The 57,171-nt window shown below is 74.0% G+C and carries 49 protein-coding genes, 2 tRNA genes and 2 pseudogenes (1 of these 53 only partly in view); 27 read left to right on the top strand and 26 right to left on the bottom strand.

Translation table 11 applies throughout. The features are described from left to right. Positions 1–216, bottom strand: a pseudogene (locus K7G61_RS24970) (cytochrome ubiquinol oxidase subunit I); the annotation flags it as partial. Positions 217–423: 207 nt separating this feature from the next. Beyond that, positions 424–1,719, bottom strand: a complete 1,296-nt coding sequence (locus K7G61_RS24975; protein WP_225849216.1) for an MFS transporter — start codon at positions 1,717–1,719, stop codon at positions 424–426. A 532-nt stretch (positions 1,720–2,251) separates the two neighbouring features. Between K7G61_RS24975 and K7G61_RS24980 the strand changes: the two genes are divergently transcribed. Further along, the gene (locus K7G61_RS24980) at positions 2,252–3,085 is read left to right on the top strand and encodes a class II glutamine amidotransferase (RefSeq protein WP_225849217.1); all 834 of its coding nucleotides are present in this window, start codon (positions 2,252–2,254) and stop codon (positions 3,083–3,085) included. Positions 3,086–3,198: 113 nt separating this feature from the next. On the opposite strand, the gene K7G61_RS24985 is transcribed toward K7G61_RS24980, so the two are convergent. Further along, positions 3,199–4,434: a hypothetical protein gene (locus K7G61_RS24985; protein WP_225849218.1), complete on the bottom strand. Its 1,236-nt coding sequence runs from the start codon at positions 4,432–4,434 to the stop codon at positions 3,199–3,201. A gap of 471 nt (positions 4,435–4,905) precedes the next feature. On the opposite strand from K7G61_RS24985, the gene K7G61_RS24990 reads away from it, so the two are divergent. The 5 genes from K7G61_RS24990 (at position 4,906) to K7G61_RS25010 (ending at position 10,014) form a co-directional block, all read left to right on the top strand. Continuing rightward, on the top strand, positions 4,906–5,214 hold the full coding sequence (locus tag K7G61_RS24990; RefSeq protein ID WP_225849219.1) for a hypothetical protein: 309 nt from the start codon (positions 4,906–4,908) through the stop codon (positions 5,212–5,214). Positions 5,215–5,519: 305 nt separating this feature from the next. After that, complete coding sequence (locus K7G61_RS24995; protein ID WP_225849220.1) at positions 5,520–6,509, top strand: ribokinase; 990 nt, start codon at positions 5,520–5,522, stop codon at positions 6,507–6,509. Between the two features lie 104 nt (positions 6,510–6,613). Then, the gene (locus tag K7G61_RS25000) at positions 6,614–7,438 is read left to right on the top strand and encodes a DUF1906 domain-containing protein (protein WP_225849221.1); all 825 of its coding nucleotides are present in this window, start codon (positions 6,614–6,616) and stop codon (positions 7,436–7,438) included. Positions 7,439–7,700: 262 nt separating this feature from the next. After that, positions 7,701–8,222, top strand: coding sequence for a SigE family RNA polymerase sigma factor (locus K7G61_RS25005; RefSeq protein ID WP_225849222.1), 522 nt, complete (start codon positions 7,701–7,703; stop codon positions 8,220–8,222). Between the two features lie 142 nt (positions 8,223–8,364). Then, positions 8,365–10,014, top strand: coding sequence for a long-chain fatty acid--CoA ligase (locus tag K7G61_RS25010; protein WP_225849223.1), 1,650 nt, complete (start codon positions 8,365–8,367; stop codon positions 10,012–10,014). Here the strand turns inward: K7G61_RS25010 and K7G61_RS25015 are convergent. From K7G61_RS25015 to K7G61_RS25025, 3 genes are all read right to left on the bottom strand, one after another. Beyond that, positions 10,001–11,446, bottom strand: coding sequence for a PLP-dependent aminotransferase family protein (locus K7G61_RS25015; protein ID WP_225849224.1), 1,446 nt, complete (start codon positions 11,444–11,446; stop codon positions 10,001–10,003). The genes K7G61_RS25010 and K7G61_RS25015 overlap by 14 nt on opposite strands. Before the next feature lie 188 nt (positions 11,447–11,634). After that, complete coding sequence (locus K7G61_RS25020; protein ID WP_225849225.1) at positions 11,635–15,588, bottom strand: PAS domain-containing protein; 3,954 nt, start codon at positions 15,586–15,588, stop codon at positions 11,635–11,637. A gap of 643 nt (positions 15,589–16,231) precedes the next feature. Beyond that, positions 16,232–16,969 (bottom strand): subtilase-type protease inhibitor, encoded by a 738-nt coding sequence (locus K7G61_RS25025; protein ID WP_225849226.1) that lies wholly within the window; start codon positions 16,967–16,969, stop codon positions 16,232–16,234. A 257-nt stretch (positions 16,970–17,226) separates the two neighbouring features. Here K7G61_RS25025 and K7G61_RS25030 point away from each other — a divergent pair. From K7G61_RS25030 to K7G61_RS25040, 3 genes are all read left to right on the top strand, one after another. Beyond that, positions 17,227–17,320 (top strand) — tRNA-Ser (locus K7G61_RS25030). A gap of 158 nt (positions 17,321–17,478) precedes the next feature. Next, positions 17,479–17,551: transfer RNA gene (locus K7G61_RS25035), tRNA-Arg, on the top strand. Between the two features lie 147 nt (positions 17,552–17,698). Further along, positions 17,699–17,986, top strand: a complete 288-nt coding sequence (locus K7G61_RS25040; protein ID WP_225849227.1) for a CPCC family cysteine-rich protein — start codon at positions 17,699–17,701, stop codon at positions 17,984–17,986. Between the two features lie 128 nt (positions 17,987–18,114). On the opposite strand, the gene K7G61_RS25045 is transcribed toward K7G61_RS25040, so the two are convergent. Continuing rightward, positions 18,115–19,470, bottom strand: coding sequence for a hypothetical protein (locus K7G61_RS25045; RefSeq protein WP_225849228.1), 1,356 nt, complete (start codon positions 19,468–19,470; stop codon positions 18,115–18,117). Positions 19,471–19,628: 158 nt separating this feature from the next. Here K7G61_RS25045 and K7G61_RS25050 point away from each other — a divergent pair, with 158 nt between their 5' ends. From K7G61_RS25050 to K7G61_RS25065, 4 genes and pseudogenes are all read left to right on the top strand, one after another. Further along, positions 19,629–20,147: an ATP-binding protein gene (locus K7G61_RS25050; RefSeq protein ID WP_225849229.1), complete on the top strand. Its 519-nt coding sequence runs from the start codon at positions 19,629–19,631 to the stop codon at positions 20,145–20,147. Between the two features lie 460 nt (positions 20,148–20,607). Further along, positions 20,608–20,799, top strand: a pseudogene (locus tag K7G61_RS25055) (hypothetical protein); the annotation flags it as partial. Positions 20,800–20,876: 77 nt separating this feature from the next. Then, positions 20,877–21,533, top strand: a complete 657-nt coding sequence (locus tag K7G61_RS25060) for a bifunctional 2-polyprenyl-6-hydroxyphenol methylase/3-demethylubiquinol 3-O-methyltransferase UbiG (RefSeq protein ID WP_225849230.1) — start codon at positions 20,877–20,879, stop codon at positions 21,531–21,533. Between the two features lie 144 nt (positions 21,534–21,677). After that, entirely contained in the window at positions 21,678–22,220 is a 543-nt protein-coding gene (locus K7G61_RS25065) for a phosphoribosyltransferase family protein (RefSeq protein ID WP_225849231.1), read from the top strand. A gap of 150 nt (positions 22,221–22,370) precedes the next feature. Here the strand turns inward: K7G61_RS25065 and K7G61_RS25070 are convergent, their stop codons facing one another. Continuing rightward, complete coding sequence (locus K7G61_RS25070; RefSeq protein WP_225849232.1) at positions 22,371–23,231, bottom strand: WD40 repeat domain-containing protein; 861 nt, start codon at positions 23,229–23,231, stop codon at positions 22,371–22,373. 389 nt (positions 23,232–23,620) lie between these two features. Between K7G61_RS25070 and K7G61_RS25075 the strand changes: the two genes are divergently transcribed. Further along, complete coding sequence (locus tag K7G61_RS25075) at positions 23,621–24,034, top strand: arsenate reductase ArsC (protein ID WP_225849233.1); 414 nt, start codon at positions 23,621–23,623, stop codon at positions 24,032–24,034. 78 nt (positions 24,035–24,112) lie between these two features. Here the strand turns inward: K7G61_RS25075 and K7G61_RS25080 are convergent, their stop codons facing one another. Further along, complete coding sequence (locus tag K7G61_RS25080) at positions 24,113–25,684, bottom strand: glycoside hydrolase family 6 protein (protein ID WP_225849234.1); 1,572 nt, start codon at positions 25,682–25,684, stop codon at positions 24,113–24,115. A gap of 302 nt (positions 25,685–25,986) precedes the next feature. On the opposite strand from K7G61_RS25080, the gene K7G61_RS25085 reads away from it, so the two are divergent. Together K7G61_RS25085 and fxsT are read left to right on the top strand one after the other, a co-directional pair. Next, positions 25,987–26,457 carry a hypothetical protein gene (locus tag K7G61_RS25085; RefSeq protein WP_225849235.1) on the top strand — a complete coding sequence of 157 codons (471 nt, stop codon included), beginning with the start codon at positions 25,987–25,989 and terminating at the stop codon, positions 26,455–26,457. After that, positions 26,454–28,874 (top strand): FxSxx-COOH system tetratricopeptide repeat protein, encoded by a 2,421-nt coding sequence (gene fxsT / locus K7G61_RS25090; RefSeq protein ID WP_225849236.1) that lies wholly within the window; start codon positions 26,454–26,456, stop codon positions 28,872–28,874. Before K7G61_RS25085 ends, fxsT begins: the two co-directional genes overlap by 4 nt. A gap of 93 nt (positions 28,875–28,967) precedes the next feature. On the opposite strand, the gene K7G61_RS25095 is transcribed toward fxsT, so the two are convergent. Beyond that, positions 28,968–30,059: an FUSC family protein gene (locus K7G61_RS25095; RefSeq protein ID WP_225849237.1), complete on the bottom strand. Its 1,092-nt coding sequence runs from the start codon at positions 30,057–30,059 to the stop codon at positions 28,968–28,970. 339 nt (positions 30,060–30,398) lie between these two features. On the opposite strand from K7G61_RS25095, the gene K7G61_RS25100 reads away from it, so the two are divergent. Continuing rightward, positions 30,399–30,989 carry a potassium channel family protein gene (locus K7G61_RS25100; RefSeq protein ID WP_225849238.1) on the top strand — a complete coding sequence of 197 codons (591 nt, stop codon included), beginning with the start codon at positions 30,399–30,401 and terminating at the stop codon, positions 30,987–30,989. A 91-nt stretch (positions 30,990–31,080) separates the two neighbouring features. On the opposite strand, the gene K7G61_RS25105 is transcribed toward K7G61_RS25100, so the two are convergent. Then, complete coding sequence (locus tag K7G61_RS25105; protein ID WP_225849239.1) at positions 31,081–31,926, bottom strand: hypothetical protein; 846 nt, start codon at positions 31,924–31,926, stop codon at positions 31,081–31,083. A 377-nt stretch (positions 31,927–32,303) separates the two neighbouring features. On the opposite strand from K7G61_RS25105, the gene K7G61_RS25110 reads away from it, so the two are divergent. Next, positions 32,304–33,674, top strand: coding sequence for an erythromycin esterase family protein (locus K7G61_RS25110; protein ID WP_225849240.1), 1,371 nt, complete (start codon positions 32,304–32,306; stop codon positions 33,672–33,674). Positions 33,675–33,779: 105 nt separating this feature from the next. Here the strand turns inward: K7G61_RS25110 and K7G61_RS25115 are convergent, their stop codons facing one another. Both K7G61_RS25115 and K7G61_RS25120 read right to left on the bottom strand, forming a co-directional pair. Beyond that, the gene (locus K7G61_RS25115) at positions 33,780–34,568 is read right to left on the bottom strand and encodes a methyltransferase domain-containing protein (RefSeq protein WP_225849241.1); all 789 of its coding nucleotides are present in this window, start codon (positions 34,566–34,568) and stop codon (positions 33,780–33,782) included. Positions 34,569–34,622: 54 nt separating this feature from the next. Beyond that, entirely contained in the window at positions 34,623–35,105 is a 483-nt protein-coding gene (locus tag K7G61_RS25120) for a hypothetical protein (RefSeq protein ID WP_225849242.1), read from the bottom strand. A 500-nt stretch (positions 35,106–35,605) separates the two neighbouring features. Between K7G61_RS25120 and K7G61_RS25125 the strand changes: the two genes are divergently transcribed. After that, a complete protein-coding gene (locus tag K7G61_RS25125; protein ID WP_225849243.1) occupies positions 35,606–35,866 on the top strand; it encodes a hypothetical protein in 261 nt (86 codons plus the stop codon). On the opposite strand, the gene K7G61_RS25130 is transcribed toward K7G61_RS25125, so the two are convergent. Both K7G61_RS25130 and K7G61_RS25135 read right to left on the bottom strand, forming a co-directional pair. Continuing rightward, entirely contained in the window at positions 35,832–37,469 is a 1,638-nt protein-coding gene (locus K7G61_RS25130) for a cell wall metabolism sensor histidine kinase WalK (protein WP_225849244.1), read from the bottom strand. The genes K7G61_RS25125 and K7G61_RS25130 overlap by 35 nt on opposite strands. A 1-nt stretch (position 37,470) precedes the next feature. Next, entirely contained in the window at positions 37,471–38,139 is a 669-nt protein-coding gene (locus K7G61_RS25135; RefSeq protein WP_225849306.1) for a response regulator transcription factor, read from the bottom strand. A gap of 191 nt (positions 38,140–38,330) precedes the next feature. Between K7G61_RS25135 and K7G61_RS25140 the strand changes: the two genes are divergently transcribed. Further along, entirely contained in the window at positions 38,331–39,032 is a 702-nt protein-coding gene (locus tag K7G61_RS25140) for a hypothetical protein (protein ID WP_225849245.1), read from the top strand. Positions 39,033–39,097: 65 nt separating this feature from the next. Here the strand turns inward: K7G61_RS25140 and K7G61_RS25145 are convergent, their stop codons facing one another. The 7 genes from K7G61_RS25145 to K7G61_RS25175 all read right to left on the bottom strand — a co-directional run bounded on the left by K7G61_RS25145 (position 39,098) and on the right by K7G61_RS25175 (position 46,707). Further along, positions 39,098–39,460, bottom strand: coding sequence for a hypothetical protein (locus K7G61_RS25145; protein WP_225849246.1), 363 nt, complete (start codon positions 39,458–39,460; stop codon positions 39,098–39,100). 124 nt (positions 39,461–39,584) lie between these two features. Further along, complete coding sequence (locus tag K7G61_RS25150; RefSeq protein ID WP_225849247.1) at positions 39,585–41,162, bottom strand: cell wall metabolism sensor histidine kinase WalK; 1,578 nt, start codon at positions 41,160–41,162, stop codon at positions 39,585–39,587. Positions 41,163–41,167: 5 nt separating this feature from the next. Further along, positions 41,168–41,905 carry a response regulator transcription factor gene (locus K7G61_RS25155; RefSeq protein ID WP_225849248.1) on the bottom strand — a complete coding sequence of 246 codons (738 nt, stop codon included), beginning with the start codon at positions 41,903–41,905 and terminating at the stop codon, positions 41,168–41,170. Between the two features lie 165 nt (positions 41,906–42,070). Beyond that, positions 42,071–42,913, bottom strand: a complete 843-nt coding sequence (locus K7G61_RS25160; protein WP_225849249.1) for a hypothetical protein — start codon at positions 42,911–42,913, stop codon at positions 42,071–42,073. A gap of 61 nt (positions 42,914–42,974) precedes the next feature. After that, complete coding sequence (locus K7G61_RS25165; RefSeq protein ID WP_225849250.1) at positions 42,975–44,186, bottom strand: ABC transporter permease; 1,212 nt, start codon at positions 44,184–44,186, stop codon at positions 42,975–42,977. Then, entirely contained in the window at positions 44,183–45,301 is a 1,119-nt protein-coding gene (locus tag K7G61_RS25170) for an ABC transporter ATP-binding protein (protein WP_225849251.1), read from the bottom strand. Before K7G61_RS25170 ends, K7G61_RS25165 begins: the two co-directional genes overlap by 4 nt. Further along, a complete protein-coding gene (locus tag K7G61_RS25175) occupies positions 45,298–46,707 on the bottom strand; it encodes an efflux RND transporter periplasmic adaptor subunit (protein ID WP_225849252.1) in 1,410 nt (469 codons plus the stop codon). Before K7G61_RS25175 ends, K7G61_RS25170 begins: the two co-directional genes overlap by 4 nt. Positions 46,708–47,076: 369 nt before the next feature. On the opposite strand from K7G61_RS25175, the gene K7G61_RS25180 reads away from it, so the two are divergent. Next, entirely contained in the window at positions 47,077–47,784 is a 708-nt protein-coding gene (locus tag K7G61_RS25180) for a hypothetical protein (RefSeq protein WP_225849315.1), read from the top strand. A gap of 117 nt (positions 47,785–47,901) precedes the next feature. Here K7G61_RS25180 and K7G61_RS25185 read toward each other — a convergent pair whose 3' ends face one another. Beyond that, the gene (locus tag K7G61_RS25185; protein ID WP_225849253.1) at positions 47,902–48,912 is read right to left on the bottom strand and encodes an aldo/keto reductase; all 1,011 of its coding nucleotides are present in this window, start codon (positions 48,910–48,912) and stop codon (positions 47,902–47,904) included. A 94-nt stretch (positions 48,913–49,006) separates the two neighbouring features. Beyond that, positions 49,007–49,339: a hypothetical protein gene (locus tag K7G61_RS25190; RefSeq protein WP_225849254.1), complete on the bottom strand. Its 333-nt coding sequence runs from the start codon at positions 49,337–49,339 to the stop codon at positions 49,007–49,009. A gap of 323 nt (positions 49,340–49,662) precedes the next feature. Between K7G61_RS25190 and K7G61_RS25195 the strand changes: the two genes are divergently transcribed. The 4 genes from K7G61_RS25195 (at position 49,663) to K7G61_RS25210 (ending at position 52,289) form a co-directional block, all read left to right on the top strand. Further along, positions 49,663–50,190 carry a phage holin family protein gene (locus K7G61_RS25195; RefSeq protein WP_308190696.1) on the top strand — a complete coding sequence of 176 codons (528 nt, stop codon included), beginning with the start codon at positions 49,663–49,665 and terminating at the stop codon, positions 50,188–50,190. Next, on the top strand, positions 50,177–50,704 hold the full coding sequence (locus tag K7G61_RS25200) for a DUF3618 domain-containing protein (protein WP_225849255.1): 528 nt from the start codon (positions 50,177–50,179) through the stop codon (positions 50,702–50,704). Before K7G61_RS25195 ends, K7G61_RS25200 begins: the two co-directional genes overlap by 14 nt. Before the next feature lie 93 nt (positions 50,705–50,797). Further along, a complete protein-coding gene (locus K7G61_RS25205) occupies positions 50,798–51,781 on the top strand; it encodes an aldo/keto reductase (RefSeq protein WP_225849256.1) in 984 nt (327 codons plus the stop codon). 52 nt (positions 51,782–51,833) lie between these two features. Continuing rightward, entirely contained in the window at positions 51,834–52,289 is a 456-nt protein-coding gene (locus K7G61_RS25210) for a type II toxin-antitoxin system PemK/MazF family toxin (protein ID WP_225849257.1), read from the top strand. 72 nt (positions 52,290–52,361) lie between these two features. Here the strand turns inward: K7G61_RS25210 and K7G61_RS25215 are convergent, their stop codons facing one another. Together K7G61_RS25215 and K7G61_RS25220 are read right to left on the bottom strand one after the other, a co-directional pair. Then, positions 52,362–53,198 (bottom strand): undecaprenyl-diphosphate phosphatase, encoded by an 837-nt coding sequence (locus K7G61_RS25215; protein WP_225849258.1) that lies wholly within the window; start codon positions 53,196–53,198, stop codon positions 52,362–52,364. Positions 53,199–53,523: 325 nt separating this feature from the next. Next, positions 53,524–54,960 carry a family 2B encapsulin nanocompartment shell protein gene (locus tag K7G61_RS25220; protein ID WP_225849259.1) on the bottom strand — a complete coding sequence of 479 codons (1,437 nt, stop codon included), beginning with the start codon at positions 54,958–54,960 and terminating at the stop codon, positions 53,524–53,526. Positions 54,961–55,211: 251 nt separating this feature from the next. Between K7G61_RS25220 and K7G61_RS25225 the strand changes: the two genes are divergently transcribed. Further along, positions 55,212–55,937 (top strand): hypothetical protein, encoded by a 726-nt coding sequence (locus tag K7G61_RS25225; protein WP_225849260.1) that lies wholly within the window; start codon positions 55,212–55,214, stop codon positions 55,935–55,937. A 212-nt stretch (positions 55,938–56,149) separates the two neighbouring features. After that, on the top strand, positions 56,150–57,171 hold the 5' portion of the coding sequence (locus K7G61_RS37360; protein WP_374204230.1) for a SpoIIE family protein phosphatase. It continues 745 nt past the right edge of the window; only the first 1,022 of its 1,767 coding nucleotides appear in the window; its start codon is at positions 56,150–56,152; the stop codon falls past the right edge of the window.

Here is a 57,171-nt window from a genome sequence, read left to right on the forward strand (position 1 = left end):
GGGGCGGGCGAGTTCCGCCCGCATCAGCAACGCCATGATCCCGCCCACGAGGAAGAACGCGAACGACGTGATCAGGTACAGGCTGCCGATGGTCTTGTGGTCGGTGGTGCTGAGCCACTTGACCACGACGGAGCCGCGGCTGTGCCGCCGGAAGGGGACTTCGTCCTCGTAGGAGTCGTCCTCTTCGGCCGGGGCCGCGGCGGTCCCACTGCTCACGTCAACTCTCCTTCACTTGGCCCGAAAACGGCCACGGTGACCAGAATGGCGACCACCGCGAGGAAGAGCTGCCGGGCCCGCCGCCAAGTCACCCGACCGGCCCAGTGGCCGCCCGCTCCCGGTCCTCGAAGTACCCCCGGACGGTGTCCGCGCGGGACGGCACCTCGGCGGTGCCGGTCCCGGCCTGGCGGATACGGGAGCGGGTGCTCAACGTGCCCGCGCACAAGGGCGGTCGTTCTTTTCGGGTGCGGGCACGAGCGGACCGCGCGACGGCGGTGGCGCCGCCGCGGGCCGCGCCGCACGGGCCGTTCGTACCGCATGGGCCGTTCGTACCGCGTGCGCCGCACAGACCGCGGCGCACAGCCCGATCAGTGCGGCGGTGGCGGCGAACGACGCCGGCGGGCCCCACCGGTCGACCAGGACGCCGCCGGTGGCGGCGCCCGCGGCCGTTCCCAGGTTGTAGGCGGTGGTCAGCCACGCGCCCGCCTCGGTGCGGGAGCCGTCGGGGACGAGGAGTTCGACGAGTTGGTACGCCGTGATCAGCAGGACGTCGGCGCAGGCGCCCGCCAACAGCAGGGCGACGCCCGCCGCGACGGGCGCGTGCGCGAGGGCGGGCAGCCCGTAGCAGACGGCCGAGCCCGCGGCCAGGACGAGGGGGCGGTGGACGACGGCGCCGGGCCAGTGCCCCCGCCCGTAGAGCAGGCCGCCCAGCACGCCGCCGACGGAGAACAGCGCCGAGAGCGTCCCGGCCGCCACCGTCCCCCACGCGGCGACGACGGCGATCAGCCCCACGCCGAGCGCGGCCGCGACCGCCCACACCAGGAGCAGCAGCGGTGGCAGGGGCGCCACCCGCAGGGGGCTGCCGGACCAGGCGCCGGCGGACGACGCGGCGCGTACTGCCACCGGGAAGCGGCGCAGGGCCGCGGAGAACAGCCCGAAGCCCGCCAGGACCAGTGCCGCGCAGCCGGCCAGCACCGCGGGGGCGGAGCAGACCGCGACCAGGAACCCGCCGAGCACGGGGCCGAGGGCGAAGACCGTGGACTCCGCGGCCGTGTCCAGGCTCAGGGCGCGCTGCCGCAGCTCCTCGTCCGGGGCCAGCCGCCCCCACATGGAGCGCGCCAGCGGCCCGACCGGAGGCGGGCACAGCCCGGTGAGGAGGGCGAGGCCGACGGCGAGCGGCCCCGGCACGCGCACGGCGCAGGCCGCGGCCAGCGCGGCCAGCAGGACGGCGTAGCAGGTGGCCAGCGGCATCAGGGCCGAACGGCGACGTTCGGCCAGCCGGGCCCTGGCCGGGCCGAGCACGGCGCCGGCCAGGCCGAACAGCCCCGTCGCCGTACCCGCCACGGCGTAGGAGCCGGTGCCCTCGCGAAGGGCGAGCAGCAGGGGCAGCGCGAGCAGGCCGTAGCAGAGCCGGGCCGCCGTCGCGGCGGCGAACAGGGCGCGGGCATGGGGAAGTGCGAGGACAGCGCGATAGGACGCGCTGCCCCTGTCGGGGCGTGGCATGGGATCTCCGAAGGGGGCGGTGCCCCGGTCCGGCCGGGGCACCCACGGGCATGACAGGTCGCCGCACCGCCTCCCCGCCGCCGCCTTCGCCGCCTCAGGACGGCGGCGGCAGGGCGCGGGGGGCGGGGTGACCCGTCAGTCCGGCTCGGAGAAGTTCACGTACGGCAGCGTAGCCGTTCCCGTGACCCCGCCACCGGCACTTCGGGAATGCCGCGCGGGCGCCGCGGGCGCCGCGAGCACCACAGGCGCGGGGCGGACCCGGCACGGGGCGGGCCGGGCACGGGGTGGGCCGGGCGCGGGGCGGGCCCGCCACTGCGCGGGCCGGGCGTCGGGCGCCACGCTTGGGCGCCAAGCGCCAAGCGCCAAGCGCCAAGCCCGATGCCGGGTGGCCGGGCGTGAGGGGGCGGTCGGCCACGGCGCCCGGGGCCGAATGGCGGGACGCCGGGCGGCCCACTACCGTCGGTGGAAGGGACGCCGCCGTGCCGGTGAGGGCGCGGCGGGCGCGAGGCCGATGCGCGGAAGGGTGATGCGCATGTGCCGCTGGCTCGCCTACTCCGGTTCGCCGGTGCTGCTCGACGACATCCTGTACCGCCCGGCCCACTCGCTGATCGACCAGAGCCTGAGTTCACGCATGGGCGCCGAGACGACCAACGGCGACGGCTTCGGCGTCGGCTGGTACGGGTCGGACGGCACGACCCCGGCGATCGTCCGGGACGTCAGCCCGGCGTGGAACAACCGCAACCTGCGCGAGATCGCCGACCACGTGCGCTCGCCGCTGTTCTTCGCCCACGTCCGCGCCTCGACCGGCTCGGCGGTTCAGCAGACCAACTGCCATCCGTTCCGGCACGGCCGGTGGATGTGGATGCACAACGGGGCCGTCGACGAGTTCCCGCGGCTGCGGCGCGAGCTGGCCCTGGCCGTGGACCCCGGCCTGTTCCCCCACATCGAGGGCTCGACGGACTCCGAGCTCATGTTCTTCCTCGCGCTCACCTTCGGCCTCGACGACGACCCGCCCGCCGCGGTGGCCCGCACGGCGGGCCTGATCGAGCACGTCGGGCACGAGCAGGGTGTCGCGGATCCGCTGCAGATGACGGTCGCCGTGACCGACGGCACGGGTGTGTGGGTCTTCCGCTATTCCAGCGCGGGCCGTTCGCGCTCGCTCTTCTACAGCCGCCGGGTGGACTCCGTCCGCGCCCTCCACCCCGACCTCGCCTTCCTGCGCGACGTCTCCGAGGCGACCCGGCTGGTGGTGTCCGAACCCGTCGGCGGCCTCCCGGACGCCTGGGTGGAGGTCCCCGAGGCCAGTTGCGGCATCATGCACGGCGGCACGGAGGACCTGCGGCCCTTCGAGCCGGTGTACGCGTGAGCCGGGCGGGAGCGACGGCCGGGGGCCGCCGCGGGCCCGAGCGGTAGGGGAGTCCGCTCGGGCCCGCGGCCGGCGGCGGTGAGCCGGGCCGGGGGGAAGTGGAGCCGGCGGGCTCAGCCGAGGCAGAGGATCAGCAGGCAGAGCTGCTGCGGCGGGGTCGTGGTCGTCGTGGACGAGGGCGGGGTGGTGGTGGTCGAGCCGCCCGAGCCGGTGGAGCCGGAACCCGCCGTGGAGCCCGAGCCCGAGGTTCCCGAGCCCGTGGACCCGGTGCCGGCCGAGCTGCCGGAGCCGGAACCGGACGTCGACGTGCTGCCGTTCGAGCCCGTCGAACCCGAAGTGGAATTGGCACCCGAGGAGTTGGTGCCCGTGGAGGGCGAGGTGGTCGTGCCCGAGGAGGGGCTCGACGGGGTGACGGTGTTCTGGTAGCTCGCCGGGTGGGCCGAGGGGGCCGCCGGGTTCGCCGCGGGCGACGTCGACGGCGTGGTCGCGTAGTTGTCCGCGACCGGGTGGGTCACCTGGGAGTGCGGGGCGGTGTGCGGCGCCGTGGTGTGCTGCTGGGGCGTACCCGCCGGGGCGGTGTGCGTGCTGCCGGGCGTACCCGCGGGCGTGGTGGGGGCGTCCGACGGCAGCGAGGCGAGGTTCACCGGGGTGACCGCCGTCGCCGTCGTGCCGGTCCCGCCGGCGTGGTGGGGCATGGCCGCCATGGTGATCCCGCCGCCGAACAGGGCGACGGCCGCCGCGGCCCCGGCCCTGCGGCGGTTCTTCTGCCAGCGGGCCATCTGACGGCGCCGGGCGGCGCGACCGCGGTGCAGCGTCGGCGCGATCGACGCGGGACCGAGCACCGGCTCGTCGTCGGAATCGGAATCGGAATCGGAATCGGAGCCGGCGCCGGAACCGAAGTCGGAGTCGACGCCTGAGCCGTCGAATGCGCTCGCCGGGCCCGGGCCCGGGCCGAAGTCCGCGGACATGAGCGAGGTGGCGTCCGGGCGCGCGCCCTGGTCGACCGGCGCGATCTCCGACAGCAGCGCCAGCGCCTGGGAGGACGGTGACGAGCCGGGGCCCTTCGCGCGGAACGAACCCGTGGCGGCGAACTCCGGGTGGTCGCCGGCGCGTCCCTGGCCCGTCGCGCCCGCCCGCGCGTGTTCCGGGTAGCCGGCGCCGAGGTCGTGGTCACCGTAGCCGTAGCCCGGCGCGTAGCCGGTACCGCCGGGCTCGTGCCGGCCCATGACGGTGGCCGTGTCGCCCTCCGGGTGATGCGGGGGCGGGGCTATGTCGGGCGCGTAGGCGCCGCACCCGGGGCACACCAGCGCCCCGTTGAGGGTCCGGCGGCACGAGTAGCAGTAGTCCATTCGCGGTCTTTCTGTGGTGGCAGCGGCGCAGCCTGAGAGGAGCTGGTGGCATGTTCACGTACGCCCGCGGGCAGCGGGAAACGCTAACAGCCGGGCCGGGAGAGAGTGCGGCGCACTTGTGATGCTCTTGCGAAGATTGGCGGCGGGCCATTCCGCGCGGGTTTGGTGATCTGCGCTTTCGTCGACGCGCGTGTGAACAAGGTCACGGCGGCACGAGTATGCGGATACGGGGGCGCATACGTGCATTGATGCCCTTACCTGCCGGGCTCGCGCGTCTCCGCGCGCCCCCCTCAACGCGCCAACCGGATCGTGTCGGTTGGTTTATCGACAGATCGTCACGCCTGCGGGCGAAAAGGATTCGGGGTGCGAATCGGGACGGCGGGGCGTGGGCAATCTGCTGTCGGCGACGCCGAAGAAGCACCACTCAAGAGCAGCAACTTCCCCTAGCAACTTCCCCTGGAGGGAAACACCATGGCAATCACTCGTACCCGTCGTGTCCTGGCCGTGCTCGGAGCGCTGCCGCTGGCGGCGGTGCTGTTCGCCGGTACGGCGGCGGCGGACGACGGCGCTTTCGCGGGTGGCCGTTCGACCGCCGGGGTGGTGAGCAATACCGGCGGCAACATCGTCGGGGGCGGCAATTTCGGCAACGTGACCTCGAACCAGCAGGCGGCCAACGGAGCCGGCGCGTCCAACCAGAACAACACGGCGAGCGTCGCGGGCTCCGGCTTCACCGCCATCCACCAGGACAACGCCGACGTCCACTTCACACCGCTCTGGTGAGCGCGACGGCCGCGCGACCGGTCCGAGGGGGTTGACCGGGCGGCGGCCGGGCGGGGGGCGTCGTCCCCGCCGCCGCCCGGGGGGACGGCCGGGTGACGGCCGTGGGGGGAGGGGGGTGTTCGATCGCGGGCCGGCCGCCGCCGCAAGCCGCCGGCGGCCGGCCCGCACCAGGCGCGGCGACGGCCCAAGTGCCGCCGCACGCGCACCCGTTCGGGCACGTTCGGCGGGAGCGCCGCGGTACGGCGGTGCCGCGGCTCTCCCGTGTCAGGACCGGAACCGGCGGCCGTCCGGGGGAGGATGGGACGGTGGACGGAGCCGCGCTGGACGGGAAGACGCTGTTGGTGATCGGGTCGGCCAACGCCGACCTGGTGGTGGGGGTGGGCCGGCATCCGGCGCCGGGGGAGACGGTGCTGGGCCTGCGCGACCTGGCCGTTCACCCCGGCGGCAAGGGCGCCAATCAGGCCGTGGCCGCGGGCCGGCTGGGCGCGCGGGTGGCGTTCTGCGGCCGGGTCGGGCGGGACACCTACGGTGACATGCTCGCGGCCGTGCTGCGCGAGGCGGGAGTGGGGACCGCCGCCTTGCGCGGCACGCGGGACGCGCCCACCGGTGTCGCCCTGATCACCGTCGCGGAGAGCGGCGAGAACACGGTCGTGGTCGCCCCGGGCGCCAACGCCACCCTCACCGCCGAAGAGGCCGAGGCCGCGATCACCCCGGACGTGCGCGTGGTATCGGCGCAGTGCGAGGTGCCCGCGGCGGTGATACGGGCGGCCGCCCGTCGCGCGCCCCGCCTCGTACTCAACCCGTCGCCGCCCGAGGCGCTGGTGGGCGTGCCGTACGCGGCCGAGATCCTTTCCCACGCGGACCCGCTGGTGGTCAACGAGCACGAGTTGCGTGTCCTGCTCTCCGCGCCGCCGGCCGGCCGCGACCGGCCCGACCCGCGCCCGGAGATCCCGCGCCCGGAGGACTTCCGCCCCGAGGACCTGCTCCTGCTCGGCGTGCGGTCCGCGGTCGTCACCTTGGGCGCGGCCGGCGCCGTCGTGGTCGAGCGGGCCGGGGCGGCCGGGCCCGGCCCCCGTACCACCCGTGTGCCGGCGCCCGCCGTCGTCGCGGTGGACACCACCGGGGCGGGCGACGCCTTCACGGGGGCGCTGGCCTGGCGGCTGGCCGAGGGGGACGGGCTGGTGGCCGCCGCCGGCTGGGCGGTGCGGGTGGGCGCCGCCGCCGTGCAAGAGCATGGCGCCCAGCTTTCGTCCACAGCCTGTGGAAAACTTCCAGAGCTGCCGGACGGACTCTGAACCCCGGCCGGGCGGGGCGGCGGCAGGCGTCCTATCGGGTCCAGTCCGCCAGGCGGCGGCGTGTCTGCGCCGGACGTGACGTCAGGTCATATTTGACTCGCGGAATGAGCGAAAGAAGTACGTTTATCCGTTACGTCCTTGCCGGAGCGCTCACGCTGGCCGGTCTGCTGTTCCCGTCCCCCACCGCGACCGCGGCCAGCCCCGACGCCGACATCTTCAGCGGGCGCGCCTTCGACACCTGCCAGGCACCCGACCTCGCCACCATGCGGGCCTGGCGCGCCCACTCCTCCTACCGCGGCGTCGGCATCTACTTCGGCGGCCGGGCCAGGGCCTGCGCCTCGCAGGCGAACCTCACGCCGGACTGGGTGGCCGAGACCACTGACGCCGGCTGGAGCCTGCTGCCCATCTACGTCGGCTCGCAGGCCCCCTGCGTCACCGGGAAGAACAAGAACCCGTTCACGATCGACACCGGCGCGCCGGCCTCGCAGGGCACGAGCGAGGGCAAGGACGCGGTGCGCGCGGCCGAGGCGTTCGGCCTCGGCCCGGGCAGCCCGCTGTACCTGGACATGGAGTCGTACGCCTACACGAACACCTCGTGCGCCGCCGCGACCCTGACGTACGTACGCGCCTGGACCCGGCAGGTGCACGCCGAGGGCTACCTGTCCGGCTTCTACAGCAGCGCCGACTCCGGGGTGCGGCACATGGAGAGCGCGCGCAGGGCCGGCGCCACCGACCTGCCCGACGTGATCTGGTACGCGCGCTGGGGCGTGACCGCCACCCTGACCGACGAGCCGGTCCTCGAATCCTCGGCCTGGATCCCGCACGCGCGGATCCACCAGTACGCCGGCGTCGTCACCGAGTCGCACGGCGGCAGGAAACTGACCATCGACCGGGACCTGGTGGACGCGCCCGTGGCGGTCGTCGACTAGCGCCACCGCCCCTGGCCGGCCCGCTCCCGTGACCGCCCCGGACCGCTCCCGTGCGCGCGGGCCGGGCGCGGGCCGGGCGCCGTCCGGGCGCGGTTCGCCGGGGTCCTCGCGGTGGTTCCTCGGTGGCGTCCCCTCGGGGACGACCGCCCTCCGGCTCCCCCTCACGGCGGTGGGGCAGACCCCCGGCCTACGACCTGAGGGTGATCCCGCTTCGGCACCTCCGGCCGATCCGCGCACGGCGGCGGGCTCCTAGCGTGGAGCCATGACCACGCCTGTGTGCACCAGCGCTCACACCACGCAGTTCACGGCCTACGTACGCACCAAGGGCCCGACGCTGCTGCGCACCGCACGCTCCCTGACCCCCAACCCCGCCGACGCCGAGGACCTGCTGCAGACGGCGCTCACCAAGACGTACCTGGCCTGGGACCGGATCGACGACCACCGCGCGGTGGACGGCTACGTCCGCCGCACCCTGGTCAACACCAGGACGTCGCAGTGGCGCAAGCGCCGGGTCGACGAGTTCACCACCGACGAGGTGCCCGAGGCCGCCGCGGCCGGCCCCGACCTCACCGAGCAGCAGGCCCAGCGCGACGCCCTGCTGCGCGCGATATCCCGGCTCCCGCCGCGCCAGCGCGCGATGGTCGTGCTGCGGTACTACGAGGACATGAGCGAGGTGCAGACCGCCGAGGCGCTCGGCGTCTCGGTCGGCACCGTCAAGAGCGCGGTCTCGCGCGCCCTCGGCAAACTCAGGGACGACCCCGAGCTGGAGCCGTGCGTGGCGTGACACCCGGGCCGGCCTGCGACGGCGGGCGGCCCGCGGGCGAGCCGCGCCACCGGACGGCGGCCGTCCCGGGGTAGTGACATACCGCGCGGTATGCGGCCAGAATCGCGGAAAGACCGATCCGCCGTCGCCGCCGGAGGCCCCAGTGCTGAGCACGATGCAGGACGTCCCGCTCACCGTCACCCGCATCCTGGTCCACGGGACCGTGGTGCACGGCAAGTCCACCGTCACCACGTGGACCGGCGAGGGCGAGCCGCAGCGGCGGACGTTCCGCGAGACCGGCCTGCGCGCGGTCCGGCTGGCCAACGCGCTGCGGGACGGCCTGGGCGTCGAGCGCGGCGACCGCGTGGCGACCCTGATGTGGAACAACGCCGAACACCTGGAGGCGTACCTCGCCGTCCCCGCCATGGGCGCGGTCCTGCACACCCTCAACCTGCGGCTGCCGGCCGACCAGCTCACCTTCATCGTCAACCACGCCGCGGACCGGGTCGTCCTGGTCAACGGCTCGCTGCTGCCGCTGCTCGCCCCCCTCCTGCCGCACCTCGAACCGGTCGAGCACCTGGTCGTCGTCGGCCCCGGCGACCGCTCGGTGCTGGACGGCTGCCGCCCGGCCGTGCACGACTACGAGGAGCTCATCGGGGGCCGCCCCACCACGTACGCCTGGCCGGAGCTGGACGAGCGCGAGGCCGCCGCCATGTGCTACACCTCCGGGACGACCGGCGACCCCAAGGGCGTCGTCTACTCCCACCGCTCCATTTACCTGCACTCCCTCCAGGTGACCACCGCCGAGTCGATGGGCCTGGACTCCCACGACCGCACCCTGCCGGTCGTGCCGATGTTCCACGTCAACGCCTGGGGCCTGCCGCACGCCGCCTTCATGGCCGGCATCAACATGATCATGCCGGACCGGTTCCTGCAGCCCGCGCCGCTGGCCGAGATGATCGAGCGGCTGCGGCCCACGCACGCCGCCGCCGTACCCACCATCTGGCAGGGGCTGCTCGCCGAGCTGACCGCCCGGCCCCGCGACGTCTCCTCCCTCAAGCAGGTGACCATCGGCGGCTCGGCGTGCCCGCCCGCGCTGATGAAGGCGTTCGACGAGCAGCTCGGGGTGCGGCTGTGCCACGCCTGGGGCATGACCGAGACCTCGCCGCTCGGTACGGTCGCCCAGGCGCCGGCCGGGCTCGGCCCGGAGGAGGAGTGGGCGTACCGGATCACCCAGGGCCGCTTCCCCGCGTCCGTGGAGGCCCGGCTGATCGGGCCGGACGGCTCGGTGATGCCGTGGGACGGCGCGTCGGCCGGAGAGCTGGAGGTGCGCGGGCCGTGGATCGCCGGGGCCTACTACGGCGGCGCCGGCCAGGAGCCGCTGCGGCCGGAGGACAAGTTCAGCCCCGACGGCTGGCTGCGCACCGGCGACGTCGGCGTCATCTCCGAGGACGGCTACCTCACCCTCACCGACCGGGCGAAGGACGTCATCAAGTCCGGCGGCGAGTGGATCTCCTCGGTCGACCTGGAGAACCACCTCATGGCCCACCCCGACGTGGCGGAGGCCGCGGTCGTCGCCGTCCCCGACGAGCGCTGGGGCGAACGCCCGCTGGCCACCGTCGTCCTCAAGCCCGGGGCGACCACCGGCTACGCGGCCCTGCGGGACTTCCTCGAAGGGCGCGTCGCCCACTGGCAGGTGCCGGAGCGCTGGGCGCTGGTGGAGGCGGTGCCGAAGACCTCCGTCGGCAAGTTCGACAAGAAGGTGCTGCGCAAGTCGTACGCGGACGGGAAGCTGGACGTCACCCGCCTGTGACGCCCGGCAGGCGCGGCAGCACCCGGCACAGGGCCTCCAGGGTCGATGTGTAGGCGTGGTCGGGAGGGGCGGCGTAGCCCACGACCAGGCCGTCGGAGGCAGCGGAGGCCGGCGGTGCCAGGGGGTGGCGGTAGTCGGAGAGGGGGTCGAGGGCGATGTTGCAGGCCGCGGCGGCCTTGAGGGTCGCGGTCTCGGTGCCCGGCGGGAGGTGGAGGACCGCGTGGAGGCCGGCGGCGACGCCGGAGAGGGTGATGTGGGGCGCGTGACCGGCGAGGGTCGCGGCGAGCTGGTCGCGGCGCCGCCGGTAGCGCTGGCGCATCCCGCGCAGGTGCCGGTCGTACCCGCCGGACTCGATGAACTCCGCGAGGGTGAGCTGGTCGAGCGCGCTGACGGTGGGCTCGCGCAGGCCCTTGGCGGCCACCACCGCGTCCACCAGGTGCGCGGGCAGCGCCATCCAGCCCAGCCGCAGCGCCGGCGACAGGCTCTTGCTGACCGAGCCCAGGTAGACCACCCGCTCGGGGTCGAGCCCCTGGACCGCGCCGACCGGCTGCCGGTCGTAGCGGAACTCCCCGTCGTAGTCGTCCTCCAGCACCAGCGCCCCCGTCGCCCGCGCCCAGGCCACGGCCGCCGCCCGCCGCTTGGGGTGCAGCGGGACGCCGGTCGGGAACTGGTGCGCGGGTGTGAGCAGGACCGACCGCGCCTTGGTCGCGGCCAGGGCGGAGGTGTCGGCGCCGTGCGCGTCGACGGCGAGCGGGACCGTACGCACCCCGGCGGCGTCCAGGATGGCGCGGTGGCGCGGCAGCCCGTACTCCTCCACGGCCATCGGCGCGCGCCGCAGCCGCGGCAGGCCCGCCAGCAGCCCCAGCCCGTACGCGAAACCGGAGCAGATCACGATCCGCTCCGGTGAGGTGCGCACGCCCCGCGCCCGGGCCAGGTAGCCGGCCAGCGCGCGGCGCAGTTCTATCCGGCCGCGCGGGTCGCCGGGGCCGAAGACCTCGTTGGGCGCGGCGGACAGTGCCCGGCGGGCGGCGGCCAGCCACGCGGTGCGCGGGAACGAACCGGTGTGCGGCTGGCCCTGGCGCAGGTCGAAGGCGGGACGCGCGGCCGCCGGCTGCGCCGGCTCGGCCTCGGCGGGCGGCGCGGTGCGGTCGGCGACGCGCGTGCCCGAACCCTGCCGGGCGGTCAGCCAGCCCTCGGCGACCAGCTCGGCGTAGGCGTCGGCGACCGTGTTGCGGGCCATCCCCAGATCGGCGGCGAGCGAGCGGTACGGGGGCAGCTTCGTGCCGGGCGCCAGCCGCCCGTCGCGCACCGCCTCCCGCAGCGCCCGCGTCAGCGCGGCGCGCCGGCCGCCGCGCCTGGGCAGCTCCAAGTGCAGGTCGAGGCCCGGCCGTTCCGCACCGCCGGCCGAACCTTTGACCGATGATCCCGTCACGCTGTCGCACTGTACGCGCCGGCGCGCCTCTTCGCGTATGCGAATGCCGGTTTGCCGGACCCCCGATCGGCGGTGCCCGCCCGGGCTTCCGGTGCGGGTTCCGGTGGGCGGTCACGGGTCACCGCTCACCGGTCACGAGCAGGGGTAGGGGCGGGTGCGACGGGCAGCGGGGCCGGGGCGGTGAGCCGTCAGCCGCCGATCTTGCCGAGCAGGTCGACGATCCGCGACTGCACATCCGGACTCGTCGAACGCTCCGCGAGGAACAGCACCGTCTCGCCCGACGCGAGCCGCGGCAGTTCCGCCGGGTCGATGTCGGCCGAGGTGTAGACGACCAGCGGGGTCAGGTCGAGCCGGGCGTTGCCGCGCAGCCAGTCCACGATGCCCTGGCGGCGGCGCCTGATCAGCATCAGGTCCATCACCACCAGGTTCGGGTGCATCTGGGCGGCCTTGGTCATCGCGTCGGCCTCGGAGTCGGCGTGCGTGACCTGCATGCCGCGCCGCTCCAGCGTGACCGCGAACGCCTGCGCGATCGCCTGGTGGCTCTCCACGAGCAGTACCCGCGGCGGGTGCTGCTCGCTGTCGCGGGGCGCCAGCGCCTTGAGGAGTACGGCGGGGTCGGCCCCGTACGCGGCCTCCCGCGTCGCCTGGCCCAGCCCGGCCGTGACCAGCACCGGGACCTGCGCCGCCGCGGCGGCCTGGCGCAGCGACTGCAGCGCGGTGCGCGTGATCGGCCCGGTCAGCGGGTCCACGAACAGCGCGGCCGGCGGCTCGGCGACCTGCGCGTCCACCTCCTCGCGGGACCGTACGATCACCGGCCGGTAGCCGCGGTCGGTCAGCGCCTGACGGGTCGACACGTCGGGCTCGGGCCACACCAGCAGGCGGCGCGGCTCGTCCAGCGGCTCCTCCATGTGGTCGTCGGCGCCGTCGGGCGCGTCCGCCAGGTCGGTGACGTCGACCGCGCCGCCCGGGCCGTCCAGCGGCTCCGGCCCCTCCGCGGCACCGGCCGCCGGGGCTCCTATGGCGTACGAACGGCCGGGTGCCCCGTCCGTTTCCGGTACGGGTACGGGCGGCGGGACCGGGAGCGGCCGTCCGTCCTCCTGGAGCCCGGCCGCCGCCTGGTCCGCCCCGGGCCCGGCCACGGCCCGCGGCCCGCCCTGGGGTTCGCCGCCCTGGGCCGGCACGTGCGGCTGCGGCCCGGGCTGTGCCTGGGGCTGTGCTTCCGGCGGCTGCTGCGGCTGAGGCCGAGGCGGCTGCTGCGGTTGAGCCTGCGGCGGTGCTTGCGGTTGTGCCTGCGGTTCGGCCTGCGGTTCGGTGCGGGGCGGCGGGGCGAGCCTGCGGCGGCGGCCGGAACCACCCGCCGCGACCTGGGCGGGAAGCCCCTGCGGGTGCTGCGCCTGGACGGCCTGCGTCGGAGTCTGCGGCGCGTGCGGGTCCGACGAGAACGGCACGCCCTGGCCCAGCGTACGCACGCTGATCGCGCGGCTGTGCCCGCCGGCCGCGTGCTCCTGCGGGGCGGCCGAGGCGGCGGGGGCGCGCGTCGCCGGTGTGCTGGGGGTGGTCGGGATCGGGCTCACGCCGCGCGGCGGCGCGGACTGCCCGGCCGCGGGCCACGACGACTGGGCCGGAAGGGCGGGAAGGCCCTGGCCCGCGGGTTGCCCGGCGTTCCGACCCGCGCCTTGGGGCACGCCGGTGTTCTGATGCGGGCCCTGGCCCGTGCCTTGGCCCGTGTTCTGACCCGTGTTCTGGGGCGCGGCGGGTCCCGGGGCCGGCGCGGGTGCCGGCGCCGGGGCGGCCGGGGACGGCGCCGCGGGCGCGGGCCAGCCGCCCGCGGGCTGCGGCGGCACGGGACCGCCGGGGCCGCCCTGCGCTCCCCCGTCCTGCCCTGCCGGGTTCCGGCCGCCCGGGTGCTGGGCCGGCGGGTTGTGGGCCGCCGGGGCCCGGGGTGCCGGGTTCTGGCCTGCGGCGGCGGGCCAGCCGGGGCCGACCGGCTCGGCCGGGTCCGTGTGCTCGCCGTGCTCGGGGTGGGTGATCGCCCGGCGCCCACTGGCGTCGGCGGGCGCCTGCTCCGCCGCCGGCCAGCCCTCGGGCAGCGGCGGCGGTACGGGCCTGGGACCGTCGGCCGGCCCCTGCTGCGGGGGTACGGGCGGCGCCGCCGGCCCGATCTCGCGCCGGGCCCTGCGGCCGGTGCCTTCGGCCGGGCCGCCGCCCGCCGCCGGAAGGGCGTTCGGGATCGGAGGCGCGGGCAGTTCGGGGCGGGCCCCCTCGCCCTCGCCGCCTTCCGGGCCCTCCGGGCGGGCCCGGCGGGCGCGCCGGCCGCTCGGCCGCACCGGCTCCGGCTCCGGCGTACCGCCCGGCGGGGTCCGGCCGTCGTCCCCCGGCCTGCGCAGCGCCCGGCGCCGCCCGGTCGGGGCCTCGGTCTGGTCCGCGGCGGCCGGAATCGCCCACGCCGCTTCGGCGCCCGCTTCACCGGCGGGCCGCTGCGCCTCGGGGACGTGCGGCTTCTGACCGGGCTCGGCGTGCGCGCCCGCGTGCGCCCGGGCGCCTGAGCCGGGGGCCGCGGGCGTGCCCTTGCCCGTACCCGCGCCGCTGTCCGTACCCGCGCCCTTGGCGGCGGTGCCCGCGGAACCGCCCGCGGCCGCGGCGGGGGCTGCCGACGTGGCGGAATCCGCGCCGGGGGAGTCGGGGGCGGGGGTGCCGGCCGGGACTTCGAGGACGTACGCGCTGCCCTGGCCCGGGACCTCGTGGGTCTGGAGGACGCCGCCGTGGCGTTCGACGATGCCGCGGGCCAGCGGCAGGTGCACCGGGTCGCCGCCGGCGTGCGGCCCGCGGACGTCGATGCGTACCACGTCGCCGCGCCGCGCCGCCGCCACCACGATCGTGGAGTCGCCGGAGTGGGCGGTGGCGTTGCCCGCCGAGTCCACGCCCGCCACGTCCGCGATCAGGTGGGCCAGCGCCTGGGCCATCCGCGGGCCGTCGACCTGGACCATGATCGGCGGGGCGTGCACGGCGTACTGCGCGCGCCCCGGACCGATCAGCTCGACCGCGCCCTCCACGGCCGCGTTGACCACCTCGTCGAAGCTTGTCTCGGTGCGCTGCAGCTTGTCCTCGCCGCGGTCGAGCCGCTGGAAGGCGAGGACGTTGTCGATGAGGGTGGTGATACGGGCGTAGCCGGCCGCCAGGTGGTGCAGGATCTGGTTCGCCTCGGGCCACAGCTGGCCGGCCGGGTCGGCGGCCAGGCCCGTCAGCTCGGCGCGCAGTTCGGCCAGCGGCCCGCGCAGCGAGATGTCGAGCAGCGCGCTGAGCTGCCGGTTGCGGGCGGCCAGCGCGTCCTGCGCGGTCCGGTCGGTGAACGTCATCACCGCGCCCACCAGTTGCTCCCCGTCCCGTACCGGGGCGGTCGTCAGGTCCACCGGCACCGCGCTGCCGTCCTTGCGCCACAGCACCTGGCCGCGCACCCGGTGCTTGCGGCCGGAGCGCAGGGTGTCGGCGAGCGGGGTCTCCTCGTACGCCAGCGGGCTGCCGTCCGGCCGCGAGTGGTGCACCAGCGGGTGCAGCTCCTTGCCGCCCAGATCGGTGGCCCGGTGGCCGAGGATCTGCGCGGCCGACGGGTTGACCAGCACGATCTTGCCCGCGGTGTCCACGCCGACCACGCCCTCGGCGGCGGCCCGCAGGATCATCTCGGTCTGCCGCTGCTGCCGGGCGAGTTCCGCCTCGGTGTCGACGGTGTGCTGCAGGTCGCGGACCACCAGCATCAGCAGCTCGTCACCGGTGTAGTGCGGCACGCCGTCGCCGTAGTCGGCGTACGGGGTCCGGCCGCCCTCAAGGTTCGCGCTGGTCACCTCGACGGGGAACTGCGACCCGTCGGTGCGCCGGGCGATCATGCGGGTCGGCTTGGTCCGGGTGTCCTGCGAGGCCTCGTGCGGGCTGCGCATCGAGCCCGGGATCCGCTTCGGGTCGAAGTCGGGGATGAGGTCCAGCAGGCCGCGCCCCACCAGCGCCGTACCCGGCGACTCGAACGTCTCCAAAGCTATGGCGTTGGCGTTGACGACCGTGCCGTTGACGTCGACCAGCAGGAGCGCGTCCGGGAGGGCGTCGAGTATCGAGGCGAGGCGAGCAGCGCCTCTTGATGGCCGGCTGCTCACGAGACGCGTCCTCCCTGTTACCGCATGGTGCTGCTGTTCTTCTTTGCCGTGTGGCGCTGTTGCTCTTCGGTGTCGCTCTTCGGTTGTCCTGCTGTCGGGCTCTCGGGTGGGGCCGGGGCCCCGGCCGCGGACTCACGAGCCCGCGGCCTTCGACTTCGGCTTCCCGCCGTCGGCTTTCGGCTCCCGGCTGTCCGCCTCCGGCTGTCTGCCTCCGGCTTTCGGCCGTCGGCTGTCGGTCGGTGGTCGACGGTCTGGGCCCGGTCCGAAACCCGGTGTTCCGACGCCGGGTTCGGCTGTCGTCACGGGTCGCCCATCTTGCCGCCGCGCCCTGGCCGTGTCACTAGACCGAGTGTACGGGTCGGGCCCGGCGGCGGGGCTCGGGATGCCCATGTGGCGTGTTGGGGTGGGGCGTTGAGGGTTGTACGGGAAAGGTGTGGGCTACGTCACGAATGGGCCGAATGGGGGTGGGGGGCTTTGGCGGGCGGTGCCTTCGCGGGGGCGGGTGCGGGGGTGGGGGGCCTTGCGGGGGGCCGACCGCCGGCCGGGGGCCGGGGGCCGGTGGGCGCCGGGCGCCGGGCGGTGAGCCGGGGGCCGGTCGGCCGGTCGGGGCGGTGCGGGCCGTCGGCCGCGGGTCGGCCGCGGGTCAGCCGCGCAGCGGGGGCGCGTGCTGGACGCGCCGCTGGGGCGTTGGGAGGACGGGCTCCATCCGGGACCAGCGGGAGACCTCGCAGCCGTTGGTCCTGCGGTAGTCCTCGGCGACCCGGTGGCCGCGCCACATGCCGCGGACGGTGGCGGTCTGCGGCCCCCCGTAGATCATGGAGCAGGCCTGCCCGGGCGCGACGGCCGGTACAGGGCCGCCGATCCGGTCCAGGTGCCCGCAGGCGTCGGCGTTCCGCTGGGCTGCTCGGTCCTCGGAGTCCGCGGGGTCCGCCGGAGCTGCCGGGTCCGCCGGAGCTGCCGGGTCCGCCGGAGCCGCCTGGTCGGTTCGGTCGGCCCGGTCCGCCTGGCCGCCGCCGGGACGGTCCATTCCCCGGTCGGAGAGGTCGGTGCGGCCGTCGGGTCGGCCTTCGGGGCGCCCGTCGGGGTGGTCCGCCTGGTCGGCGGGGGCCGCCCGGCCGGAGTCCGTGCCCGCGGTCCCGGCCACCTCGTCGTGTCCGCAGGTGAGGCGGTAGGTCCGGGGCTGCCCGGACCCGTCGTCGTACGTCACGGTCAGCCGGTCGACCCGGGTGGCCGGAATCCCCATGGCCGCGGCGCGGGGCCCGAGCCCCAGCAGCAGGGCGGCGCCGAGCAGCACGATCGCGGCGGCGCCACGTTTCGGCGCGATGCGTACGGCGGCGGGCCCGCGGCCCGTCCCGTACGTCGCGGAGCGTTTCTCAACCATGCCCCCTCACTACGCCCGCGGCCCCCCGTACCCCCCGAATTCCCCCGCCCGTGGGCGTGCCGCCCCTGCGGATTGACCCCGGCGCGCGCCCCCTCCCCCCGCCCGCACCCGCCCGCACCCGCCCGTATTCCGGCAACTCCTCCGGCTATCCCTTTGCCCCGCCCAGGGGCGGCCTTGTACCGTAGTCTGCGATTGGTCTCAGCCCTCCAGGCTGTGCCATCATCTGCACACGAGCCCGCTCGCCCGGGCACGTACCAGGAGGCGTCGCCTAGTCCGGTCTATGGCGCCGCACTGCTAATGCGGTTAGGGCCTTCAAGCCCTTCGAGGGTTCAAATCCCTCCGCCTCCGCCATCACCTCCCAGAGCCCCGCCGTCCCCTCCAGGGACCGGGGCTCTCCTCATTTCCCCAGCTCACCCGCCCTCCCCCCTATCGATTTCACCTCCCGCGCCCCCTCATGTAATGTTGTCCACGCGAAGCCGACCGGCCCCCAAGGCCGCGAAGCCCACCGCGCACTCGTAGCTCAACGGATAGAGCATCTGACTACGGATCAGAAGGTTGCAGGTTCGAATCCTGCCGAGTGCACAGCAGCTCAGAGGCCCTCGGAGATCATCCGGGGGCCTCTTGCGTGGGGCGTACAGCAGCGAAGTACGGCAACGGCCTTGATCGCCTTCGAGGCGGGTCTTCGGAAAGCCGTTCGCAGGGCGTCGCGCCCCCGTGCAGGATGACCCCGTGACCTTCGTCAACGTGCAAGGCGGTCCGGAAGACGGTCCGTACAGGTGCCCGTGCTGCTTTTACGTCACGCTCAGCCGGCGCAACTACTACGAGATCTGCCCCGTGTGCTTCTGGGAGGACGACGGCCAGGACGACCACGACGCGGACGAGGTGCGGGGCGGGCCCAACCGCGGGTTGAGCCTGACCGAGGCCCGCGACAATTTCCGTCGGCTCGGGGCCAGTGACGAGCGGCGCGTGGCCCTCGTCCGTGACCCGCTCCCCGAGGAGCACCCGCCGAGCACCTGACCGATCCCCGCGGGGCCGAGCCCCCTGGACCCTCCGGTGTACTCACGCTTCGTCGTGCCGCGCATGTGGTCAGCACCATCCGCGCGACCCGGGGGATCGGCACGGGCGTAGGCGGCCCGGGCCGCCTGCTACGCCGCTTTCCGGCGGGCGAGTTCCCCGGCCCGCTCGTACACCTCTCGCGCGTGGGAATTCTTGAGGTGCCGGCGGAGGCCGCGCCTCAATGTGGCGAAGTGCTCATCGGCTCGGGATGACGAGAGGTGCTCGTAGTCGTCGAGGAACGCCCCCCAGGTGGCGCAGGACGCTTCGAGGTGTCCGACTTGGAGCTGCCGTTGTGCGAGCAGGCCGTTGGCGTGGGCTCGTCCCTGCTTCTCGATCGGCGGGCGTGCGCGATTGGAGTCCTGCATGGCGGTAATGGATCCGGATACGTCACCGAGGGCGTACAGGACGCTGGAGACGTGGAAGAAGTAGGCCGCCTGGTCGTAACCGCCGATGGCGTCACGCCGGTTGTCGGCTTTTGCGAGGGCGGCTTCCGTTTCGGCGAGACGGGTGAAGGCTTGCCGCCTGTTTCCCACCAGCGCCGCGCCTTGCGCCTGTTGTCCGGCGAGGAACGCATGGAGGCGCGGACCGGCCTTGGGCGCCGCTTCAGCGGCTGAGTCGGCCAGTTCCAGCGCCTTCTTCCCGTGCTTGAGGTCGGCCGCCTGGAGTGCCATGCCGCGAAGCGTGCGGCAGTAGGTCTCGTGGTCCTCGCCTTCTCCGGCCAGGCGAAGGGCCTGCACGTAGTACTGCTGTCCAAGCCCGTGCGCCTTCTCGTACATCGCCATCCAGCCTGTCAGGTACACCAGGTCGGAGGCGGCGGCGAGCATGTCCTTCCTGACCGCTTCGGACGCGTCGGCATGCAGGTACGGCGCGACGGTGTTCACCAGGAAGGCCGCCGCCATGGGCCGCGCGTGCCCCCCTCCCAATTCGTCGAGGATGTCCGCGATGCGCTCGGTCATCGTGCGGACCGTCGCGACCTCACCCGCGCCGATCCGTGTTGTGCGTCCGGTAGCGCGAGCCTCGGTCCGGCCGGCCAGGTCGAGGTACGCCGGGACCGGTAGGGCGGCGGCGTAGAGCGTCGTGGTGAGGAACTTGCGACGAGAGGGGTCCATGTCTTCTCTCCCGAGGGTGACAAGTCCCTCCACAGTGTCCACGGGCACCGACAGCGCGGCGAGAGGCGCTGTTTCGGCCATCGGGGCCGTCAAACCCGCTTCGGAGTGAGTGACGGGCCGGCCCAGGCGACGGGAGAAGGCTTCGAGGACGAGAGGCCGCCACTTGGCTTGCGGGCGCGTACCTCCGAGCCACTTGTTCACGTTGCTCTTGTCGCAGGTCCCCGGAACGCCCGCTTCGGCGGCCGCGCGGTTCACCGCGGAAGCCAACTCGACCTGGGTCCATCTGGCCTCGCTCAGAAGATTCCTGAGCCCTTGGTTCGGCGCGCGCTCACCCATGCCGCACTCTCCGCGTGTGGACGTACTTTCCACGCTTTCCACTTCGCATGCCGCCTCAACGGTACCGCGCTGCGTACACAGACGGTTGCGTAGTGCGTACAAGCCGGGGTGAGCGAGTGGCCCACTTCCGGCGCGGAAGAACGCATGGAGGTGTGCCGATGGCCGGGGGCCGACAGCCGTTGCACAGCCGGTTCGACCTGGCTCCGTCGCCGTCCGCCGTACGGTGGGGCCGGAAGCACGCCGCCGGGATACTCGCCGCGTGGGGCGTCGCGGGGGCGGTCGTGGACGACGGGCTCGTGGTCGTGTCCGAGTTGCTCAGCAACGCCGTGCAGCATTCCGTCGAGCCGTTGGACCCCGCTGAGGGCTGCCCCGATTCCGTGGTGTGCAGCCTGCTTCTGTGGCTGACGGAGAAGGGGCTCACCGTCTCGGTCTACGACGCGGACCGGCGCCCGCCCGTCCCGCGCAACGCGCCGACGGACGCCGAACGGGGCCGGGGCCTGCACCTGGTGGCGGCGCTCAGCGAGGCGTGGGGCTACACCCACCCCGCTCCCGCCTCGGGCAAGCTCGTCTGGGCGCGACTGGCCCTCCCGGCACACGCGGCCGGTGACGGATGGCGGAACTCGGGGGCCACCGTCCTGCCGATCGCGGCCGGTGCGGGGGAGGTGAGGGGCGCGTGAACGCCGACCGGCCCCCCTCCCGCGTGACCGGGGCGGCACTCCCTATGAACAGCTCATCCAGGGACAGCGCCGTGCCGAACACCGCCCCAACCGCCGGCCGTCCACCCATCTGCTCAGCCCCCGCGACCCTGCCCGACCCGCTCGCCCGCACCGCCCTGGCATGGGCGGGGGACCGCCGGACCACCCCTGCCGACATCCGCGATCTGCGCTGCACCATGGAGCACCACACCATCGGCGACCACTACGCCATGGTCCACGACGCCACCGCCACCACCGCCATCTGGACCCGATGGCCCCCCGACGGCACCCCGGAGATCCTGCTCGTCCTGCCCGACTGCCCCGCCACCGACCCCGTTCACGGCGGCTGCTGCGAGTACGAGGGCCACCCCGGCGGCCACACCTGGGAAGTCCACGACCCCTCGGACTCCCAGATAGCACCGGCGGGGCGGGTCTCCAGCCCGCGCCCTGCGACGTGTACAACGAGGGCCGCTACAAGCACCATGCCCCGTTCATCGAGCGCCGCCGCGACGGCCTGTGCCTGCGCACGGCGGACTTCCTGAAGTCCATCGGCTTCGGCGTCGACGAGGAGCTGTGGGCGATCGACGGCACGGACTGCTCGCCGTGCGACAACAAGGTCCCCGACAGTCACTGAACGCTCCTACGCTGACCTGGCCCCTGTCCTCGGCTCACCGGAGGACAGGGGCCCAGCCCTTTCGAAGAGGAATCGCCTTGCCCGCACAACATGACATCGCCGCCGAGACGGAGCTGTGGGACACCTTCGCGGCTTCCGCCTTCAAGGACGACGCGGAACCGAGCTTCTGCTGGACCCAGTACGCCGGTCACGGACCCGGCCCGGAACTACTCGGCAGCCCACGCTCCGTCCTGGAGATCGGCTGCGGCACCGGCCGCGCCCTCGCCTACCTCGCTCAACGCGGCATCACAGCCCGTGGCGTCGACCTCTCTCCCGCCATGGTCGAGAAGGCCACCACGAAGTGGGCCGGCACCGGTACGGAGTTCGTGTGCTCCGAGGTCCTGGAGTACCTGAGCGAGCCCGAGGAAGCGTACGACGCCGTCTACTCGATCTTCGGGGCCGCCTGGTTCACCGACCCGAGCCGCCTCTTCCCGCTTGTCCGCCAGCGGCTCAACCCTGGTGGCGTCTTCGTCTTCTCGCAGCCTCCAGCTATCCCCGGCGCGTACGGGCCCCAGGGCATGTACAAGGGAGGTTTCGCCGGTAAAGCGATGTTCACCTACCGCTACAGCTACCGTCCGGCGGTGTGGGAGCGTCTGCTCACCCGGGCCGGATTCGCCACGACCGATGCGGAGGTCCTTGACGCGCCTCACCCTGGGCACATCGGGACGCTTCTCGTCCGAGCCGTCGCGGTGTGACCGGATCTCGCACGGCCCTCGACTCCGCTTCGTGGCGGTGATCCGCCAATGGCCCTGATCGGCACACGACTGCGCCAGACGACGAGACGCCTCGGGCCGACAAATGACTTGATCTCCACGGCGGCGGCCTGAACACTCGCGTCCATGGTCACAACCGCCCGTGATCTGGTGCTCGAGCGCTTCCGCTGGGTGGACGGCCACGCGGACGTCTGGGCGATCTTCCGAGACCCCGAGGCGCTGGCCGCAGTCGTCCGCGGCCTCGTCGACCCCTTTCGTGACGAGCAGATCACCGCGATCTGCGGGATCGAGTCCCGGGGGTTCCTTCTTGGCGCCGCCGCAGCCGTTGAACTCGGTGTCGGGTTCGTCCCGGTGAGGAAGAGCGACGGCCTTTTCCCAGGCGACAAGGTCACACGCCGCACAGCCCCGGACTACCGAAGCCTTCGCCACACCCTGAGGCTCCAGCGGCCTTCCCTGGGGCCGCGCGACCGAGTGGTACTGGTCGACGACTGGATCGAGACCGGGAGCCAGGCCGGCACGGTCAGAGGGATGGTCGAAGAATGCGGGGCGAGCTGGTTCGGCTGCAGCGTCATCGTTGATCAACTCGCCGAGGAGTCCAGACGCGCACTTGGAACCGTCAGCGCCCTTCTCGCCGCACGGGAGCTGCCAGTCTGCGGACCTTCGGCATAGTGAAGCAAGATCTTCGGCGACGCGCGCCTCTGCGCGGCCATCGCCGACCGGATCGCTTTCCGCCGCACGCTGATCCGGACCGGTATGGGCTTTGCCGTTCCAGGCCCACCCGGGAGAGCGACGAATCGCAGGTCAGGAGCCTCTTGGGCGTCAGCCGCGGCCCAGCGTCCGTACGACGATGTCCCCGTTGGACGCACCCGTGGCAAGGAGGACCGTACCGTCTGCGCGGGCGACGCAGGAGGCTGCCTGGCCCTTCCAGAACTCACCGGCGGGTTCGCCCGTGACCGCATGCCACTGACGCACGACCTCGTCCGCACCGGAGCTGAACAGCGTGGGCTTGCCGCCGACGTGGACCGCAGAGGCCAGGACCGTGTATTCGCCCATCGCGACGGGACGCCCGATCGGTTTCCCGCTTTCGGCGTCCCACCGGTACAAGAGGCCCTCGCTGTCGCCGGCCGCGATCAGTGTTCTTCCCCCCGCCAAGGGAAGCATCACGACCTCCATGACCCAGCCGGAAGCTTCAAGCGGCATACCCAGGGGCTGTCCTGTGACCGCGTCCCACCGGCGGACGCATCCGTCGTCGCCCCCCGACGCAATCATCGCCGTACCGTCCGGCAGCGTCTGTACCGCGACACATTTGACGCTGACTCCATGCCCGACAAGCGGCTTCCCCAGGGCGACGCCGGTCCGCGCGTCCCACCGGTGGACTTCACCGCCGTTGCCCGCTCCTGCCAGTACCGCCCGGCCATCGGGCAGACAGGCCGAGGCAAGACCCCACACCATCTCGTCACACGACGCGCATCCGGGCAGCGCCTGCCCGGTGAGCCCGTCCCACCTGTCAACACCGCCTTCGCCGGCAGCCGTCACCACCCACCGGCGGTCCCCCAGTTGCACCGCAGCGAGAGCAGGCCCGCCCGCCAGATCATCCGACGAACGCCACAGCAGTGCGCCAGTCCCCGTATCCCAGCGGCACACGCCGTCGGAGCGGTTGCCGACAGAAAACAGCAGCACCTGACCTCCAGGGTCCGCTGCCATGAGCACCGGCCCAACCGCGCCATGGTGGGCACCAGCAATCCGGATCACGTCTCCACTCATCGCCGTCAAGTCCCCCTTGCCTTCCTGCGCACCCACCGGGCACAGGGCCGCGACACACTATCCCGCCGAAATCAAGCGCGGGCTGCGGGGCCGACGCCACCCACCCGCAGGGTCCGGATCAGGTCGGTGCCGAGTGACGGCGTCATGCGCTGATATGTCATATTGGCCAGGGGCGCCGCCAGTGCCGCCCTGCCGCGTGCTTCCTTGCCGCGCGCAGCGCCCGGCCGTGGTGGCCGCGCCGCCGCTTCACCCCCGTACGCGGAGAACTCGTACGCGGAGAACTCGTACACAGAGAGCTGACGACCATGTCCGACAAGCCGTCCGTGCTGTTCGTCTGCGTGCACAACGCGGGGCGCTCCCAGATGGCCGCCGCCTGGATGACGCATCTGGCCGGGGACCGGATCGAGGTCCGCTCGGCGGGTTCCGTTCCCGCGGACCGGGTCAACCCCGCGGCCGTCGAGGCCATGGCCGAGGTCGGGGTCGACATCTCCGCCGAGGTTCCCAAGGTGCTGACCGTGGACGCGGTCCGCGAGTCCGACGTGTGCGTCACCATGGGCTGCGGTGACACCTGCCCGGTCTTTCCCGGGAAGCGCTACCTGGACTGGAAGCTGGACGACCCCGCCGGGCAGGGTGTGGAGGCCGTCCGCCCGATCCGGGACGAGATCAAGAGGCTCGTCGAGGGGCTGATCGCCGAGATCGCCCCGGAGCCGGCGGTGTGAACGAGGGCCCCTCGCTCACACCGCGGCGGCCGGCCCGGGAAGACCCCGGGCCGGCCGCCTTGATGGTGGTGGTGCGGGTCAGCCGCAGGCCGTGCCGTTGAGGGTGAAGCCGGTCGGCTGGGCGTAGCTGCCCGAGTACGTGCCCTGGAAGCCGAAGGACTGGGAGCCGCCGGCCGGGATCTGGGCGTTGTACGAGAGGCTGGAGGCGGTGACCGCGCCCGAACTCGGGCTGATGGTCGCGTTCCAGGCGCTGGTGACCGTCTGGCCGGACGGCAGGGTGAAGCCCACCTGCCAGCCGTTGACCGCGGTCGAACCGGTGTTGGCCACCGTGACGTTGGCGGTGAAGCCGCCGGTCCAGCTCTGCGGGGTGAAGGTCACCTTGCAGGCGGCGCCGCCGGTGCCGCCGGTGGTGGTGCCGCCCGTGGTCGTCCCGCCCGTGGTCGTTCCGCCGGTCGTCGTTCCGCCGGTCGTCGTCCCGCCCGTCGTGGTCCCGCCCGTGGTGGTCCCGCCGGTCGTCGTACCCCCGGTGGTGGTGCCGCCCGTGGTGGTCCCCCCGGTCGTCGTACCCCCGGTCGTCGTGCCGCCCGTGGTCCCGCCCGTCGGCGGGTCCGACGCTCCGGCGGAGGCCAGCTGGTAGGCCACGTCCGGCAGGAAGGTGCCCGCGGTGCCGGCGCAGCCGTCCGCCTCACCCGGAGGCTTCACCCAGAGGAAGGCGTCGATCGCCGGGTCGCCGGTGTTGGCCGTCGGGTACGCGCCGATCGCCCGGCCGGACGGGTCGCACCACGCCCCGCCGGAGGCGGGACCGTTGCCGTTGCGGCTGGTGTCCACCACGGCGTGCAGGTTGCCCGGGTTGCCCAGCGACGCCAGGATGTTCTTGGCGTAGTTGACCTCGTTCGACGTGGTGTTGAAGTTGGAGACGTTGGTGAAGAAGCCGTCGGCGTTGTTCATGATGCCGGCGCTGCGCAGCCGGTTGGCCTGCTCCGAGGCGCTGTTCCAGGCCGAGTGGCCGCCGTCCATGTAGACCTTGGCGTTGGGCGCGGCGGCGTGGATGGTGGCGCCCGCCCGGGAGAGCGAGGCGAACCGGTCGGACTGCTGCTGCGAGGACAGGCAGGTGGTCAGGGAGACGGAGTCGGGCTCCAGGATGACGACCGACTGCCCGCTGCCCAGCCCGGCGGCGAAGTTGCGAACCCAGGCGTCGTACGAGGACAGGTCCGGCGCGCCGCCTGCGGAGGCGCCGCCGCAGTCGCGGTTGGGGATCTCGTACACGACCAGCACCGGCGCCTGTCCGGCGGAGGCCGCGGCCGAGGTGATCGTCCTGACGTCGTTGGTGATGGTGGAGGGGTTGTAGTTGGCGAACCAGATCCCTTGCGGCTGGGACGCGATCCGCCGCGCGATCATCGGCTCGCGGTAGTCGCCGGGATTGGCGGCGACCCAGCGGACGACCTGGGAGTTGGGGTCCTTGTAGAACTGGGTGCCGCTGGGAAGGCTGCCCTGCGTCGCGGCGCCCGCGGTCGTCTCGGTGCTCAGCGCGATACCGGCGGCGGCGAGCCCTGCGGCCAGGCCGAGCGCCATGACCTTGCGCAGCCGCGGCCCGCGTGCGGGGACCGCGGCCGGCGCGTCGGGGCGTGGGGGGCGTATGGGGGGTGTCACAGTCGTCCTCCGTGCTCTCGTGGGGGAGAGGACCCTCGGCGTGAGGGCCGGATGGCGGGCAGTTGTGGGAGCGCTCCCGCGCACCGGGGTCGAGCCTAACCAGCGCGAAGGAAGTGCGAAATCCCTGTGCAGGATGCATTTTTGGCTGAGTGGGAGCGCTCCCATTCGTAGGCTGCCCGCTGTCGCCGGCCGCTCCCCGGAACCGGGTCGGGCGGTTCGGCCGTTATGTACCCCGGGAGTTACGGGTGCTCCTACGCTGGACAACCGGCAGGGGAAGTGACGTCCGGTCAGGGGGCGGGGTCGTGAGTGCCGAGATCGTTCAATTGGTGGAGCAGGCGGGGCCGTACGTATCGGCGGCGATAGGCGCGTACGGAGCGGCGGTGCTCAGCCGGGCCGAGAACGCGGTTGTCAGCGCGGCTGACGCGGCCGCGGATGTGGCTGCCGATGCCGCGGCCGATGTGACGGCGCGTCTGGGGCGGCGGATCCTCCAGGCGGTGTGGCGGCGCCGGGACGAGGGGGGCCGTACCGCTTTGGCGTCGGCGGTGGGGGATGCCGTACAAGAGCCGGACGACGCGGACGCGGCGGGCGCGTTGCGGCAGCAGATCAAACGGGCGCTGCGGGAGGACCCGGAGCTGGCGCGCGAGGTGGCCGGGATGCTGCCCGCGACGGGCGGAGTGACGGTCAACGTGTCGGGGGAGCGGGCGATCGGCGCGCAGCACATCGGCGTCGCGGTGTCCGGCGACAACGCCACGGTCCACCCGCCGCGGCAGTGAACGCGCCGGGCCCGGGGGAGCAGGCGCGGGTGGAGGTGTTCGGCGAGCGGCCGATCGGCGCCGCGTCGATCGGGGTGGCGATCAGTGGTGACAGCGCGCGGGTGGTGGTCCTGCCGCCGGAGGCGGCGCACTGGGCGCTGACGGTTCAGGCGCCGCCCGGGGCGGGGTTCCTGCCGGAGTCGGCGTCCGGGGTGTTCGTCGGCCGTGAGCAGGAGCTGACCGACCTTCGGCGGATGCTGGCGGGCGGGGGCTCGGCCGCGGTGGTGCAGCCGCGGGTGCGGGCGATCCACGGGCTGGGCGGGATCGGCAAGAGCGCCCTGGCCCTGCGTTACGCCGACCGCTACCGCGACACGTACACGCTCGTGTGGTGGATCACCGCCGAGTCGCCCGAGGCGATCCTGACCGGTCTGGGCGGACTGGCCACGCGTCTGTGCCCGCAGTGGGCGCACACGGTCGGCCCGGACGAACGGGCGGCGTGGGCGATCACCTGGCTGCAGGCACACCCGGACTGGCTGCTGGTCTTCGACAACGTCGAGGACCCCGCGCACCTGCGCCCCTACCTGGGCACCCTGGCCGGCGGCCACCACCTGGCGACCAGCCGCAGGTCGACCGGCTGGCACCGCCTCGCGCCCACTATGGCGCTGGGCGTGCTCCCCTTGGACGAGGCCGCAGATCTGCTGTGCACGATCGCCTTCCCGCACCCCGCCCCGACCGGTGAGCGGCGCGAGGCGGCCCGGCGGCTGGCCGGGAACCTCGGATGTCTGCCGCTGGCGCTGGAGCAGGCCGGCGCCTACGTCTACCGGACCGGCACCGATCTGGAGGCCTACCGCCGGTCTCTGGCGCTGGTCCTGGACGAGGACCGTGACGTCGCCGACCCCGAGCGGACCATCGCCCGTATCTGGGACCACACCCTGGAAGCCCTCGCCAGCCGCGGCCCGTTGCCCGTCACCCTCCTGCAGATCATGGCGTGGCTGGCCCCCGACGACATCCCCCGCACCCTGCTCGCACCCCTGGCGCCCGACCCACTCGCGCTCGACAACGCCTTGGGCGACCTGCACGCCTACAACATGATCGCCTTCACCGACGACGGCCAGGGCGTCGGCGTCCACCGCCTCGTACAGACCGTCCTGCGCACGCGCTCCTCGGCCTCACCGGGGCCCGACACCTACGCCCCGGGCCGCGCGGAGGCCGAACACGCCGTCCACCAGGCCCTGCCCGCCCCACCGGAGGGCCCTCTGCCCGAACCCTCGGCGGAGTGGGAACGCCTCCTCCCGCACGTCCTGGCCCTGGCCGAGTCCACGCCACCGGACACCCCGGCCTCGGTCGACACAGCCGAGGCCTATCACCTGGTAGCCCAGTACCTGTACCGGCAGGGCCGTGACGCGCAGACCATCCCCTTGCGCATCGCCGTCGTGTCTCAGTGCGAGCGGGTGTTGGGTGACGACCACCCTGTCACCCTGAACAGCCGCAACAATCTGGCCCTCGCCTACCGGGCGGCGGGTGATCTTGGGCGGGCCATCCCCTTGTACGAGGCCACGCTCGCCCAGTGCGAGCAGGTGCTGGGTGACACCCATCCCGACACTTTGGGCAGCCGCAACAATCTGGCCCTCGCCTACCGGGCGGCGGGTGATCTTGGGCGGGCCATCCCTCTGTTCGAGGCCACGCTGGCCCAGTGTGAGCGGGTGTTGGGTGACACTCACCCTGGCACCTTGAGTAGCCGTAATAACCTCGCCTATGCCTATGAATCGGCGGGTGATATTGGGCGGGCCATCCCTCTGTTCGAGGCCACACTTGCTCAGCGTGAGCGGGTGTTGGGTGACACTCACCCTGGCACCTTGAGTAGCCGTAATAACCTCGCCTATGCCTATGAATCGGCGGGTGATATTGGGCGGGCCATCCCTCTGTTCGAGGCCACACTTGCTCAGTGCGAGCGGGCGTTGGGTGACACGCATCCCGACACTTTGGGCAGCCGTAACAACCTCGCCCATGCCTATCAGGCGGCGGGTGATATTGGGCGGGCCATCCCTCTGTTCGAGGCGGCACTTGCTCAGCGTGAGCGGGTGCTGGGTGACACCCATCCCGACACCCTGACCAGCCGTAACAACCTCGCCTACGCCTACAAGGCGGCCGGTGATCTGGGCCGGGCCATCCCGCTGTACGAGGCGACGCTTGCTCAGCGTGAGCGGGTGCTGGGTGACACCCATCCCGACACCCTGACCAGCCGTAACAACCTCGCCTACGCCTACAAGGCGGCGGGTGATCTGGGCCGGGCCATCCCGCTGTTGGAGGCCACCCTGGCCCAGTGCGAGCGGGTTCTCGGCAACGCCCACCCGACTACCCTCGCCATCCGCAACAATCTCGCCCACGCCCGAGCCGCACAGCGGAGAAGCACAGCAACTCCAGACGACCACCCCTGACCGGCGTCGTCCTGACGGCCCGAGCCGCAGCCTTCCGCCCCCGGCTCACCGCCTTTCGTACATCCCGGATCAGGAGGGCGCGGCCCCCCGCCCTCAGCCCGATTGTGGCGGGCCCTTGGCGGACGGTTTGGCGAGCAGGCCCGCCAGGAGGACGGTGAGCAGGCCGATGGCCACGCCGCACAAGGTCCACAGGACGCGGTAGCCCTCGGCGGCGTAGTGGGAGGGCTGCGGGAGGTCCACCAGGATGAGCACGCCCGCGGCGATCGCGGCGCAGTACAGGGCATAGTTGAAGAAGCGCGTCGCGGCCCCGTGCATGAAGAGGACGAGTGCGACCGCTTCGAGCCCGCGCGTGGTCGCGAACAGCCTCAGTCCGTGTTCGCCGGCGGCCACCAGCAGCAACAGCGCGGCCAATACGGCGCCGAGCAACGCTCCGACGAGCCGTTGGGCGGCGACCAGCGCGGACTGCTCCAGGCTCGGTTTCATCGCGACCATGGCCGCGATCGGGATCCAGTAGCCGTGCGGCAGGTCCAGTCCGAACGCGAGTGCGGAGGCGCCGGCCACGGCCGCGGCGCGGATCAGCGCGAACCCGGCCACCGGCCGGGTCAGCCCGCGCCGGGAGGTGCTGCCGGGGATCTCCGCGATCGGCGCGGGCCGCACACCGCGCCCGCGGATCAGCCATCCGGTGAAGGCCGCCGCGATCCACAGCGCCGATCCGCCCGCCCATGCCAGCGCCTGGGCCCAGGCGTGGCTGGTGACGCGTGTGTGATGGTGCAGGTTGGCCGCCAGCGCGAGGGCGACGACGAACCACAGGTTCAGCAGCGCCGCGGCCACGAACCTGTGCACCCCGAACACGACCGCGAGCCCCGCCACCACCGTGACCGCGAAAACGGCGAGCACCAGCCAGCCCCAGGCGACCGCGCCGATGCCGAACGCCAGCGCGGTCAGCCCCGCCCCGGCCAGACCGAAGAGGGCGATGTACGACGCGCGGTGCGCGAAGGTCCCTCCCGGGTCTTCCAGTCCCGCGAACAGCAGGCCGAACAAGGCGCTGAGCAGGTACTGCTCGTACCCGATCGCCCAGAAGACGATCAGCGGCACCAGCATGGCGTCCAGCACTGCGACCCCGCGGTGCCAGTTCAGCCCCGCGGGGTTCAGCGCGAACACCCGCGACAGCGGGCCCGTGATCATGGCGCGGACGGACCGTCCGGCTCGTCCGCCCGCACCGGCCACGGCCGCCCTCCATCGCCTCGGTCGAGTGGTGTGCCCCCGCCTGTCCCGCATTCTGCGATCGGACCGGAGACGTCGCGACGCGACCCGCGGGGCCGGGCCGAAGGCGGCCCGCACGCCAGTCGTACGGCGCAGCGGCCCCCGCTCCGGGAGCCCTTTGCACGGCATGGAGGACCCGCCGCCGGCCCCCGCCCCGCGCGGTGGCGCCACCGGGAGCCCGGCCGTATAACGGGGTGGCAGGCCGCCGGCCCGTCGCACCGCCGCCGAGGCGGCACCGCGCCGACGGAGGTACCCGCTGCCATGACTGCCGATGCCGCGCCCTCGTACGCGGACCTGCAACCGCGGCAGCGTCGGCGGCTGTTCCTGCTCACCGGGCTGCGGGCGGCCGTCACCCCTGTGGTCCTGCTGGTGCTGTACTACACGCTGCCGCTCGACCATCCCCTCGACGTGGGGAACACCGTGTGGTTCGTCGTCGGCTTCGTGGCGTTCGCGACGGCCGTCGCCTGGCAGGTGTACTCCATCCTCCGCTCCCCGTACCCGCGGCTGCGCGCGATCGAGGCGCTCACCGTGCTGGTGCCGGTGTTCCTGGTGGTGTTCGCCGGCACGTACTACCTGCTGGACATCGGCACGCCGGGGTCGTTCACGATGGCGCTGAGCCGCACGGACGCGCTGTACTTCACCGTCACCGTGTTCGCCGCCGTCGGCTTCGGCGACATCGTCGCGAGGACCGGGACCTCCCGGGTCCTGGTCACCATCCAGATGCTCGCCGACCTCGTGCTGGTGGGGCTGGTGGTCAAACTGCTCATCGGCGCGGTGCGGGTCGCCGTCGACCGCAGGTCGTCGGAGGCGCCCCCGGAGGCGCCTCCGGGGCCCCGTGACGCCGGTCCGTGAGGCCGGCCCGTGAGGCCGGTCCGGCCCGTGAGGCCGGCGCCCTGACGTCCCGCCGCCCACCCGTCCCCGCCCGCGCACCGGAAGGCCCGCGCTAAGGGTGCTCGAAGAGCTGAAGGAAGCCGCCGGCGGAGAAGCACAGGGCGCCGGTGAGGGTGCCCCAGTTCGCGACGTCGGCGTTGACCAGGCCGCCGGTCGCGGGGCGGGTGAAGGCGGCGAGCGCCGAGGTCATGAACAGGAGCGAGCCGAGCTGGTTGAAGGCGACGATCCACCAGCCGCAACTGCGCGCGCGCAGGCACGGCCGCCCGTGGCAGATCTCGGCGAAGCCCAGGTGCCCGGAGATCAGGAAGAGCACGCAGCCGATCACGTCTGGCACCCAGATCAGCCGGTTGGCCTGCTGGACGCTCAGGCCCTTCAGGAAGGAGTCCAGCAGGTTGACGCCGAAGACGAGGGTGCCCGTGAAGAGGACGAACGTGCTGACCCAGTCCACCCGCATCGGCTCGTAGCTCCACCACTGCCAGCGGCGGGTGACCAGCCGGCCCTCGCCGCCCGCGACATGGCGGGGCGCGTTGATCACCTGAAGCAGTGACACGTAGCCGCCGGTGTTGAAGAACAGGCCGCCCGTGAAGTAGATCGAGGCGCACTCGGTGGCGTCGCCCGAGGCGAACTGGGCGACGGCCGCGCCGGTCGCGAACAGGCCCCCTCCGACGACGAAGGCCAGGGAGGCCAGGACGTTGAGCCGGCGCAACCGGACCAGGGCCGGGGTGTCCGCGGCGACGTGCCGGCCGGCCGCCTCACCGGGCGCACGGACGGCGAGCACCCCGCGCCGCCGCGCGAGCCGCGACTCCCACACCGCGGTGCCACCGCCGGGAGGGTGCCAGGTGAGCCGGGTGGTGAACGGCCCCGCCGTGCCCTTGGCGCGCTGCTCGGGCTGCCCCACGGGGCGAGCCTAGCCCGCGGGCGGGACCGGACGGCGGACGAAACGCGGCGTGGCCGCGTGCCCACGTGGGCCGCCCACGTGGGCCGCCCGGGTGGAGCGGGCGCGGCCCTCCGGGTGAACCCGCCCGTGCCGGGCCGGGAGCGCCGCCCGCCCGGCCCCCATCCTGACCTCGGGGCCCGGCCGCGGGTCCGGCCGCGGGTCCGGCCGCGGGTCCGATCGCCGGGTCCGCTCGCGGGTCCCTTCGCGGGCCGGGTTCCGGCCAGGTTCCGGCACGGTTCCGGCCCGGTCCCGGCCAGGCTCCGGCACGGTTCCGGCCCGGTCCCGGGCGGGTTGCTCCCGGGTCCCGTCCCGTCACGGTTTGTCGAAAGTGGGGCACCATGCCATCTCCGCCGCCGCGCGCTCTTCGGCGCCTCAGCGCCGCCGTGCTGACAGTCCTGCTGGCCCTGCTCATGCTCGCCGCCGGGCAGCCCGCCCCCGCGGCGCAGTCCCGGCCGCGGGCCGGGGGAGCCGACCCCGGGGTGGTGGCCGCGCTGACCCGCGCCGCCCGGCCGCTGCGTACCACCGAGCCGGCCGGCCCGTTCACCGACCTGGGCCCGTTCGGCAGGCAGGTCGGCCGCGCCCGCCTCGTCGGCCTGGGCGAGGGCAGCCACGGCACCCACGAGTTCTTCACCCTCCACGACCGCCTCTTCCGCTACCTGGTGCGTGAGAAGGGCTTCGCCACGTTTTCCCGCGAGGCCGGCTGGAACGCCGGACTCGACGTCAACGCGTGGGTGCAGGGCGGCCCCGGCGACATCCGGGAGATCATCCGGCGGGACTTCCAGGCCGACTGGATGCTCTTCGCCACCGAGGAGTTCGCGCGGCTCTTCGAGTGGATGCGCGCCTACAACGCGAGCCACGACCACCGGCACAGGCTGCAGTACATGGGCTTCGACGTCGGACCGGTCGAGCCCGCGCTGTACGGCAAGGTGCTGGCCTACGTCGCCAGGCGCTACCCGGCCCTGGAACGGCGGTTCGCCGATCTGTACGCGGGCCACCCCACCGGCTCCGTCGAGGCGGCCACGATCGAGTTCCGGCACCGGCCACTGGTCGAGCGCGAGGACTTCGCGAGCCGCGCCCAGCAGGCGTACGAACTGCTGGCCGAGCAGCGCCGCCCGGCTCCCGACCCGATCGACCTGCACAGCGCCGCCTCCATCGCCCAGGACACCCGCTTCTACGCCTACGGCAACACCCCCGAGGAGGACACCGCCTCGCTGGAGTACCGGGACCGGACCATGGCCTCGAACGTGGCCTGGTGGTACCGGCTGACCGGCGACAAAATGGTGGTGTCCGCACACAACAGCCACGTCGCCTACCTCGACCCCGACCCGCAGTTCATCCGGCAGGGCGGCTACCTGCGCCGGTGGTTCGGCAGCGGCTACACCAACCTGCGCACGGCCTTCTACCAGGGCTCGTTCAACTCGACGTACGTCGTGAACGGGCGCTACGCGGTGCGCGCCTACACGGTCGGGCCGCCGGACCCGGGGTTCAACGAGTACACCCTCGGCGCGGTGCCCGTGGACAAGTACTTCCTCGACCTGCGCGCCCTGCGTCCCCCGGCCAAGCAGTGGGCGGCCCAGCCGCACCCCAACCGGTTCTTCGGAGGGTTCTGGGAGCCCGGCCAGACGGAGGAGATCGCCCTCAGCAAGTTCTCCGACATGCTGATCTTCATCCATCGCAGTACGGCGGCGCGGATGCTCCCGGGCACCTGAGACCGGCCCGTCAAGGCACACGGCACACGGCCCCGCCCGGCCCCGGGCCCCGCTTGAGGCAAGCCCGCTGCTTCGCGGCGGGCTTGCCTCGCGGACGGCAGCTGGTCATGCCCCCGCAGGTACCTCCGCCGTGACGATGTAGAAGGTCACCGTCGCCAGGAACGGCCCCTCGGCGAGGTGGGTCAGCCAGCGGTCCGCGGCCTCCTCGGTGAAGTGGCCGGCCGCGGTGGCACGGCGGGTGGTGCGTTCCAGGCCGAGGACCCGGTCGGCGGTGCGCGGGTCGCGGAAGACCGGGGTGACCGGGAGCACCGAGGGGACCGCGAAGCCGGACTCGGCGGCGAGCCGGGGCAGTTGCCTGCCGATGCTCGCGTTGCGGATCACCTCGTCGGTGACATGGCGGGTGTACGCACGGGTCAGGGCCTCGTCGGGATGGTCGACGGCCAGGGTGGCCCAGTCGGGCTCGCCCATGACGAGCCGGCCGCCCGGCCGCAGGACGCGGCGGATCTCGGCGAGCGCCCGCACGGGGTCGGCGACGTGCTGCAGCACCCGGTCGGTGCGTGCCCGGTCGGCGGCGCGGTCGGGCAGCGCCAGATCGTGGATGTCGCCCAGCCGCACGTCCACACCGGGCAGGCCGGCGGTGCGTGTGCGGGCCGTCTCGACCATCGCCTCGTCGTGGTCGACCCCGATCACCGTGCCGGCCCCGCCCACCGCCTCGGCGAGCGCCGTCAGATCCGTGCCGGGGCCGCACCCGAGGTCGAGCACGATCTGCCCGGCGCGGACGCCGAGTTCGCCGAGCATGCGCCGCTTGTACGAGCGGCCCAGGTCGCTCGCGGCGAGCCGGTCGAGGTAGGTGATCCGGCCGGGTCCCGTGGTCTCGAACGCGGGTGATGTCATGGCTCCGAGTCAACCACCGGGGCCGGCGGGCCGTCGCGTGACACTGAGACGGCGTCAGCCGGACGCGCAGGCCGTCGTCAGGTGCCCGGCGGCCGAGGCGACGGGCTTCAGGTCGGGCGTGGTGCCGACGGCCGCGGACGCGCGGGCGTTGCGGACGGCCGTGTCGAGGTTGTCGACGGCCGCGTGGACGTCGGAGTCGTCCGTACGGTCGTCAAGCCCCTTCAGGTCGGACCTGACCTTGTCGAGGGCCGTGACGGTGGCCTGGCGGCGGCTGGGGTCGGAGACCTGGCCGACGTTGGTGGCGGTGCTCTGCAGGTCCTGCAGGTCGCCGGCGATCGTGGCGGCCGTCTTGGCGCAGTCCAGGGCGCGCCGCGCGCCCTGGCACCCGGTCAGCCCGAGCGCGGCGACGGCGGCCAGGGCGAGCGCGACCGCCCCCGCAGCGACGGTCCCGGCGCTTCCGGCCGTACGGGTGGCGCGGGCGGTGGCGCCGGCCCCGGTGGTGGTTGCGGTTGCGGTTGCGGTGCGGCCGCGGTTCATACGAGACCCCTCCCCGAGCGCGTACGCGGCGGTTCGCGACGCGCGCACCTGTACACACGCACCAGCGGCCCCGCGGGTTGCCCGCGGCGCCCGTGCGGCGCCCGCGCGCCGGTCAGACGCCGCCGCGTCCTCCCTTGCCGCCCCTCTTGCGGGCGTTGCCGGCACGCCGGGCGAAGGAGTCGCTGCGGACGGCCTGCATCTCGTAGTGGGCGCGCTCGCGGGCGCGGCTCTCCTTGGCCGGGTCGTTGGCCCAGCCGGACGCCGTACGCGGGGGTCAGCCGCAGCCAGCCGTGGCGGCCCACGCCCGTGTTCGCCCGGAACGTCATGTGCTCGTTGCGGGCCAGGAGGGTGCGGTCCACCGCCGTCGCCATGTGACCTCCGGGGAGCCGGGGCCGTCAGGCTACCGGCTGCGGGCCGCGCGCGGCGGACGATGGCCGCGATCGGGTACGGCGGACCGGCGTACGCTCGGCGTGCCGCGGGGCGTACGGAGGGGGAATCCGGTGACGGTTCTGGAATGGTCGGTGGCGGCCATGGGACTGGCCCTGCTCGCGGTGGGGGTGATCGACCTCGGCCGCGGTCGGGACGCGCCGCCCGGCCTGCGGCGGCTGCCGCTGCTCCTTTGCGTACCTCCATTGGCGTCCGCGCTGCCGCGGCTGCTCGGCGCGCCGCACTCCGTGGTCCTGGCCTGCGACGGCCTGGCCCTGGCGGCGGGCGTCACGGTGGTGGTCATCGCGCTGCGGGTCGCCCGGCGACCGGGCTGAGCGCCGGGTCCGGCGCCGGCGGCAGCTCCGGGGGCGCGGGTGGGAACTCGCGTGGCGCGGGCGGGAAGACGGTACGCAGGCGGGCCCCGGGCAGGCCGGAACCGTCCCGCGCGGGCACGATCGTCAGCGTCGCGCCGTGCGCCGCCGCGATGTCCCTCGCGATGGGCAGGCCCAGGCCGGAGCCGCCGGTGTCGCGGGGGCGGGCCGCGTCCAGGCGGGTGAAGCGGTCGAAGACCGTGGCGTGGTGCTCGGGCGCGATGCCCTCGCCGTCGTCCTCGACGTCCAGGACCGGGCGGCCGTCCCGCAGGCCGAGGCGGACGGCGACGGTCGCGGTGGCGTGCCGTACCGCGTTGTCGACCAGGTTCGCGACCAGGCGGCGCAGATGGTCGGGCGAGCCGAGGACGAGGACGTCGGGGGTCAGGTCGAGGGTCACGCGGACCTCCAGCCGGGGGCGCTTGCGCGCGGCCTCCTCCGCCACGAGCTGGGCGAGGTCGAGTTCGGTGACCCGCAGCGGCCGGCGGGCGTCGAGCCGGGCCAGGAGCAGCAGGTCGGAGGTGAGGGCCTGCAGCCGCGCCACGTCGTCCAGGGCCTGCGCGGCCAGCGCCTTCTCCTGCGGTCGGGCCAGTTCCAGGCGGGTGCGCAGGATGGCCATCGGGCTGCGCAGCTCGTGGGCGGCGTCCGCGACGAACTGCCGGTGCGCGTCCACGGCGGTGCGCAGCCGGTCGAGGGTGGCGTTGACGGTACGGGCCAGGGCCGCGATCTCGTCGCGCGTACGCGGCTCGGGCACGCGCTCGTGCAGGTCGTGCGCGGTGATGTCGGCGACCTTCGCGCGGATCGCGGACACCGGGCGCAGCGCCCGGCCCACCGCCAGCCAGGTGAAGAGGGCGACCAGCGCGAGCAGGGCGGGCACGCCCGGGATCAGTACGTGGGTCAGGGTGCGCATGGCCTGGCTGGCCGGGGCCAGGGAGGCGAAGCCCTTCACGGTCACCGGGCCGCCGCCGACGGCCTTCTTGTAGACCTGGGTGGTGACGACCTTTCCGTCCACCCGCTCGATCACCACCGGCGAGTTGGGGAGCAGGACCTTGGTCCGGCCGGGCGGCGCCTGCTGGGACGCGGACTTCGGCGGAAGGTCCTTCGCGGCGCCGGCCTCGGAGGTGCCGGCGGAACTGCCCGCGGTGGTGCCCGCGGTGGCGGCCGAGTCGTCCGTACCGCCGCCGGTCGTTCCGCCGTCCGTACCGCCGGTCGTTCCGCCGTTCGTATTACCGCCGTCCGTACCGCCGTTCGTGCCGGTCTTCCCCGGCTTCGCCGCGGGCGCCCGCAGCGGCGGATACCCGGGGTACCCGGGGTCCCCGGGCGCTCCGGGGTACCCGTTGAAGCCCTCCGGGGCGCCCGCGGGGGCTCCCGGCGTGCCCACGCCGGCGGACTTCTCGTCCAGGACGAAGCCCTGGGCCGCCGCCCGCTCCTTGGCGTCCTGCAGCGCGAGCTGCCTCGTCGTGTCCGACAGGCTGGAGCCGAGGGCGGCGAACAGCGCGATCGACGCCAGGCACAGCGCGACCGCCACCGCGGCCGTCGCGGTGAGCGTGGTCCGCAGACGTACCCCCATGTCAGGCCTCCAGCCGGTATCCCGCACCGCGCACGGTGCCCAGCGTCGCCCGCCCGAACGGCTTGTCGATCTTGCGGCGCAGCGCGCTGATGTAGACCTCGACCACGTTGGAGTCGCCGTCGTACGCGAAGTCCCAGGCATGCGCGAGCAGTTCGGACTTCGGTACGACCTCGCCGGCCCGCCGCGCCAGGCAGTGCAGGATCGCGAACTCCTTCGGGGTCAGGGCGATCCGGACGCCGCCCCGGCTGCACTTCATGCCCGCCGGGTCCACCCGCAGGTCGCCCACCGTGAGCACCGCCGGCCGCTCCCGCGCCCCGCGCCGTACCAGCGCGCGCAGCCGGGCGAGGAGCACCACGTACGAGAACGGCTTGGTCAGGTAGTCGTCTGCGCCGGTGTCGAGCGCCTCGGCCTCGTCGTACTCGCCGTCCTTGGCGGTCAGCATGAGGATCGGGGTCCAGGTGCCGGCCGCCCGCAGCCGGGCACAGACCTCGTAGCCGTTCAGCGCGGGCAGCATCACGTCCAGCACGATCACGTCGTACGGCTGCTCGGTCGCCATCCACAGGCCCTCGCGGCCGTCGTGGGCCAGGTCGACCGCGAAGCCCTCCCGGGTCAGGCCGTCCTTGAGCAGGTCGGCGAGCCGGCGTTCGTCTTCCACCACGAGTATGCGCACGCCGCCAGGGTGCAGCGGGCAGCCTAAGGCGAACATGAAGATCACGGCGGGCTCCTTCAGGCCCGCTTCAGGCGGGGGTGGCGAGGCTACGGGACGTCAGATCGTCCGATCTGCGCCAAGCCCACCAACCCGGGGGGCCCGGCCGCCGCCGTACGCGCGCCGGGCCGCCCCTCAACGGGAGTGACCAGAGCATGAAGAAGAACAGGATGGTCGCCGGGATCGTCCTCACCACGGGCCTCGGCCTGACCGGGGTCGTGGCCGCGTCGCCGAGCGGGGCGGCCACCCCGGAGCAGGCGAAGACGGCGTCCTCGTCGTCCTCGGTGTCCTCGGTGGCGATCGGCAGCACCCACAAGGGCGGCGGCCCCGTCCTCGTCTGCGTCGGCAAGGTGGGACTGCCCGGAAAGCCGGTGCCGGGCAAGCCGCTGCCCGGGCTTCCCGGAAAGCCGGGGAAGCCCGGAAAGCCGGGCAAGCCCGGGAAGGTCACGGCGCCCGGCGGCAAGCTGACCGTCAAGGTCGTCGGCGGCAAGGTGTACGTCAACGGCAAGCTCGTGCCGAAGACCGATCTGCGCAAGTGCCCGCCGGTGCCCCCGCTGCCGCCGCTGCCCGGCAAGGGTCACGGCAAGGGCTTCGTGTGCGTCATCGAGAAGGGCCCGGGCAAGCCGGCGCCCGGGAAGACCACGGTCAAGGTCGTCGGCGGCAAGGTGTACGTCAACGGCAAGCGCGTCCCGAAGGACAAGCTGCCCAAGTGCCCGCTTCCGCCCCTCCCGCCCTTCCCGGGCAAGGGCCACGGCAAGGGTCACGGCGTCGTCGTCATCGAGCGGGGCGTGCGATCCGTCCTCGGCCCCGTGAAGGGCGTGAGCGTCGCGGGCCTGACCACGGCCCTGGCCGGCTGAACCGCGCCGATCGCGAACGGGCGGCCCGGGGACATGGGGGACCCCGGGCCGCCCGCCCCTCCGGTTCACGGCGGGCCCGGGCACACCCCGGGCTCGCCCTCGCACCGCACCAGGTCGCGGCACACGTACCCGCCCGCCGTGTAGTACCGCGTCACCAGGTCGTACGGGAAGGCGCGCAGCCGCTCGCGGCCGTACGCCAGCGTCACCTCGGCCGGGAGCGCGCCGGGCGGCGGGGGATGCGCGGCGAGCTCCCGGCCCAGCCACTCCAGTGCCGCGTCCGCGTCGGCGAACGTGCCCGCGAGCAGCACGCGCGGCTTGCGGAACCAGTCCCGCAGCAGCGGCGGCGGCGTGGCGCTCGCCATGTCCCGGGCGTCCCGGTCCGCGGGCTTGGTGCCCCCGGTCCAGGCGTACGCGTGCCAGTGCCCCACACCGAGCCACCGCCTCCAGCCGGCGCCGTCACCCCCTCCCGGGCACCGTAGGCACCCAGGCCCCCCACCCTCCGCGGCGCCACCACGCCCAGGCCGCGGTTCACCGTGATGCGCGGCGGGTGGGTCAGGGGTTCGTGGCCGAGGGGAGGCGGACGCGGAAGAGGGCGCCCTCGCCCGGGGTGGTTTCGAGGTCGACGTGGCCGCCGTGGGCGGTGATCAGGGCGTGGGCGATGGACAGGCCGAGGCCCGTGCCGCCGCCCGCCGGGGTGCGGGTGCGGGAGGGGTCGACGCGGTAGAAGCGTTCGAAGACCCGCGCGGCCTGGTCGGGGGTCAGGCCGGGGCCGCGGTCGGCGACTTCGAGGACGCCGTGGCCGGCGCGGGTGCCGACGCCGATGCGGACGGGCGTGCCGGGCGGGGTGTGGGCGACCGCGTTGCCGACGAGGTTGGCGACGACCTGCCGCAGGCGGGCCTCGTCGCCGAGTACGGGGGCCGGTCCTGGCGGATTGCCGGGGCCGCCGCCGGGCCCGGTGAGGGTGACCGTGCGGGTCGGGTCGAGGGCGGTGGTGTCGTGCAGCGCGTCCACCGCGAGGGTGCGCAGGTCCATCGGGGCGAGCTGGACCGGCCGCTGCTCGTCCATCCGCACCAGGGTGAGCAGGTCGTCGACCAGACCGCCGAGGCGTACGGCCTCGCTCTCGATACGCGCCATCGTGCGCTTGACGTCCGCCTCGCCGCCCAGCGCGCCCATCCGGTACAGCTCGGCGAAGCCGCGGATGCCGGCCAGCGGGGTGCGCAGCTCGTGCCCCGCGTCCGCGACGAACCGCCGCATCTGCTCCTCGGACTCCGCCCGGGCCGCGAACGCCGACTCGATCCGCCCGAGCATCACGTTGAGCGCGGCCGACAGCCGCCCGGCCTCGGTACGCGGCGACTCCTGCGGCATCCGGTGCGACAGCGGCCGCCCCGCCGCGATCTCGGCCGCGGTCGACTCGATCCGCCGCAGCGGGCGCAGCCCGGCGCGCACCGCGAACCAGGCGGCCGGCCCGAGCAGCGCCGCCACCACCGCGCCGATCAGCAGGAACGCGGTCCTCAGATGGCCGGTGGTGGAGGTCACCTCGTCCAGCGAGGCGGAGACCACGACCCCGGCGGGCAGCACGGCCGGACCGGGGTGCTCCGCGGCGGCCACGGAGGACGCGGTGACCGGGACGATCAGCACCCGCCAGCTCCCGCCGCCGTGGTCGCTCGGCACGTCGAACGGCTTGCCGAAGTGCGCCCGCAGGGTGGCCGCGTCCATCCGCGGCCACAGCGGCTTCGGGTCGCCCGCCGCCACGGGCAGCCGGAACTGGTCCGAGACGCTGCCGTCGGCCGCCGCGAAGGCCACCACGTACTGGCTCGGCAGCAGCGCCCTCGGGCCGCCCATCCGCATCAGCCGCGGCGGCACGCCCTCCGAGCCGAGCCGCCGGGCCAGCGGCTGCCCGTAGCGCTGCAACTGCTGGTCCACCCGGGCGACCAGCTGGCCGCGCACCGAGCCGAGGACCACCGTGTCGCTGACGGCCAGCCCCAGCAGCACCAGGACGAGGGAGAGCAGGACGAGCCGGGTCCGCAGCGGTACGCCGGCGAACCGGAAGCGGGTTCGCCTCGCGGGCGACGAGCCGCCGTGCCCGTCGGCGGCCTCGGTCCGCGCGCCGCGCGGGCGAGGCGACGGCATGCGGATCACCCGACCGGCCGCCGCAGCACGTAGCCGACCCCCCGGACGGTGTGGATCAGCTTGGCCGCCCCGTCAGCGCCCGAGTCGACCTTGCGGCGGACGTAGGAGATGTACGACTCGACGATGCTCAGGTCGCCGCCGAAGTCGTACGCCCACACGTGGTCGAGGATCTGCAGCTTCGAGACGACCCGGTCGGCGTTGGCCATCAGGTAGGCGAGCAGCTTGAACTCGGTCGGTGACAGCGACACCGGCCGGCCGCCGCGGGTGACCTGGTGGCCGAGCAGGTCGAGCTCCAGGTCGCCGGCGGCCAGCCGGCCGTCGTCCGCGGGCGATCCCGTGCGGCGCAGGATCGCGCGGATGCGGGCGATCAGCTCCTCCAGGCTGAAGGGTTTGGTGACGTAGTCGTCGCCGCCCGCGGTCAGCCCGTTGATCTTGTCCTCGACGCCGTCCTTCGCGGTCAGGAACAGCACGGGCAGCCGGTCGGGGCCGCCGCCGGCGGGGCGCGAGGGGTGCGGGCCCGACTCCTCGCGCAGCCGCCTGACGACGGCGAAGCCGCTCATGTCGGGCAGCATCACGTCGAGGACGACCAGGTCGGGCCGCTCCCGGGCGACCGCCGCGAGCGCGTCGGCGCCGGTGGCGGCGGAGACCACCTTGAACCCGACGAACCGCAGGGACGCCGACAGCAGCTCCCGTATGTTCGGCTCGTCGTCGACGACCAGCAGGCTGGCCTCGGGCGCGTCCATGGGCTCCTCCTGGTCTGCCGGGTCCTGGTTCTCCCGTGTCCCGTGTCCCGTGTCCCGTGTCCTGGGTCCTGGGTCCTGGGTCCTGGGCCCCCCGCGGGGTTGCCGGCCGCACGGTACGCGCCGCTCCTGTGAGAGCCGGGCCGGTCTCGTCGGTTCCCGGCCTCGTCAGTTCCCGCCGGACGGCCCGGACCCGCCGGTCCCGCCGGAGCGGCCCGCGCCGCCGTTGCCGCCGCCGAACCCGCTGAACCCTCCGGACCCGCCGAATCCCCCGAAGCCGCCGCCGGTGGCGCCGCCCTGCGTCACGGTGGTCGCCGCGATGTCGCCGTTGGACTGCTGGGTGCCGCGCACGACGACGGTCTGGCCCGGCTTGAGGTCGCCGACCTTGCCGTCCTTGGACTCGGTGACCTTGGTCGAGCCGCCGGTGGTGACCTTGACGATGTCGCCCTGGGCGTCGGTGACGTAGATCGTGCTGCCGTCGACCAGCTTGACGGTGCCGAAGGTCATGCCGGAGCCGGTGCCGCCGGGGGCGCCCGTACCCGCGCCCGTACCGGAAGATCCCGTTCCGGTACCGCCGCCCCCGCCGAAAGCGCGGCCGCCGGCGCCGGCCGTCGCGCCCGCACGGCCCCCCGCGAGGGAGAAGCCGCGGCCCGAGGCGGCCGGGGAGTTCCTCAGGTGGTGCTTCTCCACCAGCGCGCCTCCCGCGAACGCCCCGGCCGCCACCACACCGGCCGCCAGGACCAGCGTCAGCCAGGGCAGTTTGCGCCGGGGCGGCGCCGCCAGCTCCGCCGAGATGTCCCGCGCGTCCGGCGGCACCGCCAGGATGTCCTCGGGCCGCTCGGCCGGCGCGCCGCCGGGCCCTTCGATCACCCCGACCTCCCCGACCCGACCGGGCTCCCCGGGCTCCCCGGGCTGAGCGGGTATCGCCACGCCGGTGGGCTCGGGCACGAGCGGCAGCAGCTCCGTGTCGGCGGCGTCCGCCCTGACCAGTTCGGTACGGCGTCGCGCCATCTCCGGTTCTCCTTAGGCTTCGGAACTGTCTGATTGTCTGGACCGCTGGAACCGCCGGGCCTCACTCGTGGCGCAGCGCCTCGATCGGCCGCAGGCCCGCCGCCCGGTTGGCCGGGTAGCCGCCGAAGAACAGGCCGATGGCCACGGCGATGGCGAAGGCGCCGATCACCGACTCCGGGATGACCACCGGCTTGATGCCGACGATCGTGAAGCGGGAGCCGACCAGCCCGCCGACCACCCCGAGCCCGCCGCCGACCAGTGACAGCAGGGTGGACTCGGCGAGGAACTGGCCGAGGATGACGCCCCTGGGCGCCCCGATCGCCTTGCGGATGCCGATCTCGCGGGTCCGCTCGGTGACCGTCACCAGCATGATGTTGGTGATCCCGATCCCGCCGACCAGCAGCGAGATCGCGGCGACCGCGCCCAGCAGCACGGTGAACGTCTTGGTGGTGGACGCCTGGGTGCTCAGCAGCGACGCCTGGCTGGCCACCCGGAAGTCCAGCGCGCTCGCGTCCTTGATGCCGTGCCGGGCCATCAGCACGGTGGTGATCTCGTTCTGCGCGGGCGTGGTGGCCGACGCCGACTTCGCCTCCACCAGGATCTGGCTGAGCGGGCCGAAGCCGGTCCAGGCGTTCTGCACGGTCGGCAGCGGCGCGATCACCACGTCGTCCGGGTCCTGGAAGCCGGTGCCGCCCTTGGTCTGCAGTACGCCGACCACGGTCAGCGGCGTGCCGCCCACCACGATCCTGCGGCCCACCGGGCTCGCCGCGCCGAACAGGTCGGTCGCCGTGGTCGAGCCGATCACCGCCACCTTGCGGGAGTTCAGAACGTCGTCGGCGCCGAAGTAGTCGCCGGTGGCGACCTTGCTGTTGGACGCCTTGAAGTACGCGGGGTAGGTGCCGACGACCTGGTTGACGGTGTGCGAGGTCCCCTCGTACAGCGCGGTCTGCGAGGTGGTGACCTCGGGGGCGACCGACTCGACGTCGGGCGCCTGGGAGGGGTCGGCCAGCGCGCGGGCGTCGTCCACGGTCAGCGGCTTGGTGCCGGCCGCGGTCGAGGACGCGCCGAAGCCGGCGCCCGAGGAGACGGTCAGGGCGTTCGTGCCGAGCTTCTCGATGGAGTCCTTGACGGCCTGGGAGGAGCCGTTGCCGACCGCGAGCAGGATGATGACGGCGGCGACGCCGATGAGGACGCCCAGCGTCGTCAGGCCGGACCGGACCTTGTTGGCGGCCAGCCCGCCGAGGGCGAAACGGAGGGTCTCGAACACGTTCACGGCCGGGGACCTCCGGTGGTCTCGGAGGCGGTCAGGGCTTGCGGCGCTTGCGGCGGCGCGGGGAGTGCCCGCGCGGGACGGGCCTCCTGGGGCGCGGACGCGGCCTGGACCGCGTGGGCCGCCTGGGCTCCCTCGGTCGAGTGGGACACGCCGGACATGTGGCCCGCCCGGGGCGCGCGCGCCGCGAAAGCGCCCGGGTCGCGCAGCGCGGGCGGCGGCCCGTCCACGGGTGCCTGCCGCACGTCCGCGACGATCCGCCCGTCCACCAGCCGCAGCACCCGCTTGGCGTGCCGGGCCACCTCGTCCTCGTGCGTGATCAGGACGACGGTGCGGCCCGAGGCGTTGAGCCGGTCCACGATGCCGAGCACCTCCTCGGTGCTGTGGCTGTCGAGGTTGCCGGTCGGCTCGTCGGCGAGCAGCATCGCGGGCGCGGTGACCAGCGCGCGGGCGACGGCCACGCGCTGCTGCTGGCCGCCGGACAGCTCGTTGGGCCGGTGGCCGACCCGGTCGGCCAGGCCCACCAGGTCGAGCGCGGCCAGCGCCCGGCGCCGCCGCTCGGCGGCCTTCACCCCGGCGTAGGCGAGCGGGAGTTCCACCTGGGCGAGCGCGGGAGTGCGCGGCACCAGGTTGAACGACTGGAAGACGAAGCCGATCTTGCGGTTGCGGACCAGGGAGAGCTGGTGCTCGTCCAGGCCGCCGACGTCGATGCCGTCCAGCAGGTAGCGGCCGGAGGTGGGGACGTCGAGGCAGCCGAGGATGTTCATCAGCGTGGACTTGCCGGAGCCCGAACTGCCCATGACGGCGACCATGTCGCCCTGCTCGACCACCAGGTCCATCCCGGCGGGCTCGCCGGTCCCCGGGTCGACAGGTCCGGCGAGCGCGCGGACGGCCGCGTCGCCCTGCCCGTACTGCTTGACCAGCGCGCGCACCTCGATGACCGGGGGCGGGCCCCACGGGCCGCCGTCCTCGCCACCGCCCTCGCCGCCGCCGGGGCCGGGGCCATCGGTGCCGGCGGTGGGGTCGGTGGGGTCGGTGGTACGACCGGCCTTCCGTGCCCCGCGGTGCAGTCCGCCGCGGCCCGGGCTTCCCGGACCCGGCTTGCCCGGCCACCTCATCCGCGGCCACCTCCCGTGCCGCGGAAGCCGCCGCCCCCGCCCCCGCCGCGCAGTCCGCCGGCGCCGCCGAACCGGTTGCCGCCGCCGATGCCGCCGGGGAACGCGCCGCTCGGGAAGCCGCCGTTGCCGGACGAGGCCACGCTCGGGATCTCCACCTTCTGGCCCTCGGTCAGCCCGCTGGTGATCTGGTCCACGGAGTCGCCCTCGACGCCGACCGTGACGTTGGTACGGGTGGTGGAGCCGTCCGCGCCGACCACCAGGACCGTGCGGTTGGCGCCGGTGCCGGAGACCGCCGCGGTCGGCACGCTCAGCGCGCCGGACGCCTCCCCGGTGACGACCTGGATGCTCGCGCTCAGGCCGGTGCGCAGGGACGCGGTGGGGCTGGTGATGACGAGCGTGGCCGCGTACTGGACCGCGCTGCCGCCGGAGTTGCCGCCGCCGGAACCGGAGCCGGAGCTGACCGGGAGCGAACTGACGGACAGCACCTTGGCGTTGAGCACGGTGCCGGGTTCGGCGTTCAGCGTGACGGTCGCGGCCTGGCCGGACTTGAGCTTGAGCGCGTCGGTCTCGGAGAAGTCCGCGGTGACCTCCATGCCGGTGGGGTTGGTGAGCACGATGAAGCCGGTGGGCGTGGAGCCGGAACCGGAGCTCGAACTCGCGGAGGAGCCGCCGCCGGAGCCCGAGCCCGACCCGGAGCCGGATCCCCCGATCGAACCGGAGCCCGAGGCGCCCGTCCCGGAGACGGTGCCGCCCTTCGCGCCGGCCACGGAGGCGACCGTGCCGGAGACGGGGGCGGTCAGTACGCAGCCGTCCACCGCCCGCTGGTCGGCGTCCACCTTGTTCTGCGCCTGGGTGACCTGGGCCTGGGCCTGTGCGAGCTGGGCCGGGTCCACGGTGGGCGTGGGGGTCGGCGTCGGGGTGACCGCGGCCGCGGAGCCGCGGCCGGAACCGGAACCCGCCGATCCGTTTCCGGCGCCGTTTCCGGAGCCGGAGCCGCTGCTGGCGGCGGGCAGTTCGCCCTCCTCCACCTTCGTGAGGTTCGCCTGCGCGGCGGTCAGCGACGCCTCGTCCTCGCTCAGCGCCGCCTTCGCGTCGGTCGGGTCCACCTTCGCCAGCACCTGGCCCTTGGTGACCTTGTCGCCCGGCTTGACGTCGACCTCGGTGAGGGTGCCGCCCGTGGTGAAGTTCAGGCCCGCGTCGCTCGGCGAGACCAGCGAGCCCGACCCGGACACGGTGGCCAGGACCGTCGCCTTGGTGACGGTCGCGGTCCGTACCGCGCCGCCGCCGGAGGACGAGCCGCCGCTGTCGTGCACGGCCGCGTAGGCACCGCCGGCGCCCGCGAGCACCACGACGCCGAGCACCGAGTTGATCAGGACGGCCCTGCGCCGCCGTGGGAGCACCTTCATGGCGCGCATCCTGGCCGCGCACACCTTTGAAGCCCTGGGAGATTCCTGGGAGTTCGCTGGGAGCCGCGGCCCGCCCCGGCCGCCGTATCCGTACCGCGAAGCGCCCGTACGCGAAGGAAACGGGCCGGAATCCGTCACCGCGCGCGGTCGCGCCCTCACCGGCTCCCCGGAAACTCACAGCCGGGTCCCCGGGAGTCCCTATGCGCGTGCGGTTGAGTCGGACCCCGCCGTCCGCGTCCCCGCCAACGCCATCCGACGTGGGCGGCGCCCGGCCACGAAAACCGCTGACCGATTCGCTCACCGAACCGCTGACTCACCCGCTGACTCACCCGCTCACCGAACCGCTGTGACCCGAGGGGACGTACGGAGATGACCCGGACCACCAGCCGGACCACCACCGCGGCCGCGACCGCGGTGCGGGCCGGCCTGTCCGTCGCCGCGCTGGCCGCGTCGGGCGCGCTGCTGCTCACCGCCTGCTCGTCGTCCTCGTCCGGTACGGCGTCGGCGTCCGGCTCGCCGTCGGGATCGGTGTCGGCGGCGGCCTCGGCGTCCGGGAACGGCGCGCAGGAGATGCAGGCCTACCGCACGTGCCTGTCGCAGCACGGGCTGAACCTGCCCACGTTCGCGAGGCGTTCGCCGGGAGCGGGGCGGCCCTCCGGGTCGCCGGGGGCCGGACGCGGGGGCGGGGGCGGGCGCGGGTCCGGCGGCGGATACGGCGGCGGATACGGCGGAGGGTTCCCCGGGTTCGGCGGAGGCACGCCCGACGCGGCCACCCAGAAGGCGCTGGACGCCTGCGCATCGCTGCGGCCGCGGTTCAACGGGCGTGGCGGGGGCGCGAACTCGACCGCCTTCAAGGCGTTCACGAGCTGCCTGAAGGACCACGGGGTGGTGCTGCCCACGCCGTCCCCGGGCGCGTCGAACGGTTCCGGCCGCCCTGGCTTCGGTCCCGGCTTCGGCGGCCCGCGCGGGCTGAACACCGCCGACCCCAAGACGGCGAAGGCGTACGAGACCTGCCGCGCGCTGCTCCCGCAGCGCCCGTCGGGTGCCGCCTCGCCCTCGCCGGCGGCCACGACCTGACACGGGTGGCCGAGACGGGGGCGCGTACTTCCAGGCGTACGCGCCCCCGTCACCGCGAACCGCCGCCGTAACGCCGCACGGTCGTACAGTCGTACGGTCGTACCCCGGTACGACCGGCTACCAGGCGAAGGACTCGGGCGAGGGGCCCGGGCCGGGGAAGATCTCGTCGAGCGCGGCGAGGAACTCGTCGTCCAGCGTCAGCTCGGCCGCCCGCAGCGCCGAGTCCAGGTGCCCGGCGGTACGCGGTCCCACGATCGGCCCGGTCACGCCGGGCCGGCCGAGCAGCCAGGCCAGGGCGACCTCGCCCGGCTCCAGCCCGTACTTCGCGCACAGCTCCTCGTACGCCTCCACGCGCGCCCTCGTCCGCGGGTCGGCGAGCCCCGCGGCGGAGCGGCCGGCCGAGGTGCGCGCGCCGCCGCCCTCGCGTTCCTTGCGCAGCGCCCCGCCGAGCAGCCCTTGGTGCAGCGGCGACCAGGGGATCACCCCGAGGCCGTAGCCCTGCGCCGCCGGGATCACGTCCATCTCCGCCCGCCGCTCGGCGAGGTTGTACAGGCACTGTTCGGAGACCAGTCCGAGCGACCCGCGGCGCGCGGCGGCCTCGTTGGCCTGCGCGATGTGCCAGCCGGCGAAGTTGCTCGACCCGGCGTAGAGGATCTTGCCCTGCCGCACCAGGACGTCGATCGCCTGCCAGATCTCCTCCCACGGGGTGGCCCGGTCCACGTGGTGGAACTGGTAGACGTCGATGTGGTCCGTGCGCAGCCGCCGCAGGCTCGCCTCGACCTCACGGCGGATGTTCAGCGCGCTGAGCCGGTCGTGGTTGGGCCAGGAGTGCTCGTGCCACGCCTTGCCGTCGTTGGTCGTGTTCCCGTAGACCTTGGTGGCCAGCACGGTCCGGTCCCGCCGCCCGCCGCCCTTGGCGAACCAGTCGCCGATGATCTCCTCGGTCAGTCCCTTGTGCCCGTCCCGCCCGTAGATGTTGGCGGTGTCGAAGAGGTTGATCCCCGCCTCGTGGGCGGCGTCCATGAGCGCGTGCGCCGCCCCCTCGTCCGTGTGCCCGCCGAAGTTCATCGTGCCCAGCACGATGCGGCCGACCTTCAGCCCGGTCCGTCCCAGCTGCGTGTACTCCATGACCCCAGCGAACACCTTGGAGTGCGCTCCACCGCAAGCCCTGGCGGGGTGAGGTCGCCGGCCCGGCCCCCGCGGACCTGCCGGGCGCGCGGGGCTACGCCTCCTGCGTCGCGCGGAGCTTCTGCGTGCGGTCGGCCAGTTCGACGAGGGCGACGCGCTGGCCGGGGGTGAGGTCGCCGGCCCGGCCGGCCTCGCGGATGTGGGCCCGGCTGAGGAGGTCGTGGCAGTCCAGGGCGCCCATCCCGGGCAGCGCCCGGACCAGCGCGGCGACCTGGATGTCCGCCGCGTCGCCGTCGATCGAGGCGGCGCGGCGCAGGACCCGGGAGAGCCCCGGCGTGCCTTCCGTCGCGACCTCGCTGAGCACCAGAGCCCGGCGGTGGCTGGCCTCCTGGGAGACCTTGTCGTGCCGGGACCCGTACACCGTCATTTCGCGCACACCCCTATCCGATTTGCACCATTTTGGCGCTCCACTCGACGAGCGTACGCCCGCCATGTGTCAGTGCAAGTGCCGAACGCAGGGTAACCACCGTTTCGCGCTCGGTCTTCACGCCGAGTTAACGCCCGGTGCCCGGCCGAAGCACGGGCGTTACGCGCGCGAAGCGCGACCGGGCCGCACCGGGCGGCCCCGGCAGGCCCCGGCAGGTCCCGGCACGGCCCGGCCGCGGTGATTCGTTTCCCCCGCCGCCGGGTGGAAAGACGACGGTTGGTGAGGGGGTGTTCTCGGGACGGCGACGACGGAGGTGAGGGGTCGTGGCACACGTGACCCGGGCCCGGACCAGTGGGGCCCGCCTGGACGAGGCCGGCACGAGCGGCGGTGCCGCCCGGAGCGCGGCCGACGGCGGCGCGGCGCACGACCGCCGCGCCCACGGCGGCCGCGCGGACGGCGGCCGGTCGGTCGGCGCGCTGGTGAAGCAGGGGACCGAGCAGTTGTCGGAGCTGATGCGGCAGGAACTGCGGCTGGCGCAGGCCGAGCTCACCCGCAAGGGCAAGCAGGCCGGCTTCGGCGGCGGGCTGTTCGGCGGGGCCGGGCTGATGGCGTTCTTCGGGCTGGCCTGCCTGATCACGGCCGCGATCGCCGGGATCGCGGGCCCGCTGACCGTATGGGCGGCGGCCCTGATCGTCGCCGGCGGCCTGATGCTGCTCGCCGCGATCCTGGCGCTCGCCGGGCGCAGGGAGATGAAACGGGCCGTGCCGCCCGTACCCGGCGAGGCGGTCGACAGCGTCCGGACCGATCTGGAGACCATGAAGGAAAGGGCCACGAAGCATGACTCGCGGTGACCAGCACAAGTCGAGCCCGTCCATCGCCGAGATGGAACGGGAGATCGCCCGCACCAGGGAGCAGCTCGGGGAGACGATCGAGGAGCTCGCCGCCAGGGCCGACGTCCCGGCCCGGGCCAAGGCCAAGGCATCCGACACGGCCGCCCGCGTCCGGGCCACCTTCCACCGCACCCAGCACGGCGCGAAGTCCGGCGCGGCGTCCGGCGCCTCCACCGCACAGGCCGCGGCGCGGGACGCACGCGACCAGGCCGCGGACAGGGCACAGGAAGCCCGCGAGCGGGCCGCGGCGAAGGCCGAGGGGGCCAAGGAGCGGGCCGCCGAAGCCGCGCACGACGCCGCCACCAGGGCCGGGGCGAAGGCGGGCCGTATGTCGGAGGACCAGGCCCGCACCCTGTACGCCGTGGCCGCCGTGTCCCTCACCGCGGCCACGGTCGCCGCGATCATGTGGGCCAGGCAGCACGGCGACTTCGACCAGTCCCGCGCCTCCTCCTGGTACTACCGGTACCGGCGGTGACGTCCGGGCCGCCGCGGGGCCCCGGCCGGGGTCCGGCCGGGGGCTGTGGACAACGGCGACGGCCGGCCGGCCCGGCGACGTAGCATCGCGGACATGGAAGAACGCGTACTGGGCAGGACCGGCCGGGCCGTGTCGGTCGTCGGGCTGGGGACATGGCAGCTGGGTGCCGACTGGGGCGACGTGCGGGAGCAGGACGCCCTCGACGTGCTCGACGCGGCGGTGGAGGCGAGCGTCACCTTCTTCGACACCGCGGACGTGTACGGGGACGGCCGCAGCGAGCAGCTCATCGGCCGCTACCTGCGGGAGCGGCCGGACGCGGACGTCTTCGTCGCCACGAAGATGGGCCGCAGGGCCGAGCAGCTCCCCGAGAACTACGTGCTGGACAACTTCCGCGCGTGGAACGACCGCTCGCGCCGCAACCTGGGCGTCGACACGCTGGACCTGGTCCAGCTGCACTGCCCGCCGACGGCCGTGTACTCCTCCGACGAGGTGTACGACGCCCTCGACACCCTTGTCGCGGAGAAGCGGATCGCGCACTACGCGGTGAGCGTCGAGACCTGCGAGGAGGCGCTGACCGCGATAGCCCGGCCCGGCGTGGCGAGCGTGCAGATCATCCTCAACCCCTTCCGCCTCAAGCCGCTGGAGCGGGTGCTGCCCGAGGCGGAGCGGGCCGGGGTCGGCATCATCGCCCGGGTACCGCTCGCGTCGGGCCTGCTGACCGGGAAGTACACCCGTGACACCGTCTTCGCGGCGGACGACCACCGCGCCTACAACCGGCACGGCGAGGCGTTCGACCAGGGCGAGACCTTCTCGGGCGTGGACTACGAGACGGGGCTGGCGGCGGCCGGGGAGTTCGCCGCGCTGGCGCCCTCCGGCGCCACCCCGGCACAGACCGCGCTGCGCTGGATCGTCCAGCAGCCGGGTGTCACCACCGTCATCCCCGGCGCCCGCTCGGTGACCCAGGCCAGGTCCAACGCCGCGGCGGCGGGCCTGCCGCCGTTGCCAGAGGCGACCCTGGCCGCCGTCCGCGACCTGTACGACCGCCGGATCCGGGCCCAGGTGCACGACCGCTGGTGAGCGGCCGCCCCGGGCAGCGCCGCCGGCCGGGGCAGGGCCTAGGGTCGTGCGGGTGACGACCTTCACTGACGACGCGCACGCCGAGTTCCCGGGGGCCGCGGGCCCGTACGCCACGACCGAGATCGACCCGGGGACCGTCGGCCGGGTGCGCACCGAGTACGCGCCCGCGCACGACGGCGACCCGGACCCCGGCGAGATCGTGTGGACCTGGGTGCCCTTCGAGGAGAACGACGGCCGCGGCAAGGACCGCCCGGTCCTCGTCGTGGCCCGCGAGCCGGGCGGCACCCTGCTCGCCGTCCAGCTGTCCAGCAAGCGCCACGACCACGACCGCGAGTGCGTGGCCATCGGCGCGGGCCCCTGGGACCGCGCGGGCCGCGACTCCTGGGTCGCGCTGGACCGGGTGATGCGCCTGCACGAGCAGGGCATGCGCCGCGAGGCCTGCGCCCTGGACCGCGGCCGCTTCAACACGGTGGTCAACCGGCTGAAGGAGCTCTACCGCTGGAGCTGAGGCGCCGGCCGCGCGCACGCGAAGGGCCGCGCCACCGCGAAGTGGTGGCGCGGCCCGTGCGTACGGCGGAACTCAGGCGCTGAGCACCCCGGTCGCCAGCAGGCCGATGAGGCCGACGCCGATGACGAGCCGGTAGTTGACGAAGGCGTTGAAGTTGTGGTTCGAGACGAACTTCAGCAGCCAGGCGATCGAGGCGTAGGCCACCACGAAGGAGATGAGGGTGCCCACGACGAGCGGTCCCGATCCCGCGCCCGTGCCGAGCGCGTCCTTGAGCTCGTAAAGACCGGCGCCGGTCAGGGCGGGAATGCCGAGGAAGAAGGACAGCCGGGTCGCGGCCAGGCGGTCGAGGTCGCGGATGAGCGCGGTCGAGATGGTGGCGCCGGACCGCGAGAAGCCGGGGAAGAGCAGGGCCAGGATCTGCGAGCAGCCGACGACCATCGCGTCCCTGACGTCGGTGTCGTCCTCGCCGCGCTTGTGGCGGCCCATCTGGTCGGCCGCCCACATGAAGCCGCTGCCCAGGATCAGGGAACCGGCCACCACCCACAGCGAGGCCAGCGGTCCGTCGATCAGCGGTTTCGCGGCCAGGCCGACGGCGACGATCGGGAGGGTGGCGTAGATCACCCACCAGGCGAACTTGTAGTCGTGGTGGTAGCGCTCCTCGCGGTTGGCGAGCCCGCGGGCGAAGGCGGAGACGATACGGGCGATGTCCTTGCGGAAGTAGACCAGGACGGCCGCGATGGCGCCGACCTGGATGACCGCGGTGAAGCCGACGACGGCCTTGTCGTCCACCGGGATGTTCATCAGGCCTTCGGCGATTTTCAGGTGGCCGGTGGAGGAGACCGGCAGGAACTCGGTCACGCCCTCCACGACTCCCAGCACGGCGGCCTGTCCGATACTGATCGCGCTCAATGGGTCCATCCCTGGGGTTCGCGGCGGTCGCGGCGGGGCTCCGCGGCGGGCGGCACGAGCTGTCTACAAGCGTGTAGACGTATCGGCCGCGACTTTAGAGGACGCCGGGGCCCCGGACCAACCGGACCCGCGCGACGCCCGCCGCGAGCGAAGGCAACAGCCTAGGGCCGGCCCCCGGGATTCGCCGTATCGGCAAGGGCGCTTGCGCCCCTTACCGGCGGTTCGCCGGCCTCGGTGGCACGAGGGGCTCGGTGGCCCGCCGGCCTCGGGGTCCCCACCGCTGGGGACCCCCGCCCGGCTCCGGCGCCCGGCCGCCGCCGCGCGGTCAGCTTCCGTCCGGCCGGGCCACCACCACGTTCTCCAGCACGCCCAGGGCGTCGGGAACCAGGACCGCGGCGGAGAAATAGGTGCTGACCAGGTACGACGCGACGGCCTTCTCGTCGATGCCCATCAACCGCATGTTCAGGCCCGGCTCGATCTCGTCCGGGACGCCGGTCCGGTGCAGCCCGATGACGCCCTGGTCCTGCTCGCCGGTGCGGACGGCGATGATGGAGGAGCTCTGGCGGGCGGTGACCGGGATCTTGCCGCAGGGCAGCAGCGGCACGCCGCGCCAGGCGGGCAGGTGGTGGCCGCCGATGTCGGCGGCGCCGGGGTAGATGCCGCGCCGGGTGCATTCCCGGCCGAAGGCGGCGATGGCCTTGGGGTGGGCGAACAGGTAGCGGGTGTCGCGCCGCATGCTCAGCAGCTCGTCCAGGTCGTCGGGCGTGGGCGGGCCGGAGTGGGTGGAGATCCGCTGGTCGTAGTCGGCGTTGTGCAGCAGGCCGAAGTCCGGGTTGTTGACCAGCTCGTGCTCCTGGCGCTCGCGCAGCGCCTCGACGGTGAGCTTGAGCTGCTGCTGCGTCTGGTCCATGGGGTGGCCGTAGAGGTCGGCGACCCGGGAGTGCACCCGCAGGACGGTCTGGGCGACACCGAGCTCGTACTCCCTCGGCTCCGGTTCGTAGTCGGCGAAGGTGCCGGGCAGCCGCGGTTCGCCGGTGTGGCCGGAGCGGACGGCGATGTCGGCCTCGCCGGAGGAGTTGCGCGGCGCGGAACCGTCGGGGCTCACCCGCCCCACGTGGGCGCGCAGCGCCGCGTGCCGGTCGGCGACCGCCTGGTAGGCGGACAGCGGCAGCGAGAGCACGGTCACTGCGGTGGCCGCGCGGGCGGTGAACTCCCAGGTGTGGCCGGCCTCGGCGAGGACCTGACCGCCCAGGGCGTCGCCGTCGGCGAGCACGCCCAGCACGGTCTCCTCCCCGTACGGACCCTCGCCGATCCGCTCGACCCTGCCGTGCGCGATCAGGTGGACGTGCCCGGCGTCCTGCCCGCGCTCGGCGACGAGCTGTCCCGGGCCGTACTCGTGCTGCTCGAACCGCTCGGCCAGCGCGCCCAGCGCCGCCCCGTCCTCGAATCCGCGCAGCAGCGGGAGTTCGCCCAGCTCGGCCGGGACCACCCGGACCCGGGAGCCGGTCTTGACGAAGGTGATCCGGCCGTCGCCCACCACGTACGACAGGCGGCGGTTGACCCGGTACGTGCCCGCCGCGACGTTCACCCACGGCAGCGTCCGCAGCAGCCACCGCGAGCTGACGGCCCGCATCTGCGGTTCGGACTTGGTGGTCGTCGCGAGGTTGCGCGCCGCCGCCGTGCCCAGACTGCTCGGCGGCCCCGCCCGCCCCGCCTCTTCCGCCGCGCCCCCGGCCGGCGCGGCACTCGTCTCGACGGACACGTGCGTACCTCTTCCTGTCGTCGCCGCGGGTCCGTCCGGCGCCGGCCCTCCCGGCCCTGGTCCCTCGGCACGCTGCGTGCGGAAGGCTTTCCACTCCGGCCGCCGGGGCAACGTCCGGCGGCGGTCGCACCGGGGCATTCCGCGGCGCCCGCCCCGCGCCCCCGTACGCTCGCTGGATCGGGTGACGGCCGCGGCCGGTGTCCGTGCGCAAGTGGCTTGACGGCACAGCTCCATCGGCCATACTGCCCGCCGTGGAGCAGCGCACAGATCACCTCGTCCCGCCGGTCACCGCAGCGGGCATGGACCCCGCCTACATACCCGGCCTCACACCGCCGCCGCGGCAGCCCGCCGCGGCACCCAAGGCCGCGGACCGGCCCGGCGCCGACGCGGAAACGGAATCCCCGCCGTCGACCGGCGCGGCACGCGATACCGATCAGGAGCCCGTACGTGATTCCGTACGGGAGCCCGTACGAGAGGGGGTACGCGGCACCCTCGCGGACCTCGTCGGCGACGACGAGGGCGATGAAGCGGAATCCCTTCCCGAGCCCGACGACGGCCCGGTCTTCGAGGCGTCCGACCACCGCGGAAGCATCGTCGCCGACCACGTCGGCATCACCCTGACGCTGGACGGCGAGGCCGCCGAGTTCCGCTGGCCCGAGATCGGCGCGGTGGAGATCGGCACCCCGCGGTTCGGCAAGCGGCTCGGCGTCACCGTCCACACCGTCAAGCGCCGTTCGTACCAGGGCGACGTCGAGGCCCCCTCGCGGGCCGCGCTCAAGCGGTGGACGGCCGAGCTCGACGCCGTACTCGACGCGCGCTTCGACGAAGGGGCGCCGGAAGAGCCGGAGAAGGCCGCCGAGGGCGAGCCGGAGAAGGCAGTAGAGGACGCGAAGGCAACCGAGGACGTAAAGGCAGCCGAGGACGTAAAGGCAACCGAGGACGCGACGGCCGCGGAGGGCGCCGACTCGCGGGCCTGAACCGCGGGCCCCGCCTTCCCGCGGTGCCGGTCCGGCGCGGCGCCCCGATGCCGCCGCGTTCCTCACGGTGCGGGGCGGCTCCGTAACAGGCAGACTCGGAGGGCGGGGCCAGGGCCGGCAGGGGGAAGAGGTGGTGTCCGTTGGGCGAGACTCCGCTGCTGGCCGTGCGCGGGATCTCCAAGCGGTTCGGCGCCGTGCAGGCGCTGAGCGAGGTGGACCTGGAGGTCCGGCGGGGGGAAGCGGTCGGCCTGGTCGGGACGAACGGCGCGGGCAAGTCCACCCTCGTCAAGGCGATCGCCGGGGTGGCCCCGCCGGACAGCGGCGTCATCGAGTGGAACGGCCGCCCGGTGGCGCTGCGCCGCCCGTCCGACGCGCGGCGGCTGGGCATCGCGACCGTTCACCAGGACCTGTCGCTGTGCGACAACCTCGACACGGTCGGCAACCTCTTCCTCGGCCGTGAGCTGCGCCGCTTCGGCCGCCTGCGCGAGGTCGAGATGGAGGAGCGCTCGCGCGCCCTGCTGGACGCCCTGTCGGTACGCATACCCAGCCTCCGGGTGCCGGTCGCGTCCCTGTCGGCCGCCCAGCGGCAGGGTGTGGCGATAGCCCGCGCCCTGATCGGGGACCCCCAGCTCGTCATCCTGGACGAGCCCACCGCCGCGCTTGAGCCCGCCCAGGCCGCCCTCGTCCTGGACATGATCCGGCGGATGCGCGACCGGATGCTGGGCGTCCTCCTGGTCAGCCCGGAGATGGAGGAGGTCCGGCCGGTCGCCGACCGGGTCGCGGTGCTGCGGGTCGGCCGCAACACCGGCGTCTTCGACACGAAGTACACCACCCAGGAGCAGATCGACTCGGCCGTCACCGGCAACACCACCGCCGCCGTCACCCTGCAGCGCAGCCTGCTCCCGCACGGCCTGCCCGAGCAGAACGCCCTGGACGTCGCCTACCGCTACCTGCCCGCCCAGGCCGGTGTCGGCGGCGACTGGTTCGACGTCATCCCGCTGCCCGGCGCCCGCGTCGCCCTGGTCGTCGGCGACATCGTCGGGCACGGCATGCACGCGGCCGCCACCATGGGCCGGCTGCGTACCGCCGTGCACAACTTCTCCATGCTCGACCTGCCGCCCGACGAACTGCTCGTCCACCTGGACGAGCTCGTGGCGCGCATCGACAAGGAGGAGGGCACCGGGGTGCCCACCGCCGGCGCGACCTGCCTGTACGCGATCTACGACCCGGTCTC

The sequence above is a fragment of the Streptomyces sp. HPF1205 genome (assembly GCF_020400825.1).
In the GTDB taxonomy this organism is placed as follows: domain Bacteria; phylum Actinomycetota; class Actinomycetes; order Streptomycetales; family Streptomycetaceae; genus Actinacidiphila.

Bases quoted from the DNA above. Each gene is read 5' to 3' on its own strand.
- K7G61_RS24975 (WP_225849216.1), bottom strand. From the start codon at position 1,719: ATGCCACGCCCCGACAGGGGCAGCGCGTCCTATCGCGCTGTCCTCGCA.
- K7G61_RS24980 (WP_225849217.1), top strand. From the start codon at position 2,252: ATGTGCCGCTGGCTCGCCTACTCCGGTTCGCCGGTGCTGCTCGACGAC.
- K7G61_RS24985 (WP_225849218.1), bottom strand. From the start codon at position 4,434: ATGGACTACTGCTACTCGTGCCGCCGGACCCTCAACGGGGCGCTGGTG.
- K7G61_RS24990 (WP_225849219.1), top strand. From the start codon at position 4,906: ATGGCAATCACTCGTACCCGTCGTGTCCTGGCCGTGCTCGGAGCGCTG.
- K7G61_RS25000 (WP_225849221.1), top strand. From the start codon at position 6,614: ATGAGCGAAAGAAGTACGTTTATCCGTTACGTCCTTGCCGGAGCGCTC.
- K7G61_RS25005 (WP_225849222.1), top strand. From the start codon at position 7,701: ATGACCACGCCTGTGTGCACCAGCGCTCACACCACGCAGTTCACGGCC.
- K7G61_RS25025 (WP_225849226.1), bottom strand. From the start codon at position 16,969: ATGGTTGAGAAACGCTCCGCGACGTACGGGACGGGCCGCGGGCCCGCC.
- K7G61_RS25045 (WP_225849228.1), bottom strand. From the start codon at position 19,470: ATGGGTGAGCGCGCGCCGAACCAAGGGCTCAGGAATCTTCTGAGCGAG.
- K7G61_RS25050 (WP_225849229.1), top strand. From the start codon at position 19,629: ATGGCCGGGGGCCGACAGCCGTTGCACAGCCGGTTCGACCTGGCTCCG.
- K7G61_RS25065 (WP_225849231.1), top strand. From the start codon at position 21,678: ATGGTCACAACCGCCCGTGATCTGGTGCTCGAGCGCTTCCGCTGGGTG.
- K7G61_RS25075 (WP_225849233.1), top strand. From the start codon at position 23,621: ATGTCCGACAAGCCGTCCGTGCTGTTCGTCTGCGTGCACAACGCGGGG.
- K7G61_RS25095 (WP_225849237.1), bottom strand. From the start codon at position 30,059: ATGATCACGGGCCCGCTGTCGCGGGTGTTCGCGCTGAACCCCGCGGGG.
- K7G61_RS25100 (WP_225849238.1), top strand. From the start codon at position 30,399: ATGACTGCCGATGCCGCGCCCTCGTACGCGGACCTGCAACCGCGGCAG.
- K7G61_RS25110 (WP_225849240.1), top strand. From the start codon at position 32,304: ATGCCATCTCCGCCGCCGCGCGCTCTTCGGCGCCTCAGCGCCGCCGTG.
- K7G61_RS25115 (WP_225849241.1), bottom strand. From the start codon at position 34,568: ATGACATCACCCGCGTTCGAGACCACGGGACCCGGCCGGATCACCTAC.
- K7G61_RS25120 (WP_225849242.1), bottom strand. From the start codon at position 35,105: ATGAACCGCGGCCGCACCGCAACCGCAACCGCAACCACCACCGGGGCC.
- K7G61_RS25130 (WP_225849244.1), bottom strand. From the start codon at position 37,469: ATGGGGGTACGTCTGCGGACCACGCTCACCGCGACGGCCGCGGTGGCG.
- K7G61_RS25140 (WP_225849245.1), top strand. From the start codon at position 38,331: ATGAAGAAGAACAGGATGGTCGCCGGGATCGTCCTCACCACGGGCCTC.
- K7G61_RS25150 (WP_225849247.1), bottom strand. From the start codon at position 41,162: ATGCCGTCGCCTCGCCCGCGCGGCGCGCGGACCGAGGCCGCCGACGGG.
- K7G61_RS25155 (WP_225849248.1), bottom strand. From the start codon at position 41,905: ATGGACGCGCCCGAGGCCAGCCTGCTGGTCGTCGACGACGAGCCGAAC.
- K7G61_RS25160 (WP_225849249.1), bottom strand. From the start codon at position 42,913: ATGGCGCGACGCCGTACCGAACTGGTCAGGGCGGACGCCGCCGACACG.
- K7G61_RS25170 (WP_225849251.1), bottom strand. From the start codon at position 45,301: ATGAGGTGGCCGGGCAAGCCGGGTCCGGGAAGCCCGGGCCGCGGCGGA.
- K7G61_RS25175 (WP_225849252.1), bottom strand. From the start codon at position 46,707: ATGAAGGTGCTCCCACGGCGGCGCAGGGCCGTCCTGATCAACTCGGTG.
- K7G61_RS25180 (WP_225849315.1), top strand. From the start codon at position 47,077: ATGACCCGGACCACCAGCCGGACCACCACCGCGGCCGCGACCGCGGTG.
- K7G61_RS25185 (WP_225849253.1), bottom strand. From the start codon at position 48,912: ATGGAGTACACGCAGCTGGGACGGACCGGGCTGAAGGTCGGCCGCATC.
- K7G61_RS25190 (WP_225849254.1), bottom strand. From the start codon at position 49,339: ATGACGGTGTACGGGTCCCGGCACGACAAGGTCTCCCAGGAGGCCAGC.
- K7G61_RS25200 (WP_225849255.1), top strand. From the start codon at position 50,177: ATGACTCGCGGTGACCAGCACAAGTCGAGCCCGTCCATCGCCGAGATG.
- K7G61_RS25205 (WP_225849256.1), top strand. From the start codon at position 50,798: ATGGAAGAACGCGTACTGGGCAGGACCGGCCGGGCCGTGTCGGTCGTC.